At 68.6% G+C, this 55,164-nt stretch carries 56 protein-coding genes (2 of these 56 running past the window's edge); 20 read left to right on the top strand and 36 right to left on the bottom strand.

Annotated features, from left to right (window positions below; genetic code table 11):
* On the bottom strand, positions 1-140 hold the start of the coding sequence (locus HNP51_RS04070) for an S-type pyocin family protein (protein WP_184267324.1). 358 nt of this gene lie to the left of the window's left edge; 140 of the gene's 498 nt are visible here — the first part of the coding sequence; its start codon is at positions 138-140; its stop codon lies beyond the left edge, outside the window.
* A gap of 134 nt (positions 141-274) precedes the next feature.
* On the opposite strand from HNP51_RS04070, the gene coaBC reads away from it, so the two are divergent.
* Both coaBC and dut read left to right on the top strand, forming a co-directional pair.
* Positions 275-1,498, top strand: coding sequence for a bifunctional phosphopantothenoylcysteine decarboxylase/phosphopantothenate--cysteine ligase CoaBC (coaBC, locus tag HNP51_RS04065; protein WP_184267322.1), 1,224 nt, complete (start codon positions 275-277; stop codon positions 1,496-1,498).
* Positions 1,499-1,509: 11 nt separating this feature from the next.
* On the top strand, positions 1,510-1,959 hold the full coding sequence (gene dut / locus HNP51_RS04060; RefSeq protein ID WP_184267320.1) for a dUTP diphosphatase: 450 nt from the start codon (positions 1,510-1,512) through the stop codon (positions 1,957-1,959).
* A gap of 6 nt (positions 1,960-1,965) precedes the next feature.
* On the opposite strand, the gene HNP51_RS04055 is transcribed toward dut, so the two are convergent.
* From HNP51_RS04055 to dnaK, 4 genes are all read right to left on the bottom strand, one after another.
* The gene (locus HNP51_RS04055; protein WP_184267318.1) at positions 1,966-2,883 is read right to left on the bottom strand and encodes a DMT family transporter; all 918 of its coding nucleotides are present in this window, start codon (positions 2,881-2,883) and stop codon (positions 1,966-1,968) included.
* Positions 2,884-2,888: 5 nt separating this feature from the next.
* On the bottom strand, positions 2,889-3,638 hold the full coding sequence (gene dapB / locus HNP51_RS04050) for a 4-hydroxy-tetrahydrodipicolinate reductase (RefSeq protein ID WP_184267316.1): 750 nt from the start codon (positions 3,636-3,638) through the stop codon (positions 2,889-2,891).
* Positions 3,635-4,840, bottom strand: a complete 1,206-nt coding sequence (gene dnaJ / locus HNP51_RS04045) for a molecular chaperone DnaJ (RefSeq protein WP_184267314.1) — start codon at positions 4,838-4,840, stop codon at positions 3,635-3,637. The genes dapB and dnaJ overlap by 4 nt, the downstream gene beginning before the upstream one ends.
* 183 nt (positions 4,841-5,023) lie before the next feature.
* Positions 5,024-6,937 carry a molecular chaperone DnaK gene (gene dnaK, locus HNP51_RS04040; RefSeq protein ID WP_184267311.1) on the bottom strand — a complete coding sequence of 638 codons (1,914 nt, stop codon included), beginning with the start codon at positions 6,935-6,937 and terminating at the stop codon, positions 5,024-5,026.
* A 441-nt stretch (positions 6,938-7,378) separates the two neighbouring features.
* Here dnaK and HNP51_RS04035 point away from each other — a divergent pair, with 441 nt between their 5' ends.
* Complete coding sequence (locus HNP51_RS04035; protein WP_184267309.1) at positions 7,379-8,002, top strand: alpha-ketoglutarate-dependent dioxygenase AlkB; 624 nt, start codon at positions 7,379-7,381, stop codon at positions 8,000-8,002.
* Positions 8,003-8,076: 74 nt separating this feature from the next.
* Positions 8,077-8,979, top strand: a complete 903-nt coding sequence (locus HNP51_RS04030; protein WP_184267307.1) for a dienelactone hydrolase family protein — start codon at positions 8,077-8,079, stop codon at positions 8,977-8,979.
* Positions 8,980-9,197: 218 nt separating this feature from the next.
* On the opposite strand, the gene grpE is transcribed toward HNP51_RS04030, so the two are convergent.
* Both grpE and hrcA read right to left on the bottom strand, forming a co-directional pair.
* Positions 9,198-9,797, bottom strand: a complete 600-nt coding sequence (gene grpE / locus HNP51_RS04025; RefSeq protein WP_184267580.1) for a nucleotide exchange factor GrpE — start codon at positions 9,795-9,797, stop codon at positions 9,198-9,200.
* A gap of 41 nt (positions 9,798-9,838) precedes the next feature.
* Entirely contained in the window at positions 9,839-10,927 is a 1,089-nt protein-coding gene (gene hrcA, locus HNP51_RS04020; RefSeq protein WP_409360099.1) for a heat-inducible transcriptional repressor HrcA, read from the bottom strand.
* Positions 10,928-10,977: 50 nt separating this feature from the next.
* Here hrcA and rph point away from each other — a divergent pair, with 50 nt between their 5' ends.
* Both rph and HNP51_RS04010 read left to right on the top strand, forming a co-directional pair.
* Positions 10,978-11,694 carry a ribonuclease PH gene (rph, locus tag HNP51_RS04015; protein ID WP_184267305.1) on the top strand — a complete coding sequence of 239 codons (717 nt, stop codon included), beginning with the start codon at positions 10,978-10,980 and terminating at the stop codon, positions 11,692-11,694.
* 68 nt (positions 11,695-11,762) lie between these two features.
* On the top strand, positions 11,763-12,203 hold the full coding sequence (locus tag HNP51_RS04010; protein ID WP_184267303.1) for a hypothetical protein: 441 nt from the start codon (positions 11,763-11,765) through the stop codon (positions 12,201-12,203).
* Positions 12,204-12,436: 233 nt separating this feature from the next.
* Here HNP51_RS04010 and pnp read toward each other — a convergent pair whose 3' ends face one another.
* The 14 genes from pnp to htpX form a co-directional block, all read right to left on the bottom strand.
* Positions 12,437-14,671: a polyribonucleotide nucleotidyltransferase gene (gene pnp, locus HNP51_RS04005; RefSeq protein WP_184267301.1), complete on the bottom strand. Its 2,235-nt coding sequence runs from the start codon at positions 14,669-14,671 to the stop codon at positions 12,437-12,439.
* Between the two features lie 299 nt (positions 14,672-14,970).
* Positions 14,971-15,240, bottom strand: a complete 270-nt coding sequence (rpsO, locus tag HNP51_RS04000) for a 30S ribosomal protein S15 (RefSeq protein ID WP_184267298.1) — start codon at positions 15,238-15,240, stop codon at positions 14,971-14,973.
* A 47-nt stretch (positions 15,241-15,287) separates the two neighbouring features.
* Positions 15,288-16,220, bottom strand: coding sequence for a tRNA pseudouridine(55) synthase TruB (gene truB, locus HNP51_RS03995; protein ID WP_184267290.1), 933 nt, complete (start codon positions 16,218-16,220; stop codon positions 15,288-15,290).
* Positions 16,220-16,738: a 30S ribosome-binding factor RbfA gene (gene rbfA / locus HNP51_RS03990; protein WP_184267288.1), complete on the bottom strand. Its 519-nt coding sequence runs from the start codon at positions 16,736-16,738 to the stop codon at positions 16,220-16,222. The genes truB and rbfA overlap by 1 nt, the downstream gene beginning before the upstream one ends.
* 62 nt (positions 16,739-16,800) lie before the next feature.
* Positions 16,801-17,532 (bottom strand): DUF2459 domain-containing protein, encoded by a 732-nt coding sequence (locus HNP51_RS03985; protein WP_184267286.1) that lies wholly within the window; start codon positions 17,530-17,532, stop codon positions 16,801-16,803.
* Positions 17,533-17,543: 11 nt separating this feature from the next.
* Positions 17,544-18,068 carry a hypothetical protein gene (locus HNP51_RS03980; RefSeq protein WP_184267284.1) on the bottom strand — a complete coding sequence of 175 codons (525 nt, stop codon included), beginning with the start codon at positions 18,066-18,068 and terminating at the stop codon, positions 17,544-17,546.
* A gap of 150 nt (positions 18,069-18,218) precedes the next feature.
* Entirely contained in the window at positions 18,219-21,266 is a 3,048-nt protein-coding gene (gene infB, locus HNP51_RS03975) for a translation initiation factor IF-2 (protein ID WP_184267282.1), read from the bottom strand.
* A 79-nt stretch (positions 21,267-21,345) separates the two neighbouring features.
* Positions 21,346-22,050: an RNA-binding protein gene (locus HNP51_RS03970; protein WP_184267280.1), complete on the bottom strand. Its 705-nt coding sequence runs from the start codon at positions 22,048-22,050 to the stop codon at positions 21,346-21,348.
* Between the two features lie 18 nt (positions 22,051-22,068).
* Positions 22,069-23,805 (bottom strand): transcription termination factor NusA, encoded by a 1,737-nt coding sequence (nusA, locus tag HNP51_RS03965; RefSeq protein ID WP_184267278.1) that lies wholly within the window; start codon positions 23,803-23,805, stop codon positions 22,069-22,071.
* Complete coding sequence (gene rimP, locus HNP51_RS03960; RefSeq protein WP_184267276.1) at positions 23,805-24,407, bottom strand: ribosome maturation factor RimP; 603 nt, start codon at positions 24,405-24,407, stop codon at positions 23,805-23,807. The genes nusA and rimP overlap by 1 nt, the downstream gene beginning before the upstream one ends.
* A gap of 141 nt (positions 24,408-24,548) precedes the next feature.
* Positions 24,549-26,492 (bottom strand): methyl-accepting chemotaxis protein, encoded by a 1,944-nt coding sequence (locus HNP51_RS03955; protein ID WP_184267274.1) that lies wholly within the window; start codon positions 26,490-26,492, stop codon positions 24,549-24,551.
* A 324-nt stretch (positions 26,493-26,816) separates the two neighbouring features.
* Positions 26,817-27,320, bottom strand: a complete 504-nt coding sequence (locus HNP51_RS03950; RefSeq protein ID WP_184267272.1) for a DUF1993 family protein — start codon at positions 27,318-27,320, stop codon at positions 26,817-26,819.
* Between the two features lie 30 nt (positions 27,321-27,350).
* Complete coding sequence (trmB, locus tag HNP51_RS03945; protein ID WP_184267270.1) at positions 27,351-28,094, bottom strand: tRNA (guanosine(46)-N7)-methyltransferase TrmB; 744 nt, start codon at positions 28,092-28,094, stop codon at positions 27,351-27,353.
* Positions 28,095-28,147: 53 nt separating this feature from the next.
* Positions 28,148-29,110 carry a zinc metalloprotease HtpX gene (gene htpX, locus HNP51_RS03940; protein ID WP_184267268.1) on the bottom strand — a complete coding sequence of 321 codons (963 nt, stop codon included), beginning with the start codon at positions 29,108-29,110 and terminating at the stop codon, positions 28,148-28,150.
* A gap of 85 nt (positions 29,111-29,195) precedes the next feature.
* Here htpX and HNP51_RS18805 point away from each other — a divergent pair, with 85 nt between their 5' ends.
* Entirely contained in the window at positions 29,196-29,456 is a 261-nt protein-coding gene (locus tag HNP51_RS18805; protein ID WP_184267266.1) for a DUF1674 domain-containing protein, read from the top strand.
* A gap of 95 nt (positions 29,457-29,551) precedes the next feature.
* Entirely contained in the window at positions 29,552-30,328 is a 777-nt protein-coding gene (locus HNP51_RS03930; protein ID WP_184267264.1) for a hypothetical protein, read from the top strand.
* 66 nt (positions 30,329-30,394) lie between these two features.
* Here HNP51_RS03930 and pyrF read toward each other — a convergent pair whose 3' ends face one another.
* Entirely contained in the window at positions 30,395-31,129 is a 735-nt protein-coding gene (gene pyrF, locus HNP51_RS03925) for an orotidine-5'-phosphate decarboxylase (RefSeq protein ID WP_184267262.1), read from the bottom strand.
* Positions 31,130-31,227: 98 nt separating this feature from the next.
* On the opposite strand from pyrF, the gene HNP51_RS03920 reads away from it, so the two are divergent.
* On the top strand, positions 31,228-31,926 hold the full coding sequence (locus HNP51_RS03920; RefSeq protein WP_184267240.1) for a MarC family protein: 699 nt from the start codon (positions 31,228-31,230) through the stop codon (positions 31,924-31,926).
* A gap of 122 nt (positions 31,927-32,048) precedes the next feature.
* On the opposite strand, the gene HNP51_RS03915 is transcribed toward HNP51_RS03920, so the two are convergent.
* From HNP51_RS03915 to glpK, 4 genes are all read right to left on the bottom strand, one after another.
* A complete protein-coding gene (locus tag HNP51_RS03915; RefSeq protein WP_184267237.1) occupies positions 32,049-32,855 on the bottom strand; it encodes an SDR family oxidoreductase in 807 nt (268 codons plus the stop codon).
* Positions 32,856-32,865: 10 nt separating this feature from the next.
* Positions 32,866-33,339, bottom strand: a complete 474-nt coding sequence (locus HNP51_RS03910; RefSeq protein WP_114817212.1) for an Rrf2 family transcriptional regulator — start codon at positions 33,337-33,339, stop codon at positions 32,866-32,868.
* A gap of 92 nt (positions 33,340-33,431) precedes the next feature.
* The gene (locus tag HNP51_RS03905) at positions 33,432-34,505 is read right to left on the bottom strand and encodes a phosphotransferase family protein (RefSeq protein WP_184267235.1); all 1,074 of its coding nucleotides are present in this window, start codon (positions 34,503-34,505) and stop codon (positions 33,432-33,434) included.
* The gene (gene glpK / locus HNP51_RS03900; protein WP_184267233.1) at positions 34,502-35,998 is read right to left on the bottom strand and encodes a glycerol kinase GlpK; all 1,497 of its coding nucleotides are present in this window, start codon (positions 35,996-35,998) and stop codon (positions 34,502-34,504) included. The genes HNP51_RS03905 and glpK overlap by 4 nt, the downstream gene beginning before the upstream one ends.
* A 57-nt stretch (positions 35,999-36,055) precedes the next feature.
* Here glpK and HNP51_RS03895 point away from each other — a divergent pair, with 57 nt between their 5' ends.
* The 3 genes from HNP51_RS03895 (at position 36,056) to HNP51_RS03885 (ending at position 39,434) form a co-directional block, all read left to right on the top strand.
* Positions 36,056-37,030, top strand: coding sequence for a threonine/serine dehydratase (locus HNP51_RS03895; protein ID WP_184267231.1), 975 nt, complete (start codon positions 36,056-36,058; stop codon positions 37,028-37,030).
* Positions 37,031-37,201: 171 nt separating this feature from the next.
* Positions 37,202-37,669, top strand: coding sequence for a MaoC family dehydratase (locus tag HNP51_RS03890; protein WP_184267229.1), 468 nt, complete (start codon positions 37,202-37,204; stop codon positions 37,667-37,669).
* A gap of 91 nt (positions 37,670-37,760) precedes the next feature.
* Positions 37,761-39,434 carry an MHYT domain-containing protein gene (locus tag HNP51_RS03885; protein WP_184267227.1) on the top strand — a complete coding sequence of 558 codons (1,674 nt, stop codon included), beginning with the start codon at positions 37,761-37,763 and terminating at the stop codon, positions 39,432-39,434.
* Here the strand turns inward: HNP51_RS03885 and HNP51_RS03880 are convergent.
* Both HNP51_RS03880 and HNP51_RS03875 read right to left on the bottom strand, forming a co-directional pair.
* The gene (locus HNP51_RS03880; RefSeq protein ID WP_184267225.1) at positions 39,431-40,363 is read right to left on the bottom strand and encodes a Gfo/Idh/MocA family protein; all 933 of its coding nucleotides are present in this window, start codon (positions 40,361-40,363) and stop codon (positions 39,431-39,433) included. The two genes, HNP51_RS03885 and HNP51_RS03880, sit on opposite strands and share 4 nt — an antisense overlap.
* Before the next feature lie 5 nt (positions 40,364-40,368).
* The gene (locus HNP51_RS03875; protein ID WP_184267223.1) at positions 40,369-41,529 is read right to left on the bottom strand and encodes a DegT/DnrJ/EryC1/StrS aminotransferase family protein; all 1,161 of its coding nucleotides are present in this window, start codon (positions 41,527-41,529) and stop codon (positions 40,369-40,371) included.
* A 200-nt stretch (positions 41,530-41,729) separates the two neighbouring features.
* Here HNP51_RS03875 and HNP51_RS03870 point away from each other — a divergent pair, with 200 nt between their 5' ends.
* The 3 genes from HNP51_RS03870 to HNP51_RS03860 all read left to right on the top strand — a co-directional run bounded on the left by HNP51_RS03870 (position 41,730) and on the right by HNP51_RS03860 (position 44,294).
* Positions 41,730-42,836 carry an AGE family epimerase/isomerase gene (locus HNP51_RS03870; RefSeq protein ID WP_184267222.1) on the top strand — a complete coding sequence of 369 codons (1,107 nt, stop codon included), beginning with the start codon at positions 41,730-41,732 and terminating at the stop codon, positions 42,834-42,836.
* A gap of 8 nt (positions 42,837-42,844) precedes the next feature.
* A complete protein-coding gene (locus HNP51_RS03865; protein WP_184267220.1) occupies positions 42,845-43,351 on the top strand; it encodes an HAD-IIIA family hydrolase in 507 nt (168 codons plus the stop codon).
* 67 nt (positions 43,352-43,418) lie between these two features.
* The gene (locus HNP51_RS03860; RefSeq protein WP_184267218.1) at positions 43,419-44,294 is read left to right on the top strand and encodes an alpha/beta fold hydrolase; all 876 of its coding nucleotides are present in this window, start codon (positions 43,419-43,421) and stop codon (positions 44,292-44,294) included.
* Positions 44,295-44,445: 151 nt separating this feature from the next.
* Here the strand turns inward: HNP51_RS03860 and HNP51_RS03855 are convergent, their stop codons facing one another.
* Positions 44,446-44,670 (bottom strand): alkylphosphonate utilization protein, encoded by a 225-nt coding sequence (locus HNP51_RS03855; protein ID WP_184267215.1) that lies wholly within the window; start codon positions 44,668-44,670, stop codon positions 44,446-44,448.
* A gap of 103 nt (positions 44,671-44,773) precedes the next feature.
* The gene (locus HNP51_RS03850) at positions 44,774-46,819 is read right to left on the bottom strand and encodes an NAD(+) synthase (RefSeq protein WP_184267213.1); all 2,046 of its coding nucleotides are present in this window, start codon (positions 46,817-46,819) and stop codon (positions 44,774-44,776) included.
* 193 nt (positions 46,820-47,012) lie between these two features.
* Between HNP51_RS03850 and ftsY the strand changes: the two genes are divergently transcribed.
* The 3 genes from ftsY to HNP51_RS03835 all read left to right on the top strand — a co-directional run bounded on the left by ftsY (position 47,013) and on the right by HNP51_RS03835 (position 49,569).
* Positions 47,013-47,948: a signal recognition particle-docking protein FtsY gene (ftsY, locus tag HNP51_RS03845; protein WP_184267211.1), complete on the top strand. Its 936-nt coding sequence runs from the start codon at positions 47,013-47,015 to the stop codon at positions 47,946-47,948.
* Positions 47,949-47,953: 5 nt separating this feature from the next.
* Entirely contained in the window at positions 47,954-48,598 is a 645-nt protein-coding gene (locus HNP51_RS03840) for an inner membrane-spanning protein YciB (protein ID WP_184267209.1), read from the top strand.
* A gap of 323 nt (positions 48,599-48,921) precedes the next feature.
* Positions 48,922-49,569 carry a MarR family winged helix-turn-helix transcriptional regulator gene (locus tag HNP51_RS03835; protein WP_184267207.1) on the top strand — a complete coding sequence of 216 codons (648 nt, stop codon included), beginning with the start codon at positions 48,922-48,924 and terminating at the stop codon, positions 49,567-49,569.
* Here the strand turns inward: HNP51_RS03835 and HNP51_RS03830 are convergent.
* From HNP51_RS03830 to HNP51_RS03810, 5 genes are all read right to left on the bottom strand, one after another.
* On the bottom strand, positions 49,566-49,805 hold the full coding sequence (locus HNP51_RS03830; RefSeq protein WP_184267205.1) for a hypothetical protein: 240 nt from the start codon (positions 49,803-49,805) through the stop codon (positions 49,566-49,568). The genes HNP51_RS03835 and HNP51_RS03830 overlap by 4 nt on opposite strands.
* Positions 49,806-49,879: 74 nt before the next feature.
* Entirely contained in the window at positions 49,880-50,440 is a 561-nt protein-coding gene (locus tag HNP51_RS03825; protein WP_184267203.1) for a DsbE family thiol:disulfide interchange protein, read from the bottom strand.
* The gene (gene ccmD / locus HNP51_RS03820) at positions 50,437-50,589 is read right to left on the bottom strand and encodes a heme exporter protein CcmD (protein WP_184267201.1); all 153 of its coding nucleotides are present in this window, start codon (positions 50,587-50,589) and stop codon (positions 50,437-50,439) included. The genes HNP51_RS03825 and ccmD overlap by 4 nt, the downstream gene beginning before the upstream one ends.
* An 11-nt stretch (positions 50,590-50,600) precedes the next feature.
* Positions 50,601-51,320 (bottom strand): heme ABC transporter permease, encoded by a 720-nt coding sequence (locus tag HNP51_RS03815; protein ID WP_184267576.1) that lies wholly within the window; start codon positions 51,318-51,320, stop codon positions 50,601-50,603.
* Between the two features lie 69 nt (positions 51,321-51,389).
* Positions 51,390-52,415 carry an adenosine kinase gene (locus HNP51_RS03810; RefSeq protein ID WP_184267199.1) on the bottom strand — a complete coding sequence of 342 codons (1,026 nt, stop codon included), beginning with the start codon at positions 52,413-52,415 and terminating at the stop codon, positions 51,390-51,392.
* Positions 52,416-52,511: 96 nt separating this feature from the next.
* On the opposite strand from HNP51_RS03810, the gene HNP51_RS03805 reads away from it, so the two are divergent.
* A complete protein-coding gene (locus tag HNP51_RS03805) occupies positions 52,512-53,402 on the top strand; it encodes a RimK family alpha-L-glutamate ligase (RefSeq protein WP_184267197.1) in 891 nt (296 codons plus the stop codon).
* Positions 53,403-53,587: 185 nt separating this feature from the next.
* On the opposite strand, the gene nth is transcribed toward HNP51_RS03805, so the two are convergent.
* Complete coding sequence (gene nth, locus HNP51_RS03800) at positions 53,588-54,343, bottom strand: endonuclease III (protein WP_184267195.1); 756 nt, start codon at positions 54,341-54,343, stop codon at positions 53,588-53,590.
* 137 nt (positions 54,344-54,480) lie between these two features.
* On the opposite strand from nth, the gene HNP51_RS03795 reads away from it, so the two are divergent.
* A protein-coding gene (locus tag HNP51_RS03795) for an HlyD family secretion protein (RefSeq protein ID WP_184267193.1) crosses the window boundary here: on the top strand, positions 54,481-55,164 show its 5' portion. The gene runs 429 nt beyond the window's last position; the window shows 684 of its 1,113 coding nt (coding positions 1-684); its start codon is at positions 54,481-54,483; its stop codon lies beyond the right edge, outside the window.

Raw genomic sequence — 55,164 nt, 5'->3', positions numbered from 1 at the left:
TCGCTGTCGGGCGCCGCCGCCGAGATCAGGGCGACAGGCTCAGTCGTCGCCCGTTCGCGCGTCTCGACCGCCGAGCCGCCGCTGTCGCACGCCGCCAGAACCAGCGCCGTGAGCGCCGCCGTCGCCACATGAATCCGCATGGGTCGTCCCTCCCTGAAAAACCCGCCGAACGCAGGTATGCACAGAGCGAACGTTCGCGCAATGTTCCTACTGACAATTCTGTTTGAATAGAGGTTGTCTCGACGGCGTCATGCGGCCCCGCTAGAGATTCCCCATGACCGCATCCTCGCTATCGGGCCGCAAGGTCCTGCTGATCGTCGGCGGCGGCATCGCCGCCTACAAGGCGCTGGAGCTGACGCGCCTGCTGAAGAAGGCCGGAGCCGAGGTGATGAGCCTGTTGACCGCCGCCGGGGCCGAGTTCGTCACCCCCATGTCGCTGGCGGCCCTGACCGGCCATCCGGTGCGGCAGGCCCTGTTCATGCCGGAAGACGAGACGGCCATGGGTCATATCGAGCTGTCGCGCTGGGCCGACCTGGTGGTGGTGGCGCCGGCGACAGCCGGGCTGATCGCCAAGGCGGCCAACGGGATGGCCGACGACCTGGCTTCGACCACCCTGCTGGCCACCGACAAGAAGGTGCTGCTGGCCCCGGCGATGAACGTGCGCATGTGGCTGCACCCGGCGGTTCAGGCCAATGTCGAGCGGCTGAAGGGCTTTGACGGCTTCCACGGCGCAGCCGTCATCGGGCCGGACGAGGGCGAGATGGCCTGCGGCGAGTTCGGGCCGGGACGCATGGCCGAGCCCGCCGTCATCTTCAACGAGATCGCCCGCCTGCTGGCCGGGCCGGATGGCCGCCCCCTGACCGGCAGGACCGCCGTGGTCACCGCCGGGCCGACGTTCGAGCCCATCGACCCGGTGCGCGGCCTGACCAATCGCTCCAGCGGCAAGCAGGGCTATGCCGTCGCCGCCGCCCTGGCCGAACTGGGCGCCGAGGTGACCCTGATCTCCGGTCCGGTGGCGCTGGAGGCGCCGGTCGGCGTCACCCGTGTCTGGGTCGAGGCCGCGACCGAGATGAAGGCCGCCGTCGAAGCCGCGCTTCCAGCCGACATCGCCGTGATGAGCGCCGCCGTCGCCGACTGGCGCGTGGACGGCGTCGCCTCGGGCAAGATCAAGAAGAAGCCGGGCGGGCCGCCGTCCCTGGCCCTGATCGAGAACCCCGACATCCTGGCGGGCGTTTCCGCCCCCGGACCCAGGCGCCCGAAGCTGGTGGTCGGCTTCGCCGCCGAAACCAGCGACCTGGAGGCCAACGCCCGCGCCAAGCTGTCGCGAAAGGGCTGCGACTGGATCATCGGCAACGACGTGTCCGACGAGGTCTTCGGTTCCGACGGCAACGCCGTGACCCTGTTCACCCGTGACGGCGCCGAGCCCTGGCCGCGCCAGTCCAAGACCGATGTGGCGCGCAAGATCGCCCAGCGCATCGCCGATCATTTCAAGGCTTGAGAGACTTCTCCATGACCACCGTCCGCGTCGAACGCCTGCCCCACGCCGAGGGCCTGGCCCTGCCCGCCTATGAGACGACAGGATCGGCGGGCATGGACCTGCGCGCCGCCGTGGCCGAGTTCGAGCCGGTCGTGCTGCAACCGGGCGAGCGCAAGCTGATCCCGACCGGGCTGAAGATCGCGCTGGAGCCCGGCTATGAGGCCCAGGTGCGGCCCCGTTCGGGTCTGGCGCTGAAGCACGGCGTCACCTGCCTGAATTCGCCCGGCACCATCGACAGCGACTATCGCGGCGAGGTCGGGGTCATCCTGATCAACCACGGACAGATCCCCTTCGAGATCCGACGCGGCGAACGCATCGCCCAGCTTGTTATCGCTTCTTACGCCCAGGCCGTCATGGCCGGGGTCGAGGCTCTGGACGAGACCGCGCGCGGCGCCGGCGGCTTCGGCTCGACGGGGCGCTAAAGGCCGTCAGACCGAGGGCGACGGCGGCGTGATCTCACGCCGCAACACCCGCTCGCGCCAGGCGGTGTAGAGACCGCTGCCGGCGATCAGGGCGGCCCCGGCCAGGGTGGCCAGCGTCGGCGCATCGCTCAGCAGCAGCCAGCCGAGCACGACGGCGCCGACCATCTGCAGATAGTCCAGAGGGGCCAGGGCCGAGACCGGGGCGTGCTGCAGCGAGGTGGTCATCAGCAGTTGCGCCAGGCCGCCCGCCAGTCCGCCCGCGGCCAGAATGGCCAGCACCGCCCAGCTATGGCTGTGGCCGTCGATCAGGGTCAGGACCCCGCCGACCGTGGCGCAGGCGACGAAGAACCAGAAGACGATGGCGGTGGCCGATTCCGTCTTGCCCAACTGGCGCAGGGTGACGGTGACGGCGGCGGCGACGAAGGCCCCGCCCAGAGCGAACAGCAGGCCGGCCAGAGGCGGGGCGCCCGCCGCGCCGGGCCGCACCATGACCAGGACGCCGAGGAAGCCGAGGACCACCGCCGTCCAGCGATGACGCCCCACCTTCTCCTTCAGGAAGAGGATGGACAGCAGGGTGGCGAAGATGGGGGCGGTGAAGCCGATGGTGGTGGCGTCGGCCAGCGGCAGCAGCCTAAGCCCCTGGAAGATCAGCAGAATGCCCGTCACGCCCAGGGCGCAGCGCCAGACATGGACCATGGGTCGGCGGGTCGAGAGCGAGGCCAGCCCGCCCTTGGCGCTCAGCACCCACATCAGCACGACCGGCAGGCCGAAGATCGAGCGGTAGAAGACCATCTCGCCCGCCGAGACGGGCTCCAGCGTCGCCGCCCACTTCATCAGGGCGTACATCAGGGAGAAGCTGAGGGCCGACGCCGCCCGCAGCGCCATGCCGTAGCTGGTCCCCTGACGCGCGCCGTGCGGGATCATCCGGCTCAGGCCTGACGGAAGCCGAGCACGTCCTGCATGTCATAGAGGCCGGGGCGGCGGTTGCGCACCCAGGCGGCGGCGGCCACGGCGCCCTTGGCGAACAGGGAGCGGTCAATGGCCGAGTGCGACAGGGTCAGCAGTTCGTCTTCCGAACCGAACAGGACCGTGTGCTCGCCGATGACGCCGCCGGCGCGCAAGGAGGCGAAGCCGATCTTGCCCGGTTCGCGCGGACCGGTGATGCCGTCATAGGGGGCGGTCTTGAGGTCCTCCAGATCACGACCCCGTCCGTTGGCTGCGGCCTCGCCCAGCATCAGGGCAGTGCCCGAGGGGGCGTCCACCTTGCGCCGGTGATGGGTCTCCAGCACCTCGATGTCCCAGTCGCGACCGTCCAGACGCTGGGCCGCGTGCTCGACCAGACCGATCAGGATGTTGAGGCCCAGCGAAAAGTTGCCGCTGCGGACGATGGCGATCTTTTCCGCCGCCGCCTCGATCAGGGCGTCCTGTTCCGGCGACAGGCCGGTGGAGCCGATGACCAGGGCCGGACCGCCGCGCTCGGCGCAGGCGCGCGCCAGTTCGACCGAGGCCTCGGGCGTCGAGAAGTCGATGATGACGTCGCACAGCTTCAGGTCGGGCGTCTCGCCGCGATCAAACCGGACGGCGACCACCACGTCCTCACGGGCGTCCAGAACCTGCGAAACGGCGCGGCCCATGCGGCCCCGGGCGCCGGAGATGCCGGCGTGGAAGATGTCGCTCACGCGGTCTCTTTCGGATTGTCGGCGTCGCCGCCAAGAATATCGGCCCAGAACCGCTTGGCCTTACCCGCGAAACTGGAGTTGCGCGGATTCTGGCTCTCTCCGAACGAGGCTGCAAGCTCCTGCATCAGTTCCTTCTGACGCGGAGTAAGATCGGTCGGGGTCTCGACGAACAACTCGACCACCAAATCGCCGCGCTGGCGGCCGTTCAGGTGGGGCATGCCCTTGCCCTTGATGCGGATGGTCTTGCCGGTCTGGGCGCCGGCGGGCACCTCGACCGTGGCCTTGCACTTGCCGTCGCAGGCCTCGGACACCAGGCAGGGGGCGTCGACCACGCCGCCGAGCGCCGCCACCGTCATCGGCACCGGCACCGTGACCAGCAGGTCCAGGTTGTCGCGCTCGAACAGTTCATGGTCGTGCACCGACAGGAAGACATAGAGGTCGCCGCGCGGACCGCCGCGCTGGCCGGCCTCGCCCTCGCCCGACAGGCGGATGCGCGAGCCGTCGTCGACGCCGGCGGGGATCTTCAGGCTGAGCTGGCGGTTCTTGCGAACCTGGCCGTGACCGTGACAGGTCCCGCAGGGGTCAGCGATCATCTCGCCCGAGCCGCCGCAGCGGGGGCAGGTGCGCTCGACCTGGAAGAAGCCGTTGGCCTGGCGCACGCGCCCGGCGCCGCCGCAGCTGGAGCAGATGGTCGGCTTGGTCCCGGCCTTGGCGCCCGAACCGTCGCAGACCTCGCAGGTCATGGTGGTGGGCACCGCGATCTCGACCTCGGCGCCCTTGTAGGCCTGCTCCAGGGTGATCTCGAGGTCATAGCGCAGGTCCGAGCCGCGACGCGGTCCGCCCTGCTGCTGACGCCCGCCGCCCCGGCCGCCGAAGGCGTCCCCGAAGGCGTCGCCGAAGACCTGGGAGAAGATGTCGTTGATGTCGTGGAAACCCTGGCCGCCGCCGCGTCCGAACGGGTCGCCGCCGGCGCCGCCGTTCACGCCTGCATGACCGTAACGGTCATAGGCCGCGCGTTTCTGATCGTCCGACAACACCGTATAGGCCTCGGAGATTTCCTTGAACTGGGCGAGGGATTCCTCGGAGCCGCCGTTGCGGTCCGGGTGGTGAACCATGGCCAGCTTGCGATAGGCCGACTTCAGGCCGGCGGCGTCGATCGTGCGCTCGACCCCCAGGATTTCGTAATAGTCACGCTGCGCCATCAGGCGTTCGTCCTCTTACTTTTCTCGGTGTCCGCGGCCCTTCTTGAGCGAGGGCGGCGCGTCCACGAATGACCCAAAGACCATGTCTGCTGACATGGGCGCCCGGTCGAATGATGCAAGTTTTATGAAACGGCCCCGCCTGCCGTCGGGCAAGCGGGGCCGGTCGTCATAAGTCGCGTTTCGTTACGCGTTCTTCTTGTCGTCGTCTTCGTCCGAGACTTCCTCGAACTCGGCGTCGACCACGCCGTCGTCGGCGGGGGCTTCGGTCGGGGCGCCGTCTTCACCGGCGCCCTGCTGCGCGGCGTACATGGCCTCGCCCAGCTTCATCGCCGCCTGGGACAGGGCGTTGGTCTTCTCGCGGATGGCCTCGGGGTCCGAGCCTTCCTTGGCCGCCTTCAGGTCGTCCAGAGCCGACTGGATGGTCGCCTTGGTGGCGTCGTCGACCTTGTCGCCGTGCTCGGCCAGGGCCTTCTCGGTCGAGTGGATCAGGCTGTCGGCGCCGTTGGTCGCCTCGACCAGCTCCTTGCGGACCTTGTCGGCGGCGGCGTTGGCTTCGGCTTCCTTGACCATCTTCTCGATGTCGGCGTCCGACAGGCCGCCATTGGCCTGGATGCGGATCGACTGTTCCTTGTTGGTCGCCTTGTCCTTGGCGGTGACGTGGACGATGCCGTTGGCGTCGATGTCGAAGGCGACCTCGATCTGCGGCATGCCGCGCGGCGCCGGCGGAATGCCCATCAGGTCGAACTGACCCAGGACCTTGTTGTCGGCGGCCATCGGACGCTCGCCCTGGAAGACCCGGATCGTCACGGCCGACTGGTTGTCGTCGGCGGTCGAGAAGACCTGGCTCTTCTTGGTCGGGATGGTGGTGTTGCGCTCGATCAGCGGGGTGAAGACGCCGCCCAGGGTTTCGATGCCCAGGGTCAGCGGGGTCACGTCCAGCAGCAGCACGTCCTTGACGTCGCCTTGCAGAACGCCGGCCTGAACGGCGGCGCCCAGGGCCACGACTTCGTCAGGGTTCACGCCCTTGTGCGGCTCCTTGCCGAAGAAGGCCTTCACGGCTTCCACGACCTTGGGCATGCGGGTCATGCCGCCGACCAGGACGACTTCGTCGATGTCGCCGGCCTTCAGACCGGCGTCGGCCAGGGCCTTCTTGCAGGGCTCGATGGTGCGCTGGATCAGGTCGTCGACCAGGGCTTCCAGCTTGGCGCGCGACAGCTTGATGTTCAGGTGAAGCGGGCCCGAGGCGTTCATCGTGATGAACGGCAGGTTGACCTCGTACTGGGCCGTCGAGGACAGCTCCTTCTTGGCCTTCTCGGCTTCTTCCTTCAGACGCTGCAGGGCCAGCTTGTCGGTCCGCAGATCGACGCCCTGTTCCTTCTTGAACTCGTCGGCCAGGTAGTCGACCAGACGCAGGTCGAAGTCCTCGCCGCCCAGGAAGGTGTCGCCGTTGGTCGACTTCACCTCGAAGACGCCGTCGCCGATCTCGAGGATCGAGACGTCGAAGGTGCCGCCGCCCAGGTCATAGACAGCGATCTTCTGGCCTTCGTGCTTCTCAAGGCCATAGGCCAGAGCAGCGGCGGTCGGCTCGTTGATGATGCGCAGGACTTCCAGGCCGGCGATCTTGCCGGCGTCCTTCGTCGCCTGACGCTGGGCGTCGTTGAAGTAGGCCGGAACGGTGATCACGGCCTGGGTCACGGTCTCGCCGAGGTAGGCCTCAGCGGCCTCCTTCATCTTGCCGAGGGTGAAGGCCGAAATCTGTTGCGGCGAATAGTCCTTGCCGTGGGCGCGCACCCAGGCGTCGCCCGTCGGGCCCTTGACGATCTCATAGGGCACCATGGCCTTGTCCTTGGCCACCACCGGGTCATCGAAATTGCGGCCGATCAGGCGCTTGATGGCGAAGAAGGTGTTGGTCGGGTTGGTCACCGCCTGGCGACGCGCAGGCTGGCCGACGAGCACTTCGCCGCTGTCCTGGATCGCCACGACCGACGGGGTCGTGCGGTTGCCTTCGGCGTTTTCGATGACCTTGGGGTTCTTGCCGTCCATGACGGCCACGCACGAGTTGGTCGTGCCGAGGTCGATGCCGATGATCTTGGCCATGAGCTTGTCTTTTCACTCCTTGCGGCGGGCGATGCGGCGGCCTTCGAAAAGCGCCGCGCGTGACCGCCCCCAGTTGGGCTGAAAGCCGTTCCGGACATCCGGTCGGGCGGGTTGAATGGTTTCGGTCGAAAGCCCCAAGAATTTCGGGGTTTCTTCCGGACAGGCCCGGATATGGGAAAGACCGCAGGGGCTGCAAGGGTTTCGTGCGGTTCAGGACGGATTCGGCGCCGTTTCCCTATCCAACCCTCTCCGTTGGGAGAGGGCTTGAGCCTCGGAGAGCCGAAGGCGATCCGCAAGGCGAAAGGGTGAGGGGCTAAGATGTCAGTCGGCATCAGCCGTATTGACGGCTCTGCGACGGCTTGCGCCGACGGACGCCGACGCCCCTCATCCGACCCTTCGGGCCACCTTCTCCCATCGGGAGAAGGGTCCTAAATGGAGAGAATGACCGCCGACCGTCCCCGCGAAACCCCGACCGGCCTGCCCGGCTTTCGCCTGTGGCCCGGCGCGCTGGACGCAGAAGCCCAACAGGCCCTGCTGACCGAGGTGCTGGCGGCGGCGCAAACCGCCCCCTTTTATCGCCCCGTCACACCCGGCGGTCGGCCCTTTTCGGTCGAGATGACCGGGATGGGGCCGTTGGCCTGGGTCTCGGACCGGGCGGGCTATCGCTATCAGACGACCCATCCGGTCACCGACGCGCCCTGGCCGCCGATGCCGCAGAGCCTGCTGGACCTGTGGGACGTCCTGACCGGCTGGCCCGTTCCGCCTGACGCCTGTCTGGTCAACCTCTATCGCCATGAGGCGAAGATGGGCCTGCATCAGGACAAGGACGAGGCCGACCTGGGCGCCCCCGTCCTGTCGGTGTCGCTGGGCGATACTGCGGTGTTCCGCATTGGTCCCGCCGAGGGCGGCAGGACCCAGAGCCTGAAGCTGGCCTCCGGCGACGTCTGCGCCCTGACCGGGCCGGCAAGGCTGGCGCGGCACGGGATAGACCGCCTGCTGGCCGGCTCGTCGCAGTTGGTCCCCGGCGGCGGGCGGATCAACCTGACGCTGAGGCGGGCGCGCTGATCGGGACTCGACGGCGGCGTCAAAGCCGGGCCACAGTCGGCGCCTCACACTTGAAGCCGTACCGGAGACCCGCGATGACCCTGATCACCCGGCCCGAGGGCCTGAGCGCCGACCAGATCGCTCCCAGCCGCCGCAGCCTGGGCGTGGCGGCCCTCGGCGGCGTGGCCTTCGCCGCCTACGCTCCCGCCGCCCTCAGCCAAGCGGCCAGCCCGATCACCACCGACAGCGCTGGCCTGATCGCCCACACCGTCTCCTATCCTGCGCCCGACGGTTTCGAATTGCCCGCCTATGTGGCCCGGCCCGAGGGCGACGGCCCCTTCCCCGTCGTCATCGTCGTGTCCGAGATCTTCGGCGTGCACGAATACATCCGCGACATCTGCCGTCGTCTGGCCAAGGCCGGCTACGCCGCCGTCGCCCCCGCCTTCTTCGTGCGCAAGGCCGACCCCGCCCCGCTCAGCGACATGCAATCCATCATGACCATCGTGGCCGCCGCCGGATACGAACAGGTCATGGGCGACGTGGCCGCGACCCTGGACTGGATCGGCCTTCAATCCTGGGCCCGGTCAGACCGGGTCGGGATCACCGGCTTCTGCTGGGGCGGCAAGGTGGTGTGGCAGGCCTGCGCCCGCTTCCCGGCGCTGGACGCCGGCGTCGCCTGGTACGGTCGCCTGGCCCCGGCCGCCAACGCCACCGACGAACAGAAGACGGCCGGACGCCCCTGGCCGATCGATCTGGCGGGCGAGCTCAAGGCCCCGGTCCTGGGCCTCTATGGCGGCCAGGACGGCGGCATTCCCAATGACACGGTCAAGGCGATGAACGACGCCCTCGCCGCCGCCGGCAAGACCGACAGCCAGATCATCCTCTACGACGACGCCCCGCACGGCTTCCACGCCGACTATCGCGCCAGCTACCGCGAGGCGAACGCCAAGGACGGCTGGGCAAGGTTGCTGGCCTTGTTCGAGGCGCGGCTGAAATAGCTCCCTTCCCCCTCGAGGGGGGAAGGGTCGGGGATGGGGGTGGAGCCGCTGTGCGTAAAGGATAGGCGCAGGAGGCGTGGGCGGCGCCTCTAGAGCCCTCACTGGAACGGTCTGCTCGCACCCCCACCCAACCCTCCCCCCTCGAGGGGGAGGGCTCAGCATGAAAAAAGGCCCGGAGCGTCTGCTCCGGGCCTTTCCCGTTTTCAATCAGCCGAAACTCACGCCTTGGCGTCGAAATTCCCGCCGGTCGTGTTGGCTTCCGAATAGGCGCCGCCAGCCGCCGGGCCCGAGCCCTTGGCCGCGACCGCCACCATGGCCGCGCGCACGGTGCGGCCGAACAGGGCGTAGCCGGGTTGCAGGGTCTGGATCACCGTGCCGCCCGGCACGCTGTCCGAAGGCTGCTCCATCACGGCCTGATGCAGGTGGGGGTCGAAGGCCTCCCCCGGCTCGGGCGCGACGCGCGTCAGGCCGTTGGATTCAAAGGCCGACAGCAGGGACTTCTGCGTCAGCTCCAGACCCGTGACCATGGCGGCGACCGGGCTGTCGGCCTCGACGCCCTCCAGCACCTTGGGCGCCGACTGCAGACCGCGCTCCAGGGTGTCGGCCACGCTCAGCAGGTCCTTGGCGAAACGCTGGATGGCGTAGGCGCGGGCGTCGTTGGCCTGGGTCTCGGCGCGGCGCTTGGTGTTCTCGGTGTCGGCCACGGCGCGCAGGGCGCGGTCCTTCCATTGGTCGCGCTCGGCGATCAGGGCGTCGACCACGGCCATGTCGCCGTCGTCCGCGCCTTCGGCTGCGGCGTCGATGGCGGCCTCTCCCATGTCCTGTTCGAGTTGGTCGCGGGTCTCGTCGTTGATGTCGTTCACGTCTCTTGTCCGTCCAGAATCCGGCCCAGCACCCGGGCGGTATAGTCCACCAACGGTATGACACGGGCATAGTTCAGTCTTGCAGGGCCGATGACGCCGATGGCGCCCAGCATCCGCTGCCGACCCGTCATATAGGGCGCCGCGATCACGGCGGAACCCGAAAGCGAAAACAAGCGCGTTTCTGCGCCGATGAAGATGCGCACCCCCTGGGCTGCGCCGACGCCGTCCAGCAGGCCGATCAGCTGTTCCTTCTGCTCCAGATCGTCGAACAGAACGCGGACCCGCTCCAGATCCTCGACAGCCTGGGCGTCCTGCAACAGGTTGGCGCGGCCGCGCACGATCAGGGACCGATCACGCTCGCCCCCGCCCGACCAGGCGGCCAGACCGTCCTCGACCAGACGGGCGGCGGCCACGTTCAGCTCGCGTCGGGCGGCGTCCAGCTCGGCGCTCATCTCGGTGCGCGCCTCGGCCAGGGGGCGGCCCTTCAGCCGGGCGTTGAGGAAGTTGGAGGCCTCGGTCAGGGTCGAGGGCGTCACCCCCGCCGACAGGGGCATCAGCCGGTTTTCGATGGTGCCGTCGTCGCCGACCAGAACCGCCAGGGCCTGATCATGGCCCAGGGCCACGAACTCGACGTGCTTGACCCCCGCATCGCGCACTGGACTAGCGACGATGCCCGCCCCGCCGGCCAGACCGGACAGAAGATTGGTGGCGGCGTCCAGGGCCTCTTCGAAGTTGCGCCCCTTCCCCGCCAGACGCGCGTCGATCTCGCGTCGCTCCTCCTGGCCGATGTCGCCGACCTCCAGCAGGCCGTCGACGAACAGGCGCAGACCCGCATGGGTCGGCACCCGCCCCGACGAGGTGTGGGGCGAGGCCAAAAGGCCCGCCAGCGTCAAGTCCTGCATGGTGTTGCGGATCGACGCGGGCGACAGGGCCAGCCCCCCGCGCGAGATGGTGCGCGACCCGACCGGCTCGCCCGTCTCCAGATAGGTCTCGACGATGCGGCGGAAGATATCGCGCGCGCGGGCGTCCAGCGTCCCCAACCCGGCGGGGGCGCTTCCGAACGGCGACGGGTGGGGGGCATACAGGCTCACGCTTTCAGGATAAGCACGCGCCACTCAGGTTCCAAGGAAATCTCATGCGCCCGTCCGAACGCACCCCCGAACAACTCCGCACCGTCACGCTGGAAACCGGCGTCAACCGCTACGCCGAGGGCTCGTGCCTGGTGTCGTTCGGCCACACCAAGGTCCTGTGCACCGCCTCGATCGAGGAAAAGGTGCCGGGCTGGATGCGCAACACCGGCCAGGGCTGGGTCACCGCCGAATACGGCATGCTGCCCCGCGCCACCCACACGCGCGGTCGTCGTGAAGCCGCCGCCGGCAAGCAGTCGGGCCGCACCCAGGAAATCCAGCGCCTGATCGGCCGCTCCTTGCGCGCCGTGGTCGACCTGAAGGCGCTCGGCGAGCGTCAGGTCCTGATCGACTGCGACGTCATCCAGGCCGACGGCGGCACCCGCACCGCCTCGATCACCGGGGCCTGGGTGGCCATGGCCACGGCCCTGAACTACCTCAAGGACGAGGGCGTGCTGAAGGCCGACCCCATCATCGATCAGGTGGCGGCGGTGTCCTGCGGCATCTTCAACGACCTGCCGGTTCTGGACCTCGACTATGAGGAAGACTCCACCGCCGAGGCCGACAGCAACTTCGTCCTGACCGGCGCCGGCGGCATCGTCGAGATCCAGGCCACGGGCGAGAAGCGCGGCTTCAGCCGTCCCGAGTTCGACCGCCTGTTCCAACTGGCCGAGATCGGCTGCACCGACCTGTTCGCCCTGCAACGCGCGGCGTTGGGCCGCTAAACACAACAGGCTAGGCCGCGAGGGCCGATCAAGGCATGGTGCGGTCTTCTGCGAACGGAGACTGCCTCATGCGCCCCGCCCTCGCCGCCTCTCTTCTGGCCCTGACAGCCGCCCTGCTGGCCGGATGCGGCCAGCCGCAGCCCGCGCCCGCCGAGGCGCCGCCTGCGGGCGTCGACACGCCGCTGACGCAAGAACCGATCGACGCCGTGCCGCTCAAGGCCGCGCCGATCGCGCCGCCCAGACCCAAGACCGAAGCCAAGGCCGAGCCCAAGCCGGAAGCCGAGCCAGCGGCGCCCGCCGTCCCGCCCGTCGGCGAACCCGGCTCCTGCCTCTCCGAGATCGGCGAGGCCCGTTCCAAACGTCTGGTCGAGCGCTGCATCGCCGTCAGCCCCGCCACCCGTCCGCCTTGCAACAGCGCCAACCCCTGCGACCTGATCCAGGGCGAGATCGACCGTTCCTGCGCCATGTATGGGCCGGATGAGACGAAACCGAAGGAATGCGCCGCCTGATCCCAGACGCCGCCGCCCCCCTTCATGGGGAGGGTGGTCGCGTAGCGACCGGGTGGGGAGGGCCAGGCTGATTATCTGCGGCGCCTGACCTGCCGAAGCGCCCCCACCCGTCTGCCGCTTCGCGTCATCCACCCTCCCCATGAAGGGGAGGGAGAACCCCGCGCTCAAGCAGCCAGCCAAGAAAAAGCCCCGGCGGATTGCTCCGCCGGGGCTCTTCATTTCAACCGTTAGGCCTAGTCGCGACGGCGACGGCCGCGGTCGCCTCCGTTGCGGTCGCCTTCACGCTTGGGACGGCCGCCGGTGTCGTCCGACAGAGCCGGCTCACCGCGTTCAGCGCGCTCGGCGTTGATCTTGTCGGTGATGTCTTCGCCAGTTTCCTGATCGACGACCTTCATCGACAGCTTGGTCTTGCCGCGATCGTCGAAGCCCAGGAACTTGACCTTGACCTCCTGGCCTTCCGACAGGACGTCGGCCGGGTTGGCGACGCGTTCCAGAGCGATCTGGGACACGTGGACCAGGCCGTCCTTGGCGCCGAAGAAGTTCACGAAGGCGCCGAAGTCGACGACCTTCACGACCTTGCCGGAGTAGATCATGCCCAGCTCGGGTTCCGAGGCGATGGACTGGATCCAGGCCTTGGCGGCGTCGATCTTCTCCTGGTCGTTGGCGGCGACCTTGATGGTGCCGTCATCGCCGATGTCGATCTTGGCGCCGGTCTTCTCGACGATCTCGCGGATGACCTTGCCGCCCGAACCGATCACTTCACGGATCTTGTCGACCGGGATCTTGATGGTTTCGATCTTGGGAGCGTGCTCGCCCAGCTCGGCGCGCGGGGCGTCCATGGCCTTCGACATTTCGTCGAGGATGTGGAGGCGACCAGCCGAAGCCTGCGTCAGAGCCTGTTCCATGATCTCCTTGGTGATGCCGGCGACCTTGATGTCCATCTGAAGGCTGGTGATGCCTTCCGACGTGCCGGCGACCTTGAAGTCCATGTCGCCCAGGTGATCTTCGTCACCCAGGATGTCGGACAGGATGGCGAACTCGCCCGACGGCTCCAGGATCAGACCCATGGCGATGCCCGAGACCGGACGGATCAGCGGCACGCCGGCGTCCATCAGGGCCAGCGACGAACCGCAGACCGTGGCCATCGAGGACGAGCCGTTGGACTCGGTGATCTCCGACACCAGACGGATGGTGTAGGGGAAGTCTTCCTTGGTCGGCAGCATCGGACGGATCGCGCGCCAGGCCAGCTTGCCGTGACCGATTTCGCGACGGCCGGGCGAACCCATGCGGCCCGCTTCACCCACCGAATAGGGGGGGAAGTTGTAGTGCAGCAGGAAGGACTCTTTGTACGTGCCCGACAGGCTGTCGATGTACTGCTCGTCCTCGCCGGTGCCGAGCGTGGCGACGACCAGGGCCTGGGTTTCGCCGCGCGTGAACAGCGACGAACCGTGGGTGCGCGGCAGGACGCCGACTTCCGAGACGATGGCGCGGACCTTGTCGAGGGCGCGGCCGTCGACGCGGTGGGCGTTCTCGATGATGTCGCGACGCAGGACGTCGGCTTCGCATTCCTTGAAGGCGGCCGAGAACTTGGACGAGTCAACCCCCTCGGGGTTCTCGTCGGTCTTCACCAGGGCGGCGGCGGCGGTCTTCTTGGCCGCGTCGACGCCCGAACGGCGCTCATACTTGCCCGGATGGGCGTAGGCGGCCTTGATGTCTTCGCCGACCAGCTTCTTGATCGAGGCGACGACGTCGGAGTGGTCTTCGGCCTGGAAGTCGAAGGGCTCCTTGGCGGCGTGTTCGGCCAGTTCGATGATGGCGTCGATGACCGGCTGCATGCCCGCGTGCGCGAACATCAGGGCCTCGAGCATCTTCTCTTCCGACAGCTCCTTGGCTTCGGATTCGACCATCATCAGGGCGTCTTGCGTACCGGCGACGACCAGGTCCAGCGTCGAGTCAGCCAGGGTGTCGATGGCGGGGTTCAGCACCAGCTCGCCGTCGATCAGGCCGACGCGTGCGGCGCCGATCGGGCCCATGAAGGGCACGCCCGAGATGGTCAGGGCGGCCGAGGCGGCGACCATGCCGACGATGTCCGGGTCGTTCTCCATGTCGTGCTGCAGCACGGTGATGACGACCTGGGTCTCGTTCTTGAAGCCCTTGACGAACAGGGGGCGGATCGGACGGTCGATCAGGCGCGAGACCAGGGTCTCTTTTTCCGACGGACGGCCTTCACGCTTGAAGTAGCCGCCCGGAATCTTGCCGGCGGCGAACGTCTTCTCTTGGTAGTTGACGGTCAGGGGGAAGAAATCCAGGCCCGGCTTGGGCTGACGGCCATAGACGACGGTGGCCAGAACCACGGTCTCGCCGTAGGTCGCCAGCACGGCGCCGTCAGCCTGACGGGCGATGCGGCCGGTTTCCAGCGTCAGCGGGCGGCCGGCCCACTCGATCGTCTTGCGTTTGATGTCGAACATTTTTCTTCTTTCAGATCCCGGCGGGCGTATTCCCGGCGGGGGCGGAGCGGCAGGCGTTTTCGTCCCACGGTTCCCGATGAACCCGGCGGCGCTTCGCGGCCGGGCGGGTGGAGTGAGGACCGCCTTCATGGCCCTCGCGTCTGCGCCGATTTAGGACCTGCGGCGCGCAGGAAGCTCACTGTTTGGCATATCCGGAGGCGGACGACAGCCCGCTCCATCGGAAATGCTCTAGGTGCGGAACGAGGCGCGGACGTGTCCGCCCGCGCCTCGAAAATCGTTTCCGCTGCTGGTCGGCCGCCTTAGCGACGCAGGCCCAGCTTGGCGATCAGAGCGGTGTAACGCTCGCGATCGGTCTTGATCAGGTGGTCAAGAAGACGACGACGCTGCGAGACCATCTTCAGAAGGCCGCGACGCGAGTGGTTGTCTTTCTTGTGGCTCTTGAAGTGGTCGGTCAGGTTGGCGATGCGTTCCGAAAGGATCGCGACCTGGACTTCAGCCGAGCCGGTGTCGCCAGCCGAACGAGCGTTGTCGGCAATGACTTCGCTCTTGCGTTGAGCAGTGATCGACATCGTAGATCTCCATGTTGGAGCCCTGTCGCGTCGCTCAAAGGCGAGCGCTAGGGGAGATTGAAAACGCGGTCGGGTTCTAGCCGTCCGGCCCGCATCGTGCAGAGCGCGACCAAGGTTTCTCCCGCGAAGGCCGACACCGTGCGCGAGCCGGCGGACAGCTGGCTCTTCAAGGTTTCAACCTGACGGGGGAGCAGAACGATCGGCCGACCCTGCCTCAGCGAGAAGGCGTCCTGTTCCGTGACGGCCAGTTCCGGGATGTCGTCCAGAGCGGTCGAAACGGGCAGCAGGCCTTCCAAGGCGGCGCCCTTATGCGCCAGATCGGCGAGAAAATCCAGAGTGACGGCGTTCTCGGCGGTAAACGGCCCCACCCGTTCGCGCCGCAGAGCGGAAACATGCCCCTCGGCGCCCAGCATCACAGCCAGGTCGCGCGCCAGCGAACGCACATAGACGCCCTTGCCCGTGCGCATCGTGATTTCGACATGGTCGGCGTCCGGGGCGTCGGTCACCGCGGCCTCGTGGATCATGACCTTGCGGGCTTCCAGTTCAAACTCGGCGCCGTCTCGCGCCAGGTCATAGGCGCGCTCGCCGTTGACGCGGATGGCCGAGAACTGCGGCGGAACCTGATCGATCTCGCCGACGAAGGACGGCAGCGCCGCCTTCACCGCCTCGACCGAGGGCCGCACGTCGGAACGGGCGATGATCTCCCCCTCGCGGTCGATGCTGTCGGTGGAAATGCCCCAGTGGATGGTGAAGCGATAGACCTTCTCGGCGTCCATCATGAAGGGCACGGTCTTGGTCGCCTCGCCCAGGGCGATGGGCAGGACGCCCGAGGCCAGCGGGTCCAGCGTCCCGGCGTGGCCGGCCTTCTGGGCGTCGAACAGGCGACGCACCTTGGTCACCGCCTCGGTCGAACCCATCTCATAGGCCTTGTCGAGGCAGATCCAGCCGTTGACGATCTCGCCCTTCTTCCTGCGCGCCATTAGTCTTCTTTCGGGCCTATCGCGCCTTGCGCTACTTGAGGCCCGTCGTCCGGCTCGGCGGCTTCCGGCTCATCTTCCGCCTGCGTCGGGCGGGCCAGGTCGGCGCGGATGCGCGGGTCGTCCATCAGCCGGTCCATATAGCTGGCGGCCTCGAAGCTCTCGTCGTGGCGGAACTTCAGGTCCGGCGTGTACTTCATGTCGATGTTGCGGCCCAGCTGGCCGCGCAGGAATTTGGCGTGGGTGTTCAGCGCCTTGATGATCACCGGCTCCTGCCCCGCCGTCTCGGCGGTCTTGACCCCGGCGCCCAGGGGCTCGACGAAGCAGATGGCGTGGCGCAGGTCCGGCGACAGGCGCACCTCGGTCACGGTGATCGACACCCCGTCCAGGGCCTCGTCGTGGATGCCGTGTTCGCGCAGCACGTCGACCAGGGCGTGACGGATCAATTCGCCGGCGCGCAACTGGCGCTGCGACGGACCCTGAGGACCAGTGGCGTTACGGGTATGTTGTTTGCGGCTCATGGCGCGCCTCCCTTGTCGCTCGCCGGGGATCGGACGCCGGCTGAAAAAGCGAAGGGCGCGGTCTAGTCGCGGACGGGCTGCAAGTCCAGCTTGGCCGCTTCCGCCCTGCCCCCTTCCGCCTGGCCCCCTTCCGCCTGGCCCCGCGCCGCAGTCCGCATCACCTCGCCCGAGGTCAGGGTCCGCCACGGCCGGATCGGCAGGCCCGCCGCCGACAACAGCTCCGCCGTCCAGTGATTGCACAGGCGGCCGACCCAGAAGGTCTCGCGACTTTCAAAAAAGCGAGCGTCGTCGCCAGGTCGCGCCGTCGCCAGAATGGGCCGCCCCGCCGCATCGGTGGCCAGAGAAGCCTGCACTCGCGCCCTCAGCCCCCCCATGCCGGCTTGCGACAGGGTCAGGGCCTGACGATCCTCTGGCCGAAACCGCCGCGCCGGGTCCGTCGCCACCGGGTCCAGCATGACGACCGCAGCATTGCCCGGCTTGAACAAGGCGCGCGCCCCGTCGGCCAGCCGCCCCGAGACCGGGCTCTGATCCACATAGAATTTGGCGTCACCCCAACCCACCAGCACCCAGTCGCCCGGCGCCAGGCTCGCCGTCGCCTCGGCCAAGGCCCCTCCCCCGCCCATCAGCGCCGCGCGCGGCACGGCCAGATCCGTGTGGAAGCCGTTGTCGAGCAGATAGACGGTCACCCCGGCCTCCTGCGAGGCCGGAAAAAGCGCCGGGTCGCCGGGGCGGGTCAGGCTCCACAAGGCCGCGAGCGCACCGATCAAGGCTGCAAGCAGAAACCGGCCCGGCATCGCTCTGAGCCTCAGCCGGGCCCGTAGGCCACCGGCGCATCGCGCGCCGGGCTGGCGCCCTGCTGCGTGGCCCATTCGCCGCGATAGTCGTAGTTCAGCTCGACGCAGTGGCGGTACTGGCCGTCGCTCCAGCGCCCGACGGCCTGCATGGTCATGGGCCGCCCCGCCTTGACCCGGCCCACCACCACCCAGGTCTCGTCTGCGCCGGGGCACAGGGCGCGGGCCAAGCCGCGGCCGTCGCCTTCCTGCACGATGGAATAGACGCCGCTCTCGCTGGCGCCCGCCGGCAGCGCCCGGCGAACAGCATCGGGCCCGCCGGGCGTAAAGCGGGCCGAGCCGCGCGATGTGCTGGAAAACAGATTGCGCACCGCCACCGCGCCGAACAGGCCGCGCTCGACCTCCAAGGTCACGCCGCGTGTCAGAGCCTGGGTCGTGCGATCGCGGGCGTCAAAGGCCAGAAAGCGGGTGTCGGCAGAAGCCGAGCTCGCCATGGCGGAGGCGGCGACAAGAGCCGAGATCAGGATGTGGCGGCGCATGGCGACCTTTCGACGAACGCCCCCCGGCGCGGCCTCGACCCTAGAGCGACCGACAGCCAAGGTGAAGCCTCCATACAGTCGCGCCCGAAAGACAAAGGGCGCGGCCCCTTGCGAGACCGCGCCCTGAAGCCTTGAGCGAACTCAGACTTCCTAGTCGAGGGTGCGCTTGACCGATTCCACGGTGAAGCACTCGATGTAGTCGCCTTCCTTGATGTCCTGGAAGCCCTGGAACTGCATGCCGCACTCCTGGCCCGAGGGCACTTCGTTGACCTCGTCCTTGAAGCGCTTGAGCGTGTTGAGGACGCCCAGTTCCAGCACCACGACGTCGTCGCGGACGATACGGACGCGCGCGCCCTTGCGGACCACGCCTTCCGACACCCGGCAACCGGCGATCTTGCCGACCTTGGTGATGTCGAAGACCTGCAGCACCTTGGCGTTGCCGAGGAAGGTTTCGCGCTGCAGCGGCGCCAGCATGCCCGAGAGCACGCCCTTAATGTCGTCCAGCAGGTCGTAGATGATCGAGTAGTAGCGGATCTCGACGCCTTCACGCTCGGCCAGATCGCGCGCCTGCTTGGACGCACGAACGTTGAAGCCGAGGATCGGCGCGCCGGCCGACTTGGCCAGGTTGACGTCGCTCTCGGTGATGCCGCCGGCGCCCGAATAGACGGTGCGGGCGCGGACCTCGTCGTTGCCCATCTTGTCCAGCGAGCCGACGATGGCTTCGGCCGAACCCTGCACGTCCGCCTTGATGACGACCGGCAGTTCCGAGACCTTCTTGGACTGCAGCTTCTGCATCATGTCGACCAGCGAGGCCGAGCCGCCCGAGACCTGGGTCTTTTCGCGGCGCGAACGTTCGCGGTACTCGGTCAGTTCACGCGCACGCGCTTCGCTTTCGACCACGGCCAGGACGTCGCCCGGCGAGGGGGCTTCGGACAGGCCGAGGATCTCGACCGGCACCGACGGACCGGCTTCGGTCAGTTGAGCATTGCGTTCGTCCAGCAGGGCGCGCGCCTTGCCCCAGGCGGAGCCGGCCACGACGATGTCGCCGCGCTTCAGCGTGCCGCGCTTGACCAGGACGGTGGCGACCGGGCCGCGGCCCTTGTCCAGCTTGGCCTCGATGACCACGCCTTCGGCCGAACGGTCCGGGTTGGCCCGCAGGTCCATGACCTCGGCCTGCAGCAGAATGGCGTTGATCAGGCCGTCGAGGTTGGTGCGGTTCTTGGCCGACACCTCGATGATCTGGGTGTCGCCGCCCAGGCTTTCCGAAATGACTTCGTACTGCAGCAGCTCGTTGACGATCTTCTGCGAGTTGGCGTCCGGCTTATCCATCTTGTTGACCGCGACGATCAGGGGCGCGTTGGCGGCCTTGGCGTGACGGATGGCTTCGATGGTCTGCGGCATGACGCCGTCGTCTGCGGCCACAACCAGCACCACGATGTCGGTGACGTTGGCGCCGCGCGCCCGCATCGCCGAGAAGGCGGCGTGGCCCGGGGTGTCGAGGAAGGTGACCCGCTGGCCATTTTCCAGACGCACCTGATAGGCGCCGATGTGCTGGGTGATGCCGCCGGCTTCGCCGCCGGCGACGTCCGTGGTGCGCAGGGCGTCGAGCAGCGAGGTCTTGCCGTGGTCGACGTGGCCCATGATGGCCACGACCGGCGGACGCGGCGTGGTGGCGTCCTCGTCGTCGGCCTCGGCGATGAAGCCGGTTTCGACGTCGGATTCCGACACGCGCTTGACCGTCATGCCGAACTCTTCGGCCACCAGTTCGGCGGTGTCGGAGTCGATCACGTCGTTGATCTTCATCATCATGCCCTGACGCATCAGGAATTTGATGATGTCGACGCCGCGAACGGCCATCCGGTTGGACAGCTCCTGCACGGTGATGACGTCAGGGATGACCACTTCACGGGCCGTACGCGGCTCGTCGGTGGAACCGCCCTTGCGTTTTTCCTTCTCGCGTTCACGCGCCCGGCGGACCGAGGCAAGCGAGCGCATGCGCTCGGCGGTGTCGCCGTCGCCGGCCACTGACTGGATGGTCAGTCGGCCTTCACGACGCTTGGGTTCGCCACGCGTACGGCTGACGGCCTTGCCGGCGTCCGAGAAGCGCTTGTCGCGATCATCCTCGGGACGGATCGGACGGCCGAAGCCGATCGTCGGCGCACGGCTGGGACGCGCCACGTCCGGCGTGGCCGGCGGAGCGTTCGGGGTCGGACGACCGCCGGGGCCGGTGCGAGCGGCGCCCGGACGCGCGGCGCCCGGCGCCGGTTTCGGGTTCAGAGCCGAATAGCGAACGGTCTGGCTGGCGGCCGGACGAGCGCCCTGCGGACGATCTCCCTGGGGGCGGCCGCCTTGCGGACGGTCCGAGGCCTGGGGCCGGTCGGAAGCGGGGCGTTCGCCCTCGCCCAGAGCCTGTTCGCGGGCCGAACGGCCGCCGAAGGCGGGACGCTCGATCGGCGCGCGGCCGGTCGGAATCTTGGGAGCACGCTGACCGAAGTTGACCACGGGACGCGTGACGGGCGCCGGACGCGGCGCAGCCGGAGCTGCGGGCGCAGGCGTGGGTGCAGCAGCGACCGGAGCCGGCGCCGCGACGAGCGGCTTGGGCAGCTCGACCTTGGGCAGGGCCACCTTGGGCGCGGCGGGCTTGGCCGGGGCGGCCGGCGGCGCAGCGGCCGTCAGCTTGGCGGCTTCGGCGCGCGCGGCGTCAGCAGCGGCCTGAGCGGCGGACGCTTCAGCGCGAGCGGCTTCGGCGGCCTTGTCGGCGGCGGCGGCCTGATCGCGTTGAGCGGCTTCGCGGGCGGCCTGCTCAGCGACAGCCGCGCGTGCGCGTTCAGCCTGAGCCTGCGTGGCCAGGGCGATGGCGCGACGACGAGCTTCCTGCTCCTCGACCGACAGAGCGCCGCCGGCGGGACCGCCGCGGGGTGCGTTGGAACGGGGTGCGTTGGAGCCGCCCTGATCAGAGCGCGGACGCGAAACGTCGAAGCCCTGAGGACGCTGATGTCCTGGGACCGCGCCGGGACGGCGCTTCGTCTCGACGACCACGGTCTTGGAACGTCCGTGGCTGAAGCTCTGCTTCACGGTGCCGGTCGAGACCGAACCGGCCACGCGCGGCTTCAGGCTCAGCGGAGCGCGCGGCCCCGTTTGAGAAGGCGCGTTGGCAGGGGTCTTACCGTCTTCGGTCTTGTCGTTTTCGTCGCTCATCCGGTCGCTTTACTCGGGGCGGAGAATTCCGCCATCGTCTCGTCAAACACCCATAGCCGGGCGTGGTCCCGCTTCCTGGTCAGGAAACAGGGCCTCGTCCGCCAAAAGCCTCGGGCTCTTGTTCCAGGGTCTCGCCCCGGTCGTCCTCAGCGCCGTCGCCGGGACCAACCCGGCGCCAGCTCTCTGGACGCAGAGGCCGAAATCCCGCCAGTCGCTCGACCTCTATGGTCCAACGATCGGCTCGCCCGCCTTTCAGCAGGACGGCGTGTATCGCATTTTCCAGCCCAAGGGCCAAACTCAAATCGTCCGCAGTGAAAGCGCCGCAGATTTTGGGCGCCGGGGACGGGTGTTTCGCCAGCGCCAAAAGCTTGCCTCGACCGTCGGCGGCGCCGTCGGCGGCCTCGACGACCCAAGCCGCCCGTCCGCCGCGGATGGCGGCGGCGCTCTTTTCAAAGCCAGAGATAAGCACGCCTTCGCGCCGGGCAAGGCCCAACTGATCCAGACAGCGCCGAACCAGCAGCTTTTCGACCATGTCGGCCAAGTCTGCGGCGGGTTTCAGCGGCGCCTTGGCCGACCGCGCGAACAGGTTTTTCTTCACCGCCGTCTCGATCGAGGCGCGGTCGGCGGCGACCCAGAGGCCGCGGCCGGGCAGTTTGCGCCCCAGATCAGGAGCAACCGAGCCGTCCGGCGCCGGCACGAAGCGGATCAGGCGAGATTCATCAAGGACCTGGCGGGTCACCAGGTCTTGACGGTCTCTATCGATCAGCGCCTCGGTCGAAGTCATGGACAGCTGCGGCTCCCATCACGCGTCTTGGGTCGGCTCGAGGTCTTCGTCGAAGACCTCCGCATCGACATCAACGCCTTCGACCGGCTCTTCGGCGCCGTCTTCGCCGGCTTCGGCAAAGATTTCTTCCTCGAACTCGGGTTCCGGCTCAAGCTCGGCCTGCGGCAGTTCCGAAGCGTCGATCCAGCCCGCGGCGACGCGAGCGTGCAGGATCAGCAGTTCAGCGTCCTGCTGCGACAGGTTGAAGCTCTCCAGAACGCCCGGGACCTTCGTCCGCTCGCCGTTCTTCACTTCATAGCCGCCGCGGATTTCGTCGGTCGCCAGATCGGCCAGGTCTTCAAGCGTCTTCACGCCGCCTTCGCCCAGGGCGACGGCGATGGCGCCAGTCACGCCCGGAACGTTCAGGACGTCGTCCTCGACGCCCAGAGCGACGCGCTTGGCGTCGAGTTCGGCGGCCTTGCGGTCCAGGAATTCACGGGCGCGGGCCTGCAGTTCTTCGGCGGTGTCCTCGTCGAAGCCTTCGATCTCGGCGACTTCATAGGATTCCACGAAGGCCAGATCCTCGACCGTGGCGAAGCCTTCGGTGACCAGCAGCTGGGCGATGGTCTCGTCGACGTCCAGGGCTTCCTGGAACAGGGTCGTCCGCTCGGCGAACTCCTTCTGGCGACGCTCCGAGTCCTGCGACTCGGTGATGATGTCGATCTGCCAGCCGGTCAGCTGCGAGGCCAGGCGGACGTTCTGGCCGCGACGGCCGATGGCCAGCGACAGTTGCTCGTCCGGCACCACGACTTCGACGCGGTCGGCGTCTTCGTCCATCACCACCTTGGCGACTTCAGCCGGAGCCAGGGCGTTGACGATGAAGGTGGGCTCGTCGTCGTTCCACTGGATGATGTCGATCTTCTCGCCCTGCAGTTCGGCGACGACCGCCTGAACGCGCGAGCCGCGCATGCCGACGCAGGCGCCGACGGGGTCGATCGAGCTGTCGTTCGACAGGACGGCCATCTTGGCGCGCGAACCGGCGTCGCGGGCCGCGGCGCGGATCTCGATCACGCCGTCATAGACTTCCGGCACTTCCTGCGCGAACAGCTTGGCCATGAAGCCCGGGTGGGCGCGGCTCAGCATGACCTGCGGGCCCTTGGCTTCGGGACGGACGTCGTAGATGTAGGTGCGAACGCGGTCGCCGACGTTGAACACTTCGCGCGGGATCGACTGGTCGCGGCGCATGATGCCTTCGCCGCGGCCCAGGTCGACGATGGTGTTGCCGTATTCGACGCGCTTGACCGTGCCGTTGACGATCTCGCCGACGCGATCCTTGAACTCTTCGTACTGGTTGGCGCGCTCGGCTTCGCGGACCTTGCCGGTCACGACCTGGCGGGCCATCTGGGTCTGGACGCGGCCGAACTCGAACGGCGGCAGAACCTCGACGTATTCCTTGCCGACCGCGGCTTCCGGGTCGCGCTTGGAGGCGTCGGTCAGGCGCACCATGGCGCTGTCGTTGAACTCTTCCAGCTCGTCTTCCGGCTGCCAGTCATCTTCGACGATGGTGACGTGACGGGTCAGCGACAGCTCGCCGGTCTTGTGATCGATCTTGGCGCGAATGTCGTGATGAGCGCCGTAGCGCGACTTGGCGCCCTTCTGGATCGCCTCCTCGATCGCCTCGATGACGACTTCCTTGTCGATGTTCTTCTCACGCGCGACAGCGTCGGCGATCGAGAGCAGTTCAAGACGGTTGGCGGAAATACCGGTGACGGCCATCAGGCTTTGTCCTTGGTCGAGGTCGTGATGTTGGTCGTGTCTTCAGTTTCGGCTTCGCCTTCCGGCAGGCCGTCGTCTTCGGGTTCGCCGCGCGCCGCGCGCAGGGCCGCGCCCCGCTTCAGCAACTCGTCGGTCAGCACCAGCTTGGCGTCCGAAACCCATTCAAACGGGATCAGGGCGGTGTCGTCCTCGCCGTCCAGATCGATGGCGACATTGTCGCCCTCGACGCCGGCCAGGATGCCCTTGAAGCGCTTGCGGCCCTCGACCATCCGGTCGGTTTCCAGGCGCGCCTCAAAGCCTTCAAACAGCTGGAAGTCCAGCAGACGGGTCAGCGGCCGGTCAATGCCGGGCGACGACACTTCCAGCAGGTACTCGCCCGAGATCGGGTCGGCGGCGTCGAACACTTCCGACACGGCGCGCGACAGGCGGGCGCATTCCTCGACCGAGATGTCGTTGTCGACCACGCGCTCGGCCATGATCTGAAGGCGACGACGCAGGGTCCCGCCCATCAGGCGCACGCGCACGACGGCCAGCCCCAGGCTTTCGGCCACGGGGTCGATCATCTCCAGCAAGGCGCGGTCTTCAGCAGTCTTGGCGCGCAAAGGATCAATCCAGAAAACAAAAGCGGCGGTCCGTCCGGGCCGCCGCTTGAAACGACGCCGTTGGACGCCGGTCTAACGATGTGAGCGGTCATATAGGCGAAAGCGGGGGCCGTGTCAGCCCCCGCCGTCGTCATGTCCGATTCAGAACTCCTCCCAGCCGTCCGTGACCACGGCCAGGGCCGGCTTGCGGGCGGCGCCGCCCTGGCTGCGGATGGCGGCGACCGTCTGGGCCACCGGCTGCGGGGTGCGCGCCGGAGCCGGGACCGGGGCGGCCTTGCGCGCGGCGATCGGGGCCGCGGCATGGCCCGTGCGGAAACGGGCGACCGAAGAGGCCAGGGTGTCGGCCTCCTGCGACAGCGAGTGGCTGGCGGCGGTCGACTGCTCGACCATCGCCGCGTTCTGCTGCGTCACCTGATCCATCTGGTTCACGGCGGTGTTGACCTGTTGCAGGCCGGTGGCCTGCTCCTGGGCCGAGGCCGAGATTTCCGAGACCAGGCCGTCGATTTCGGCCACGCGGCTGACGATGCGTTGCAGGGCCTCGCCGGTCTGACCGACCAGGGCCACGCCCTGCCCGACCTGCTGACCCGAGGCGGAGATCAGGGTCTTGATCTCTTTCGCCGCTTCGGCCGAACGCTGGGCCAGGGCCCGGACTTCGGAGGCGACCACGGCGAAACCGCGACCCGCATCCCCCGCACGCGCGGCCTCGACGCCGGCGTTCAGGGCCAGGAGGTTGGTCTGGAAGGCGATCTCGTCGATGACGCCGATGATGTTGCCGATCTCGGTCGAGGAGCGTTCGATGGCGGTCATGGCCTGGACTGCGTCGTGCACGACCTTGCCGCTGGTCTCGGCGTCGCCGCGCGCTTGCTGCACCACGCTGGAGGCCTGACGGGCGCCGTCGGCGGTCTTGTTCACCGTGGCGGTGATCTGGTCCAAAGCCGCAGCGGTTTCTTCCAGCGAAGCCGCCTGCTGCTCGGTGCGGCGCGACAGGTCGTCGGAGGCCTGCGAAATCTCGCCGGCGCCCGAGCGGATGGCGGCGACATTGTCGACCACCACGGCCACGGCCTGTTCCAGCTGGGCGATGGCGGTGTTGAAGTCGGTCTTCAACTGTTCCGAACGGGCCGCGACCTGGGCGGTCATGCGGTGCGTCAGGTCGCCGCTGGCCATGGCCTGCAGACCCTGGCCCAGGGCGGTGACGGCGACGTGGTCTTCCTCGGCGATGCGGGCCTTTTCGGCCTCAGCGCGAGCGCGCTCTTCCTCGGCCTCGCGACGGGCGACGGCGGCTTCGACTTCCAGACGCTCATTGGCGATAGCCGCGTCCTTGAAAGCCAGCAGGGCGTCGGCCATCTCGCCGACCTCGTCCTTGCGACCCACGGCGGGGACGACGATGGTCTTGTCGCCGCCGGCCAGGCGACGCATGGCCGCCGTCATGGCCGCGATCGGCGCAGCGATCATCTTGGCCAGCCCCAGACCGAACAGGATCGACAGAACCATGGCCACGGCGACGCCGACGCCGAGGGCGATCTTGGTGGTGGCGAAGGCGGCGCTTTGATCTTCGACGGCGGCCGCCTTGCGGTTGGCCTGGGCCTGGACGATCGCATCGAAGGCGGCGTCGACGGGCTCCATGAACTGGTCGGGGATCGCGCTTTCCGTCAGCGCCATGGCTTCCGCCCGCGTTTCCGGACGGCTGGCGAGGCGCACCTCGGGATCAATGACCGCGGCCTGATAGGCGGTGACCGCCTTGGTCAGGGCCTCCACGCGCTCACCGGCGCCGGGAATATGGGCCGTCACTGCGGTCATTTCCTCGATGCCCGTGCGGAAGCCTGCCTTGTGCCGCTCGATCCGCTCCAGGTGATCCGGTTTTCCGGTCAGGATATAGGCCAGAACGGCGCTCTCCTGCTGGTCCACCGCCCGCTTCAGATGGCTGGTCTTGGCCGTGACCGTCTCGGCCAGGGCCACCGTTTCCTTGGCCGCCTCCAGTTCGCGAACCTGCATGAAGACCACCACGCCCAGCGCGACGATCACCGCCACGATCAGGGCGAAGGCCCCCGCCAGCTTGCGGGAAATTCTAACGTTGTCCAAGTTCACCGGGGGAGGTCCTGTTTACTGCAATGCGACGCACGCCGACGAACGACGCGAAATCAGGTTTTCAGAGACTGAAAGGGATCAGTGGGCGCCGATGGCAGGCATGAGCCGCTCAGCAGCCCCACAGGGGCTCAGCGGTGCGCGATCAAAGGCGTAAGACGCCATCGTCGGCGTCGGCCGCCGGTCTGAACCGCCGCCGATCATCATCATCCGCATTCTGCCCGCCCCTCGAGAAAGTCGAAGGGAAAATCCTTGATACGGGTAAACGTCAGGCGAAGTGAAACCTGCGGGGTATCCCTCAGCGTAATTACACGTAACGACGGGACGTCAGGCCAGGGCGAGCTGGCCCATGTAGTCGCGCTTGCCCAGCGCCACCCCGGCGTGGCGCAGCAGGGCGTAGACCGTCGTCACGTGGAAATAGAAGTTCGGCAGGGCGAAGCTGGTCAGATAGCCCGCGCCTTCGAAATTCAGCTCCATGCCTGGGAATTTCAGCTGCACCGCACGGGTCTCGGCGCCCGCGAACTGGGCCGGCCCCACGCTCTCGACATAGGCGATCGTCCGCACGATCCGCGCCCTCAGCTGGGCTAGGGTCGTTTCATCGTCGGCCAGGACCATGGGCTCCACGTCAGCCAGCCGGGCCACGGCGCCCTTGGCCAGGTCGGTGGCGATCCGCACCTGCGACACGAAGGGCAGCATGTCGGGCGCCAGACGCCCCTGCATCAGACTCTCTTCGTCCAGTCCCGAGGCGGCGGCCTTGTCGATCAGCCCGGCCAGGACGTTCAGGCCGCGCACGATCATGGGGACGGACGCGTCATAGAGACTGAAGGTCATGGTCGGCTCCAAGATCAGAGAGCCATAAGGCTAGGCTTCGCGTTCGAACTCAAGGAAGATCGGCGCGGTGTCGCCCAGCTTCTTTTCCTCATAGCGGGTGACGACGTGATCAGCAGGGACGGCGAACCAGTCTTCACCTTCGGTCTCGATCCGCGTCAGACCCGGCGTGCGCGCCAGCCGTTCCAGCGCCCATTCGGCATAGTCCAGCCAGTCGGTGACGAAGCGGACCCGACCGCCGGCCTTGAGCAGGCGGGCGATCTCGACCGCCGTCTCGTCCTGGAGGAAGCGACGCTTGTTGTGGCGCACCTTGTGCCAGGGATCGGGGAACAGGATCATGACGCGGTCCAGCGAGGCGTCCGGCAGGGCCGTCATCACCGCCCGCGCGTCGTCGGCGTGCAGGCGGACGTTCTTCAGACCGCCCTCCTCCACATGGCGCAGGGCTGAAGCCACGCCGTTCAGAAAAGGCTCGCACCCGATCATCAGGGCCTCGGGACAGCGCGTCGCCTGCGCCGCCAGATGCTCACCGCCGCCGAAGCCGATTTCCAACCAGGCTTCCTTGGCGCCCGGCATCAGAGCGGCGGGATCGATCGGCCCCTTGGTCGGGTCCGGCACGGCGATCTGCGGCATCAGGGTGTCGAACAGGGCCGCCTGGCGCGCCTTGATCGGCCGCGACTTGATCCGCCCGAACGAGCGCAGCGGGCCGTGGGCCTGGGCCCACTCGGGGCGGTCCTGGTCAAAGACGGGCAGATCGGCGGGGTCGGACTTGTCGGTCATGGCGCGCGCTCTAACCCCTTAAGGCCGCGCACGCAAAGGCGATCAGCCCGATCTTAACCCCAGGGGCCGCGCGACGTCGCCCGCCCGGACGGGGTTGTGGGCACGCTGGTCGAGGGCCGCGCCGCAGCGACACGCGCCGAGACCGGACGTCGGCTCATGCCCATCTTCGTCCCCAGATCCATCAGGGCGCGCACACGATTGCCAGTGGCCGGGTGGGTCGAGAACAGGCTGTCGGCGCCCTTGCCGTTCAGCGGATTGATGATGAACATATGGGCCGTAGCCGGATTGCGCTCGGCCGGGACGTTCACGGCCCCGCGGGCATAGGCCTCGATCTTCTGCAGGGCCGAGGCCAGGGCGTGGGGATCATTGGCGATCTCGGCCCCGACGCGGTCAGCCTCGTATTCGCGCGAGCGGCTGATGGCCATCTGCACCAGCCCCGCGGCCATGGGCGCCAGCAGCATCAGGGCGATGGTCCCGATCATGCCGCCGGGCCGCTCGCGGTCGTCGCCGCCGCCGAAGAACATGGCGAAGTTGGCCAGCATGGCGATGGCGCCCGCCACGGTGGCCGTGACGGTCATGGTCAGGGTGTCGCGGTTCTTCACATGGGCCAGCTCGTGCGCCATCACCCCACGCACCTCCTGGCGCGTCAGCATGTCCAGCAGGCCGCTGGTGGCGGCCACGGCGGCGTTCTGCGGATTGCGTCCGGTGGCGAAGGCGTTGGGCTGGTCGTTGGGGATGATGGTGATGGTCGGCAAGGGCAGACCCGCATCGCTCGCCATCTGCTTCACGTCGGCGACATAGGCCCGGACCACGGCGTTGGGATGGGTCTCGTCCACCACCTGGGCCTTGTACATCTTCAGCACGATCTTGTCGGCGTTCCAGTAGCTGAACAGGTTCATCCCCGCCGCCACGAGCAAGGCGATCATCATGCCGGTCGCGCCGCCGATCAGATAGCCGATCCCCATGAACAGGGCGGTCATCACGGCCAGCAGGGCGAAAGTCTTGAGGTGGTTCATCGGGTCCGGGCGTCGTCAGGGGTGGCGAAGAAGTCCTGAACGTCTATGTGAGGCCCCGTATCCTCGCCCTCAAGGCAGACCCCCTGTGACCGAACAGCCCACCCCGCCCGCCGATGAAGCCGCCGAACAGGCCCCCGCCTTCAACGCCGACGTGCCCCACGCGACGCCGGAGCGACCCTTGAGCGAGGTCGCGCGCCGCGCCCTGCTGGAAGCGGCCGAACGTCGCAAGGCGAGCGAAGAGGTGGTTCTGGCGCCGGTCCTGGAAACTGAACATGGCGGTCCGCGCGGTCCCGAACCCACCCGCTACGGCGACTGGGAGAAGAAGGGTCTGGCCGTCGACTTCTGAGCCGACCCCGACCCCGCCGTTCGCGTGACGGGTGAATATTGAACGCTTCGGCCGAAACCGCATTAACCTTTGCGGCTGAAACAAGGAGCGTGGCCATGAAGGCTGTTGTGTACATCGCTATGGGCGCGACCCTGCTCGTCGCCGGAACCGCCGAGGCGCAACAGCGCATCGTGCGCCACAACGCCGCCTCCGGCTACGCCCAGCAGGCCTACGCCGATCACGGGAGCCAACGCGGCCCCATGGTCGAGAGCCGGGTCCAGACCTATTACAGCGACACCGGCTGGCAGGGCGGCTACGGCCCGGTCGAGGCCTATGGCTATGGTTACGGCTATGGCGGCGCCGGTCAGCGCCCGCCCGTCGTGGTCGTCGCGCCGCAACAGCCGATCCAGCACGGCGGCTACAGCTACGGCGTCACCCGCTCCATGCCCTTCGGCTACGTCGTCGACGGCTATGGCCGCTATCCCTGGGCCCGCGGCTACGGATACGGCCAGGGCCAGTACCAACAGGGCCCCTACCAGCAGGGCTATTATCAGGGCAGCTACGCTCCCGCGCCCCAGCCGGCCTATTACCAGCCCGCCCCCGTCTATGTGAACCAGCCCCCCGTCTATGTCTCGCAGCCGCCCATCTACGTGGCCTCCCCGCCGGTCTATGTGCAGCCCGCCCAGGTCCGCGTCGCGCCGCCGCAGGTGAACGTGGCCCCGCCTCAGGTCTATGTCGACCCCCCGCGCGTCGAGACGGCCCCGCCCCAGGTCAACTTCGAGCGCGGCTACTACGCCATGCCCGACACGCCGCCGCCCCCGCCTGCCCCGCACCGTTCCCCGACCGAGCGGCCCTACGCCCCCTACGCCCAGGAACAGGGCGAGCGGGGGTAAAGAAAAGGCGGCCTCTTCGCAGAAGCCGCCCTTTTTGTTTCACGTGGATCAACGGGTTGCGCCCGCTCAGATCAGGGCGATCTCCGCCGAAACCGCTTGCGCCGCCGCGCGCGGATCGGCCCCCGCGGTGATGGGGCGACCGATGACCAGATGGGTCGCGCCCGACTGCAAGGCGCTGGCCGGGGTCGCCGCCCGCGCCTGATCGTCCAGAGCGGCGCCGGTCGGCCGCACGCCCGGCGTCACGATCAGGAAGTCGTCGCGGCCCGCCGCCAGGGCGATCTCGCGCACCCGCGCCGCCTCGTGCGGGCTGGAGACGACGCCGTGGATGCCGGCGTCCAACGCCTGACGCACCCGCAGCTCGACCAGATCCGCCGCCGACAGGCTGTGATCGTCCGCCTGCAGATCCTCCTCGGTCAGGCTGGTCAGGACGGTGACGCCCAGGATCTTCAGGTCCGACCCCGCCGCCCCGCGCGCCGCCGCCGCCATCACCTGGGGCCGGGCGTGGACGGTCAGCAGGTCGCAACCCGCATGGGCCAGCACCGCCGTCGCCTTCTCCACCGTCGCGCCGATGTCGTGCAGCTTCCAGTCCAGGAACACCTGATGGCCCGACGCCTTCAGTTCGCGCGCCAGACCCATGCCGTCCGAGGCGAACAGTTGCAGCCCCACCTTGTAGAAGCCGACCGCGTCGCCGATCCGCTCGACCAGGGCCCGCGCCTCGTCGGTCGTCGGCACGTCCAGGGCGCAGATGACCCGGGGGTCAAACGGGCGATTGGGGTGGCCAATTGGTTGGTCTGGCGACATTTCCGGCTCTCGGCGGGTTGCAGGCGCGCGCGGATGCCCCGATAGGTGAGACCAAGGGTCGCGGGGTCGCGCGGCGGGTTTAAGGGCGGGGCGAAGCAATGAACGCGGTCGATCTGGGGGTCAACCTGTTCGTGGCGCTGTTCGCGCTGCTGGACCCCATCGGCAATGTGCCGATCTTCGCCGCGGCCACGGCCGGGGCCTCGCTGCGTCAGCGCATCACCGTCTCGGCCATGATCTGCGGTTTCGCCGCCGTCTTCCTGGGCTTCTTCTTCTTCACCGGCCTGGGCCTGCTGCAGTTCTTCGGCATCTCCCTGGCCGCCTTCCGCATCGCCGGCGGCATCCTGCTGCTGCTGCTCGGCCTCGACATGGCGCGCGAGGACTTCCTCAAGATCTTCGCCGACGCCGACGCCGTGACCGACGCCAAGGACGTGCGCGGCTACGCCAAGCGCCGCTTCAAACGCCTGATCGTGCCCTTCGCCATCCCGCTGATGATCGGCCCGGGCGCCATCTCGGCCATCATCATCAACGCCGGCGAGGCCCAGAAGCTGGGCGCGGCGGGCACCGCCTCGTCGCTGGTGGCCATGGTCGCCGCCTGCGTGGTCACCTTCGTCTGCTTCGCCTGCACCGGCCCGATCAGCCGCATCCTCGGCGACGTCGGCATGGCCATCGTGGTTCGCGTCCTGGGCCTGATCCTGTGCGCCCTGGCCATCCAGTTCATCATCGCCGGTCTGGGCGAGGCCATCCCCGGCATGTTCAGCATCGGGGTGACCGCGCCCTACCCCGCCGGAAGCCACTGAACTCAATCGTCATCCCGGAAAGCGCGGAGCGCTTATCCGGGACCGCCACACACACTGGCCGCTGAGCCTTGAGCGGTCCCGGATAGCGGCTTCGCCGCTTCCGGGATGACGGCGCGTCTTTGCTAGAGGCGGTCCAGCCGCTTGGCGTGGCCGCCGACCATCCTTAGCGCCAGGGCGTCGGGCAGCATCCCGCCCAGGGCCGCCAGCACATTGTTGGCGACGCCCGGCGTGACGCGCGGGCGATTGGCCTCGACCGCGTCCCAGCCGATGCGCGCCACGCGGTCGGCCTCCATCCACATCCACTTGGGATAGGCGCTCGACACCTGCTCGCGCGAGCCGTTGACGTCGTGGAACTCGGTATAGGTGTAGCCTGGGCACAGGGCGGTGACATGAACCCCCGTCCCTTGCGTCTCCAGCCACAGGCCCTGCGAGGCCTTGATCAGGAAGCTCTTGATCGGCCCGTACAGGGTGTCGCCGCCGGTCGCGGGCATCTGACCCGCCAGCGAGGCCACGTTCAGCACCCTGCCCCAGCCGCGCGCCGTCATGCCGGGCAGCAGCAGACGCGACAGCTCGACCGGCGCGGTCAGCATGACCCGGATCATGGCGGCATGGTCGGCGGGGTCGGTGGACAGAAAGCCCGTGGTGCGGCTGAACCCGGCGTTGTTGATCAGGCCGTCCACGCTCAGGCCGCGCGACGTGATCTCCTCGACCAGAGCGGCGGGCGCGCCCGGCTCGGCCAGATCGGCGGTGATCACGCTGGCGACAACGCCATGATGGGCAATCAGTTCATCGGCCAAGGCCAGCAATGGCGCTTCACGGCGGGCCGTCAGGATCAGGTCATACCCCCGCCCAGCGCACTCGCGCGCCAAGGCCGCGCCGATGCCGGCGGAGGCCCCCGTGATCAGGATGGTGCGGCGCGGCTCCCCCAAGCGAGGCGCGTCAGGCGGCGGCGACGGGGCAGGCCGAATGCGGCGCGAATTCGCGCAGCGATTCCGGGTCCGCTTCGAGCAGGTCGGCGATGGTGATCTTGGACAGGGCGGCGCCTGCGGCCTGATCCGCGGCGGTCAGGGCCTTGGCCACCTGACGCGGGATGTGCTCCCCCACCGGACAGCCCTTGGCCCCGGCCGGCGGCGAGCCCAGGTGGGCGCAGCCGTTCACGGCCTTCAGCACCTCGGCCATGCAGATGTCTTCCGGGCGGCGCAGCAGCCAGGAGCCGCCCGAGGCGCCGGGACGCGTGGCGATCAGCCCCGCCTTGGCCAGCAGGGCCGTCACCCGACGGATGACCACCGGATTGGTCGGCACCGAAGCCGCCAGCACGGCGCTGGGCGCGGCGTCCGCAGCCGAATAGGCGCCCTTGTGGGCCAGATAGGCCAAGGCGTGGGCGGCGACGGGGAATCTTTGGCTGTCAGACATCTCGGTTTCGTACTCCAGACCGGAAGGTAGGGCTTCCGGCGCCGTTTTCCAAATCCATCCGCAACAAAAACTGTTCTAATTATCGCAAAGCTTCACGCCCCGGCCTTCCGGGCGAAGCTCCAGGCCGCGTCCGACAGGGGGCCGACCTGGGCCGCCATGGTCTTGGCGTGGGCGCTGGCGGCGGTGCCGTCGCGCACCCGCCCGGCGATTCCCTGACAGATGGCCGCCAGCCGGAACAGGTTGTAGGCGAACAGCCAGTCCAGATTCTGCGGCGGCGCCGTGCCGGTCTTTTCGGCGTAACGTTCGACCGTCTCCTCGACCGAGGGAATGCCCAGGGCCTTCAGGTCCGCCCCCGCCAGACCGTTCCTCAAGCTGGCCGGAATGACCCAGGCGATCAGCAGATAGGAGAAGTCGGCCATGGGATCGCCGAGCGTCGACAACTCCCAGTCCAGCACCGCCCGCACCCGCGCCTCGACCGGATCAAGGATCATATTATCGAGGCGGAAGTCGCCGTGGACGATCCGCGTCGGCCCCTCCGGCGGCAGGCTGTCGGGCAGGAAGGCGATCAGCCGGTCCATGGCCGGGATGGGCGCGATCTCCGAAGCCCGATACTGCTTGGTCCACCGCCCGACCTGGCGGGCGAAATAGTTGCCCGGCCTGCCGTAGTCCGACAGGCCGATGGCGGCAGGATCAAAAGCGTGCAGCGCCGCCAGCGTATCCGTCTGCGCCTCATAGATGGCGCGGCGCTCGGCGGGAGCCAGACCCGGCAGCTTCAGGTCCCAGAAGACCCGGCCCTCGACCTTGTCCATGACATAGAAGATCGAGCCGATGACGCCTTCGTCCGTACACAGAGCATAGGGTCGCGCGACCGGAAACCCTTGGGCATGCAGGGCCGAGATGACGGTGAACTCGCGGTCCACGGCGTGGGCGCTGGCCAGCAGGGTCCCCGGCGGCTTGCGGCGCAGCACATAGGTCCGCTCCGGCGTGGTCAGCTCATAGGTGGGGTTGGACTGACCGCCCTTGAACTGGCGGATGGTCAGCGGTCCGGCGTAGCCCTCGACATGGGCCGACAGCCAGGCGTCCAGCGCCCCCTCGTCCAGACGATAGCGCTCGTCCACCTCGCGCGTGCCGGAAAAGGCGGACTGGACGTCCATTTGATCGGTCATGGTTCGTCTCCCCCTGCGGCGATGATGGCGGCCTTCACCGCCCCGCGCCAGCCCTTCAGCAGCCGCGCCCGCTCGGCCTCGCCCATGCGCGGACGCCAGACGGCGGGGGCCTCAAGCGGCGCAGTCCACAGCTCGCCCGTCAGGCCGACGCCGAAGGCCGCCAGCCGCGCCGCCCCCATGGCCGTCATCTCCTGGAAGGCGGGGCGTTCGACCTCGACCTCGCAGATGTCGGCGATGAACTGCATGGCGAAGGCGTTGGCCGTGACGCCGCCGTCGACCTTGAGCCGCGTCAGCGGCGGCGCCCCGTCCGTCTTCAGGGCGTCGAGCAGGTCGCGGGTCTGATAGGCCAGGCTCTCCAGCGCCGCGCGGACGAAGTGGGCCGGGCCGCTGTCGCGGGTCAGGCCGATGACCGTGCCCCGCGCCTCCGGCTGCCACCAGGGCGCGCCCAGACCAGTGAAGCCGGGCACCAGATAGACCCCGCCGTTGTCCTTCAAAGTCTGAGCCATGGCCTCGGACTGGCGCGAATCCGAGATCACCTTCAGTCCGTCGCGCAGCCACTGGATCGCCGATCCGGCCGAGAAGATCGACCCCTCCAGAGCATAGGCGACCTGACCATCAGCGGCGTAGCCCAGGGTCCGCAGCAGTCGCGAGGTCGAGGCCACCGGCTGATGCCCGACGTTGGCGACCAGAAAGGCCCCGGTGCCGTAGGTGATCTTGGCGTCCCCTGCCCGCAGCGCCCCGTGGCCGACCAGGGCCGCCTGCTGATCCCCCGCCGCGCCATGGATCGGCAGGGCCCGCCCGAACAGGCTGGCGTCGCAGTCGCCCAGATGATCGGCGCAGCCCCGGATCTCGGGCAGAGCCTTCATGGGCACATTGAACAGGTCGCAAAGCTCCTCGCGCCATTGCAGCGTCGCCAGGTCCATCAGGCTGGTGCGGCTGGCGTTGGTGGCGTCGGTGACGTGGCTCTGCCCGCCCGTCAGCTTCCAGATCAGCCAGGCGTCGATGGTGCCCAGCTTGACCTCGCCCTTCGCCGCCCGTTCGCGCGCCCCCGGCACGGCGTCCAGCAGCCAGGCGTATTTCGAGGCCGAGAAATAGGGGTCGAGGATCAGGCCGGTCGCCGCCTGGACCCTGGCCTCATGCCCCTCGGCCGCCAGCCGCGTGGTCACGTCCGACGTGCGCCGGTCCTGCCAGACGATGGCCCGGTGCAGCGGCTCGCCGGTCGCGGCGTCCCAGATGACCGAGGTCTCGCGTTGGTTGGTGATGCCCACGGCGGCGAAGCGGTCCACGCCGCCCGCCTTGCGCACCACCTCGCGACAGGTCTGCAAGGTGGCGCGCCAGATCTCGGCCGCGTCATGCTCGACCCAGCCCGAGCGCGGGAAGTGCTGCGCCAACTCAATTTGGCTGACGGCGACGGCGCTGAATGAACCGGACGGCGACACCTCGAAGGCGATGGCCCGCGTCGAGGTGGTGCCCTGGTCGATGGCGAGGATCATGTTCGCTTGCATGAGGAGAGTTATGCAGAGCCTGCGCCTGCACGTAAGAGTAAACTCATGCACACGCCCTCCTTCTCCGGCGTCCTCGACGCCGCCCGCCAGATCGCCCCCGCCGCCGTGCGCACGCCGCTGATCGAGCATCCGGCCCTGAACGAAGCCATCGGCGGCCGGGTGCTGATGAAGGCCGAGACGCTGCAGGTGGCGGGGGCCTTCAAGTTTCGCGGGGCCTATAACCGCATCAGCCGGCTGACGACTGAGGAAAAGACGCGCGGCGTCGTGGCCTACTCCTCAGGCAACCACGCCCAGGGCGTCGCGGCGGCGGCGCAGGCCATCGGGACCCGCGCCCTGATCGTCATGCCGTCGGACAGCCCCACGGTGAAGGTCGAGGGCGTGCGCGCCTTCGGCGGCGAGGTGCGCTTCTACGACCGCTGGAGCGAGAGCCGCGAGGCCATCGGCGCCGAGATCGCGGCCGAGCGCGGCTCCGTCCTGGTCCCGCCCTTCGACGACCCCTTCATCATCGAGGGCCAGGGCACGGTCGGGCTGGAGATGCTGGAGCAGACGGACGCCCCCATGGACCAGCTGCTGTGCGGCGCCTCGGGCGGCGGCCTGATCGCCGGGCTCAACCTGGTCATGGCCGAGCAGAGCCCCGAGACCCGCGTCATCGTCGTCGAACCCGAAGCCTTTGACGACACCCGCCGCTCGCTGGAGGCGGGCGAACGGACCGCGCATCCGCCAGGCGCCCCGTCGATCTGCGACGCCCTGATGGCGCCCCTGCCGGGCGAACTGACCTGGCCGATCAACCGGCGTCTGGCGGGCGCCGCGACCGTCACCGACGCCGAGGTGGCCGAGGCCATGCGCTTCGCCTTCCGCTGGCTCAAGCTGGTGATCGAGCCGGGCGGCGCCGTGTCTCTGGCGGCCCTGCTGTCCGGCAAGGTCGCGGCGAAAGCCCTGACCACCGGGATCGTCCTGTCGGGCGGCAACGTCGATCCGGGCCTGTTCAGCGCCATCATCGAAGGCCGCTTCCCCGCATAGCGGCCGTCATCCCGGACGCCCGCAGGGCGATCCGGGACCGCCCATGACGCCGCCGTCCGCGCGTACGGCGGTCCCGGCTCAGCCTTTCAGGCTGTCCGGGATGACGGCGAGGGAGGGCCCCCTTGCGTCCGCCCGCGACGCAGTCAAGGTTGCGTCTAACGGAGGGGTCCGATGACGAAACCGAACGATCTGCCATCCCTGATCGGCCAGGAGGTCGGCGTCAGCCGCTGGATCACCGTCGATCAGGCCCGCATCGACGCCTTCGCCCGCATCACCGAGGACGAACAGTTCATCCACGTCGATCCCGAGGCGGCCAAACACACCCCCTTCGGCGGGACCATCGCCCATGGCTTCCTGACCCTCAGCCTGGCCTCGGCCATGAGCTATGACGCCGTCGCCCCGCTGGACGGCGTAATCATGGGGGTCAACTACGGCTTCGACAAACTGCGCTTCCTCGCGCCTGTCCCGGCCGGGTCAAGGATCCGGGGCCGCTTCAGATTGCTGTCCGCCGAGGACAAGGGCGCCCAGGACGGCGTGACCCGCTGGCTGCTCAAGCATGAACTCACCGTCGAGATCGAAGGCGCCGACAAGCCCGCCCTGATCGCCGAATGGCTGGGCATGCAGATGGTGAAGGCCTGAACCTCACCCGTTTCCGGTGCTGGACAAGAACAGGATAACGGCGCTCCAGTAACCCTACTCCGCGCACGGTCAGATCGAGGGAGGCTGGACAGTGCATCTACACGTCGTTTCCATCTTCGACGGCCTGTCCTTCCTGGTGGCCGTCTTCGCGGCCTGGACGGCGCTGGACCTGTTCCAGCAGGTGCGGTCCCATCAGGGCGGCGCGCGTCTGGCCTGGCTGGCCACGGCGGCGACGGCCATGGGCGGCGGCATATGGTCGATGCATTTCATCGCCATGCTGGGGTTCGACCCGGGCGCGCCGGTTCACTATGACCTGATCCTGACCCTCGTCTCCTTCCTGCTCGCGGCGGCCGGATCCAGCCTCGCCTTCCTGATAGCCGCCGGACGGACAAGCCGCCGTCGCCTGATCCTGGCCGGCCTGGTCATGGGCCTGGGGATCTGCGCCATGCACTATGTTGGCATGGCCGCGCTGAAGACCTCGTCAAGCCTGACCTATGCCCCCGGGCTGGTGCTCGCGTCGGCGGCGGTCGCCCTGTTCGCCTCGATCGCCGCCCTGTTCGCGGTCAATCAGGACCGCTCGCCCTCGTGGCGTCTGACGGCGGCCCTGGTCCTGGGACTGGCCGTGGTCGGCATGCATCACGTGGCCATGGCGGCGTTGACCGTCACGCCGATCCAGACCGCCGGCACGCTGGATCCGACCGGGGCCCCGCCGCTGATGCTGGCCGTCGCCGTCGCCGGGGTGACCGTCCTGATCCTGTTTCTGGCCCTGGCGGTCGCCATGGTGGACCAGCGCGACAAGCTGATCTCGATCATCGACGCGGGCGGGGTCGGCTACTGGGAGCTGGCCTTGCCGGGGCAAAACCTGTGGCTGTCCGGCCGCGCGCGCAAATATCTCGGCCTGGCCCGCGGCGAGCCCTTCGACGCCCGAGACCTGGCCCGCAAGCTGAAGCCCGAGGACATGGTCCGGCGCACCCAGACCCTGGAGCGCGCCCTGAAGGGCGACGGCGATTACGCCGCCGAATATCAGATCCGCGACAGCGGCCGCTGGCTGCAGGTGCGCGGGCGGCTGATCCGCTCGCGGTCGGGCAAGCCGATCAAGCTGGCCGGGGTCATCATCGACGTCACCGACCGGCATCAGGCCTTCGCCGCCCTGGCCGCCAGCGAGCACCGCCAGCGCCTGCTGATCAACGAGCTGAACCACCGGGTGAAGAACACCCTGGCCACCATCCAGTCGATCGCCGCCCTGACGGCGCGGCGCTCGTCCAGCGTCGCGGACTTCATGCGTCTGTTCGAGGCGCGGCTGATCGCCCTGTCCGACACCCACAACCTGCTGACCGCCAACGGCTGGGAGCGCGCCCGCCTGCGCGATCTGGTGCTGCAGGAGTTCCGTCCCTACGCCGAGGATCAGTTGCGGATGCAGGGGCCCGAGGTGACTCTGGAGGCCGAACAGGCCCTGTCCATGGGCCTGATCCTGCACGAACTGGTCACCAACGCCGCCAAGTACGGCGCGCTCAGCAATCCGGACGGCGCCGGCGGCCAGGTGGACGTAACCTGGAGCGGCGTCAGCGACGACGGCCTGGTCGTGCTCGACTGGATCGAACACGGCGGCCCCACGGTCTCCGCCCCGACCCAGTCCGGCTTCGGCTCACGCCTGATCGACACCAGCGTGCGCGGCACCCTGAGAGGAAAGGCGAGCATGGACTACGCCCAGGGCCGTCTGCATTGCCGCCTGGAATTCAGGCCCGGCGGCGCGCCGACCGCCTAGGACTCGCCCAGGCAGCGCAGGGCGACTTCCAGATTGCGCAGACCGTCCTCGCCCGAGACCGCCGCCGTCTCGCCGGTGCGGATGGCGTGGACGAAGGCCTCGTGTTCCTTCTTCAGCGGTTCGGCGGGCCAGGAGTTGAGCATCCGCGTCGAATAGGAGCCGTCCGGCTGCTGGCCGAAATACTCGGTCACCTGGCGGGTGATCAGGTCGGCGACGATGAAGCGGTTCTTGGTGGCGACCTGCAGCGTGCGGGTCTTGTAGGGCGTGACCCAGTTGGTGGTGATGTGGGCGATCACGTCACTGGCCATGCGGAACTGCAGCAGGGCCGAGTCTTCGCGGGATGCATGGGCGTGACCCAGCAGTGACTGGACCTCCACCACTTCCGACCCCGTCAGGTGGCGGATGATGTCGATGTCGTGCACCGCCAGGTCGATGACCACCCCGACCTCGCCCATGCGCGGCGGGAAGGGGCCGACGCGGGTGATCTGGATAGAGATGATCTCATCGCCGTCGATGGCGCGCTTGACCGTGTCCACCGCCGGATTGAAGCGCTCGACATGGCCGACCATCAGGACGCGGTTGTTGGCCTTGGCCGCGTCGATCATGGCTTGGGCGTCGGCGGTCGTGGCGGCGATGGGCTTCTCGACCAGGACATGGACGCCCGCCTTCAGCAGGGCCACGCCCAGCTCGGCGTGGAAGCGGTTCGGGGTGGCGATGACCGCGGCGTCCAGACCGGCGGCGACAAAGGCCTGCGCCGTGGTCACGGCGGTCGCGCCATAGGCGGCGGCCACGCCCTCGGCCGTCACGGCGTCGGGATCGAAGATGGTCGTCAACTCGACGTCGCGCAGTTCGGACAGGACGCGGGCGTGGTTGCGGCCCATGACGCCGGCGCCGGCGACGCCGATCTTGAGGGGGGTCTGCTGGGTCATGCGGATCAGGCCTTGAAGCTGGCGACGGCGGCGATGATGCGGGCTTGCGTCGCCTCATCCAGGTCCGAGTGCATCGGCAGGCTGATGACGCGCTCCATCAGGCGCTCGGTCACCGGCAGGCCCTGCGGGCCGCGCGGATAGTGGGCGTAGGCGGGCTGCAGGTGCAGCGGGATCGGGTAATAGACCGCCGTGGGGATGCCTTCGGCCTTGAGGTGCGCGGCCAGACCGTCGCGGTCCTCGTGCTCGATGGTGTACTGCGCCCAGTTCGAGATGTTGCCCGCCGGCACGTCCGGCACGGCGGCGACGTGGGGGCGCAGACCCTCGTTGTAGCGGGCGGCGGCGGCGTTGCGCCACTCGATCTCCTGTCCGAAGACCTTCAGCTTCTCGATCAGGACAGCGGCCTGGATGGTGTCCAGACGGCTGTTCAGGCCGATGCGCATGTTCAGGTATTTGGGGTCGTGGTCGAAGGTCTTGTCCTTCAGGTCGATCGCCACCGCCTTGCCGTGCACGCGGATGGAATCGATCAGCTGGGCCAGGTCGTCGTCATTGGTCAGCACCGCCCCGCCGTCGCCGTAGCAGCCCAGCGGCTTGGCCGGGAAGAAGCTGGTGGTGGTGATGTCGGCCCACTTCAGCGGGTGCTCGCCGTCGATGGTGCAGCCGAAGCCCTGCGCCGAATCCGAGATCAGCTTCAGGCCATATTTGTCGCAGATGGCCTTGATGGCCGGATAGTCGGCGGGCTGGCCGAACAGGTCGACGGCGATGACCACGCGCGGCTTCAGACGGCCTTCCTTCAGCGTCGCCTCGATGGCCGCCTCCAGATGGGCCGGGTCGATGTTGTAGGTCGTAGCATCGACATCGATGAAGACCGGCTCGGCGTCGAACCACGGCACCACCTCGGCGGTGGCGGCGAAGGTGAAGCTGGGCACGAAGACGGCGTCGCCGCGCCCCACGCCCCAGGCCATCAGCGGCAGGGCCAGGGCGTCGGTGCCGTTGGCGCAGCCCAGGGCGTGCTTGGCCTGACCAAAGGCGGCCAGGTCGGCCTCGAACTGACGCACCTGCGGGCCCATGACCCAGGCGCCGCCGACGACGGCTTCCTGAACGGCGGCCTCGATCTTGCCGCCGAGGCGAAGGCGCTGGGCCTGAAGGTCGATGAAGGGAATGGTCATGAAGGGTCGCTCTCTCGGTGGGGGCCGCGCAGGCGGAACTCGGGTTCGGCGCGCGGGCGCGAAGGCGGATCAACTATCTTGAGCGCCTCCTACCAAAGCCCGGGGCCTCTCCACAAACCCGCGAGAGTCACTTCGCGTTGCCGGTTGCAACGAAGGCCAGACTTGGCAAAGCGGGCGACCCTGCCTAAGCCCGAGGGATCATGACGCTCTCGTCCGCACAGAACCGGGTCCGCGACTGGCTGTTCCGCCAGGCCCTGCCGCTGTGGGCGCGGGCCGGGATCGACGCCGAGGGACGCTTCTTCGAGGCGCTGGACTTCGACGGCCGCCCCCTCACGAACGTCCCCCGGCGCACGCGGGTCCAGGCGCGTCAGGTCTATGTCTTCGCCGAAGCCGCAGCGCTCGGCTGGACCGAAGGCGAAGCGATCGCCCGCCTCGGGCTGGACGCCCTGATCCGCGACAACCATCGTCCCGACGCCCTGTGGGTGCGCGCGACGGACAACGCGGGCGCTGTCATCGACGCCACGCCCGACCTCTACGACCTGGCCTTCGTCCTGTTCGCCCTGGCCGCCGCCCATCGCGTGCTGAAGGACGAGCGCGCCCTGCCCCTGGCCCTGTCGACGCTCGCCGCCGTCGAGGGCCGAATGGCCGACCCGGTCCACGGCGGCTGGCAGGAAGCCCTCCCCCCCGTCCTGCCCCGCCGCCAGAACCCGCACATGCACATGCTGGAGGCCCTGCTGGCCTGGCAGGCGATCGCCCCCGACCCCGCCTTCGAGGCGGCGGCGCGGCGCATGCTGGACCTGTTCGCCACCCGCTTCTTCGACCGCGAACACCTTATGCTGGGCGAGTTCTTCACCGCCGACTGGGCGATAGCCCCCGGCGGCGCGGGACAGGTCATCGAGCCCGGTCATCACATGGAATGGATCTGGCTGCTGGATCAGGCCCGCCGCCTCGGCCTCGACGGCCATGAGCGACCGGCCCAGGCCCTGTTCGCCTCGGCCCTGACCAACGGCTTCGACGCCCAGGGCATGATGGTCCGCGAGGTCGACCGCATCGGCGTGGTCCGCGACGGGGGCCGCCGTCTGTGGGCTCAGACCGAAGCCCTGCGCACCCTGGCCCTGCGCGGCGACACGGCCCGCGCTCTGGGTCTGCTCGACGGCGTCTTCGCCACCCATCTGGCGACCGCAACGCCCGGTCTGTGGATCGACAGCTACGACGCCGAGGCCCGCGCACTGGACACGTCCGTCCCCGCCTCGACCCTCTACCACCTGATGACCGCCTTCTCGGCCCTGCTGACGGAGCCCGCGTGAGCCGACCCATGAAGCGTCCCGCCGCCTTCCTCGACCGCGACGGCGTCCTGATCGTCGACAGCGGCTATCCGCATCGCCCCGATCAGCTGGTCCTGATCCCCGGCGCCGCCGAGGCGGTGAAGCGGCTGAACGACGCGGGCTTCGTCACGGTCATCGTCACCAACCAGTCGGGCGTGGCGCGCGGCCTGTTCAGCGAAGACACCATGCACGGCTTCAACGCCCTGCTGGTCCAGCGACTGGCCGAGGACGGCGCCCGCATCGACGCCGTCTACGCCTGCCCCTTCCACGCCGAGGCCGTGGACGCCCGCTATCGCCACCCCGACCACCCGGACCGCAAGCCCAATCCGGGCATGCTGCTGAAGGCCGTCGCCGAGCACGATCTCGACCCAGCCCGCTCGCTGATGATCGGCGACCAGGCCTCGGACATGGAGGCGGCGCGGCGCGCGGGCGTCGCCGGCTATCGCTTCGAGGGCGGAAATCTGGACCACCTGGTCGCCGCCGCACTGTCATCCTGATCGCAATTCTGCATCCGGTGAATTAGGCTGCTGGCGACGCTGGACGCGCAAGCAAGAGAAACGCCTGATGACCGCCGCCTACGCCGACCGCCGCTGGACCTCGCCCGATGGCCTGAGCCTCTACGCCCGCGACTACGCCCCCGCCGACGGTCCGGCGCGCCTGCCGGTCATCGCCATCCACGGCCTGACCCGCAACAGCGCCGACTTCGAGGTCATCGCCGCCCTGATCGCCGCAAGCGGTCGCCGCGTCCTGGCCGTGGACGTGCGCGGACGCGGCCAGTCCGACCGCGCGCCCGACCCCATGACCTATACGCCCGACATCTATGCGCGCGACGTGGTCGCCCTGATGGAACAGCTAGGGATCGAGAAGGCCGTCTTCCTCGGCACCTCCATGGGCGGGCTGATCACCATGGCCCTGACCGCGCTCAAGCCCAAGGCCATCGCCGCCGCCATCATCAATGACGTGGGGCCGGAACTGGCGCCAGAGGGCCTCGCCCGCATCGCCGCCTACGCCGGCCAGCCGCTCGTGATCGAGACCTGGGACGACGCCGCCGCCTACGCCAAACGCATCAACGAAACCGCCCTGCCCCACTACACCGACGCCGACTGGGCTGCCTTCGCCCGCCGCACCTTCCGCGAGGGCACCGAGGGCGCGCCGGTGCTGGACTATGACCCCGACATCTCGGCCCCGATCAGGGCGGCGGGCGCCAAGGCCCTGATCCCCAACCTCTGGCCCTATTTCCGCGCCCTGGCCCGCAAGAAGCCGACCCTGCTGCTGCGCGGCGCGACCTCAGACCTGCTCAGCCCCGCCATCGTCGCCAAGATGCGAAAAGCCGCCCCGTCCATGGCCTACGCCGAGGTCCCAGCCGTCGGCCACGCCCCCATGCTGGATGAGGCGGAAGCGCGCGCGGCGATCTTCGAGTTTCTGGCGGGGGTGAGCTAACCCGTCATCCCGGCCGCAGCGCAGCGGAGAGCCGGGACCGCCAAAGTCGCCGCCGGCTGAAGGTCGCGCCTATCGCGGCCCCGGATAGCCCTGCGGGCTTCCGGGGTGACGGCGCGGGCCTCAAGTAGCGCGAAGCGCGATAGGCCCAAAATCAAGCCTTCTTCACAAACTCGACCCGCAGCACCAGGCCGCGCACCTTGTCGACATTGGCCTCGATCTCGTCGGGATCGCCGGTCAAGCGGATGTTCTTGACCATGGTGCCGCGCTTCAGCGTCACCCCGCCCGAGCCCTTGACCTTCAGGTCCTTGATCAGGGTCACGCTGTCGCCGTCGGCCAGGATGTTGCCGTTGGAGTCCTTGGTCACGTCGTCGGTCATGGTCGTCTCACAGACAGTGGGCGCGCGACAGCGAACCCGTAGAATTGAAAGCGGCCTCAAGTAGCGCGAAGCGCGGTAGGCCTCTAACTAAAAACCGGCGCCGTCAGGCGTCCGGAACATTGTTGTCGAGTTCATCGAGCCAGACGCGCGCGCTGCTGTCCGACGGAGCCCGCCAGTCGCCGCGCGGCGACAGCGACCCGCCGGTCACCACCTTCGGGCCATTCGGCACGGCCGAGCGCTTGAATTGGCTGGTCTGGAAGAAGCGGATCAGGAACTTGCGCAACCAGGCCTTGATGGTCGCCAGGTCATAGGCGACCCGCTCCGCTTCCGGCAGGCCGGCCGGCCAGTTGCCCTTCGTCGCGTCGCCCCAGGCCTGGTGCGCCAGATAGGCGACCTTGGACGGCTTCAGGCCGAACCGGCTGATGTAGAACAGGAAGAAGTCGTTCAGCGCATAGGGACCGACGATGCTCTGCGTCGACTGGATCGCCCCGTCGGCGCCCGCCGGCACCAGTTCGGGCGAGATCTCGGTGGCGAGAATGGCGTGAAGCGTGGGCGTCGCCGCCTCGCCCACCAGCCCACGCTCGGCCACCCAGCGGATCAGGTGTTGGATCAGGGTCTTCGCCACCCCGCCGTTGACGTTGTAGTGGCTCATGTGGTCGCCGACGCCATAGGTGCACCAGCCGAGCGCCAGTTCCGACAGGTCGCCGGTGCCCAGGACGAAGCCGTGGTTCTGATTGGCCAGCCGAAACAGATAGTCGGTCCGCAGCCCCGCCTGAACATTCTCGAAGGTGATGTCGTGGACCGGCTGACCGTCGGCGAAGGCGTGGCCGATGTCGCGCAGCATCTGTTCGGCGGCGGGCCGGATGTCGATCTCGGCCCCCGTGACGCCCAGCGCCTGCATCAAGGCCCAGGCGTTGGACTTGGTCCCCTCCGACGTGGCGAAGCCCGGCATCGTAAAGGCCAGAATCCCCGTGCGCGGCAACTTCAGCCGATCAAAAGCGCGACAGGCCACCAACAGGGCCTGGGTTGAATCCAGCCCGCCCGAGACGCCGATCGCCAGGGTCCTGGACCCCGTCGCCGTCATCCGCCGCATCAGGCCCTGGACCTGGATGTTGAAGGCCTCGAAGCAGTCCTGATCCAGACGCGCGGCGTCGTCCGGCACGAAGGGGAAGCGGTCCAGCGGACGGATCAGGGCGTCGCCCGGCCCCTCCCCCGCCTCGAACGGAACCACGGTCGCGGCCTCGCCCTCCAGACGGGCGCAGTCGGCGAAGGTGCCGTTGCGCAGACGGTCCAGACCGATGCGGTCCACGTCCACGTCGGCGATGGTCAGATGGCTTTCCAGCGCGAACCGCTCGCCCTCGGCCAGCCCCGCGCCCAGCTCATGGATGGTCGCCTGACCGTCCCAGGCCAGATCCGTCGTCGACTCGCCCCAGCCCGAGGCGGCGAAGACATAGGCCGACAGGGTGCGGCTGGACTGACTGGCGCACAGCAGGGCCCGCTCATCCGCCTTGCCGATGACGATGTTGGAGGCCGACAGGTTGCACAGGATGCGCGCCCCCGCGAGCGCCGCCCGCGTCGACGGCGGCTGCGGCGCCCAGAAGTCCTCGCAGATCTCGACGGCGAAAACGAAGCCCGGCCGGTTGGTCGCCTCGAAGATCAGACCCGGCGCGAAATCGACGCTCGTACCGTTCAGGACGAGGCTGTCCTCGGACCGGCTGGCGGCGGGCGCGAACCAGCGCTTCTCATAGTATTCGCGGTAGTTGGGCAGGTAGGTCTTGGGCACCACGCCCAGCACCTCGCCGCCGCCCAGCACCACGGCGCAGTTGAACAGGGCGTCGCCGTTGCGAACCGGCGCGCCGATGACGGCGATCACGCCCGCCTCGTCCGCCACCTCGGCCAGTTCAGCGATGCGGCGCTCGACCTCTTCCAGCAGGGCCGCCTGCATCAGCAGGTCGTCGATGGCGTAGGCGCTCAGCGACAGTTCGGGAAAGACCAGCAGGTCCACGCCCGCCTCGCCCGCCTGACGGATCAGTCGTGCGTGCTCCTCGGCGTTGGCGGCCGGATCAGCGACATGGACCACCGGGGTCGCCGCGGCCACGCGCACGAAGCCGTGGGCGCGCGGGGCGTGGAAGGAACTGTTCGAGGCCATCAATCCATCCGCTCATCCCGGCGGACGCCGGGATCCAATGAGAGCCGCGAGGCGCGGCGCCCGATCTCTAAGACCGTTCGATCAATATAGGGTTGCGCCGCGAACCCAAAGGACAGGATCCCGGCGTCCGCGGGGATGAGCGGGCAGCGGGAAGTTCGTGACCTGCGAACCGGCGTCGGCTAAGGCTCGACCCATGAGCGATACGCCCAAAAAAGGCTGGTTCCAGCGACTGAGCGCGGGTCTGTCCCGCTCCTCCAAACAGATGACCGAACAGGTCGTCTCGACCTTCGTGAAGGAGCCTCTGTCAGAAGAGGCGCTGGAGCGGCTGGAAGAGCACCTGATCGAGAGCGATCTGGGCCCCGCCGCCTCGGCCCGCATCGTCGAGCGCTTCCGCGAGCTGCGCTTCGGCAAGACGTCGGACGAGCGCGAGATCAAGGAGGCCCTGGCCGAGGCCGTGGCCGCCGAGTTGCTGCCGCGTCAGGCCAGCTTTGATCCCCTCAACGGACCCAAGCCCTATGTCGTCCTGTTCGTCGGGGTGAACGGCTCGGGCAAGACCACGACGCTCGGCAAGATCGCCTCGGACCTGACGGCCAAGGGCGCCAAGGTGATGATCGTCGCCGGCGACACCTTCCGCGCCGCCGCCCGTGAACAGCTGAAAGTCTGGGCCGAACGCGCCGGGGCTGATTTCGAGAGCCGCCGCGACGGCGCCGACGCCGCCGGCCTGGCCTTCGACGCCTATACGAAGGCCAAGGCCGAGGGCTATGACGTGGTCCTGATCGACACCGCCGGGCGCCTGCAGAACAAGTCCGCCCTGATGGACGAACTGCTGAAGATCGTCCGCGTCCTGAAAAAGGTCGATGCGGACGCGCCGCACGAGACCCTGCTGGTGCTGGACGCCACCGTGGGCCGCAACGCCCTGGAACAGGAAAAGGTCTTCGGCCGCACGGCCTATGTCTCCGGCGTGGTCATGACCAAGCTGGACGGCACGGCGCGCGGCGGCGTCCTGGTCCCCGTGGCCCAGGCCTCGGACGCCCCGATCAAGCTGATCGGCGTCGGCGAAGGCGTCGACGATCTGCAACCCTTCGACGCGCGCGCGTTTTCCCGATCACTGGTCGGGCTTGAGGACTGAAGCGTATGAGTGAAGCCGTCGAAACCAAACGTCCGCAGTGGATTCGTCAGGCCGTCGATTTCGGCGCCCTGATCGCCTTCATGGCCGCCTATTTCATCACCCGCGACATGATCAAGGCCACCTGGGTCCTGGTCATCGCCTCGGCCATCGCCCTGGCCGTCGGCTTCGTTCTGGAGCGCCGCCTGGCCCCCATGCCCCTGATCACCGGCGGCTTCGCCCTGGTCTTCGGCGCCCTGACCATCCTGACCGACGACGACCTGTTCGTGAAGCTGAAGCTGACGGTGCAGAACGGCCTGCTGGCCGCCGTCCTGCTGGGCTCCATCCCGCTGAAGAAGTCGCCGTTCAAGGCCCTGCTCGGCTCCGCCATCCAGGTCACGGACGCCGCCTGGCAAAAGCTGACCTTCCGCTACGGGATCTATTTCCTCTGCGTCGCCATCGCCAACGAGGTGTTTCGCAGCCCGACCGCCGTCACCGCCATCTGGTCGGCGCTGAACCTGGGCGTGCCCGACCCCAACGGCGTCTGGACCGGCTTCCGCGGCGTCCTGTGGATCGCCGCCTCCATCTTCGGTTTGTGCCAGGTGCCGCTGATCATGAAGAACATGATCAAGAACGAAGAGCCCGGCCCCATCTCCCCCGACACGGGGCTGTAGCGCCCCTCCCCATCGTCCCGGCCAAGCCCGCAAGGGCGCCGAGCCGGGACCGCCGGAAGCGCAACCTTGGCCTGAGCGCGGCGTTCCTCTGCGGTCCCGGATAGCGGCTCTGCCGCTTCCGGGATGACGACGCCCTCGCGGCCTCAAGTAGCGCAAAGCGCGGTAGGCCCCAGAACAATGCCCTCAAGTAGCCCGCAAGGGCGGTAGGCCAACATAAATGTCTTCAAAACGTCAGGGTTTTCGTCGTCAAAGCGTAAAGCGCGGCTGTTAGCTGTCGCGCCATGTCCGGCCGCTCCACGCGGTCGGAACGGGGAACCAAGACGATGGTCAAGTCAGGCAAGCAGGCGAAGATCAAGGGCGGGCTGGCGGACTCGCCTAGCCACCTGATGCACCGGGTGTTGCAGCTGTCGCTCGACATCTACGCCGAGGAAGCCGGCCCCGACGGCTTGACCCAGCGCCAGTTCGCCGTGCTGGAAGCGGTCTCGGCGCGCTCGGGTCTGACCCAGACCGATCTGGTCAAGGCCACCGGCATCGACCGCTCGACCCTGGCCGATCTGGTCGCCCGCATGACCGCCAAGGGCCTGCTGGAGCGCGAACGCTCAGCGCTGGACGCCCGCGCCAAGGCGGTGCGCCTCTCTGAGACCGGTCAGGCCGCGCTGGAGGCCGCCCGCCCCCGCGTCGCCGCCGCCGACAAACGCATCCTGGCCCTGCTGCCCAAGGCCCGGCGCGAGGGTTTCCTCGACCTGCTGACCAGCCTGACCGACGCCGCCGACGCCGCCCCCGAACAGGCCCGGGCCGAAGCCAAGATCGCCAAGAAGGCGGCTAAGGACGCCCGCAAGGCCGAAAAGGCCGCCAAGAAGGCGCTGGACGGCGCCAAGCCGAAAAAGAAGAAGAAGACCGTCGAACCCAAGGCTGACGTGGTTCAGACCGACGCCGTCGTCATCCCGCTCAAGGATATGGCGAAGGCCTAGACCCGGATATCCAGCAGCGAGCCCGGCCGCTGATAGCGCGCAGTCGAGGGCGCTTCCTGCATCTGAACCGAACGAACCGGGGTGTCGGCGCGGGTCTCGACCGGGGCCGCAGCGGGCGCCGGCGCGCTCATACCCATGGCCGCGCGGAAAAAGGCGGACTGGGAAGTTCTCAGGGCATGGGCCGGACCGCCTATGGGAGGCGGAAAGGCCGGACGGTCTGAAGGAATCGCGGACATGGGCCGACGATCCGCGCAAACGGTCTAGATATGGTTAATGCGCGATTCACCGTGTTTGGCGGCGACGCAGCCTTTTAGCGGGCCGGCGTCTTCAGGGCATCGACCAGCTTCTGCAGGTCAGCGTCGGTCAGCACCGGCCCCGAGGACTTGGCGACGATGGTCCCATAGGCGTCGACGGCAAAGCTCTCCGGCACGCCTGAGACGCCCAGGTCCAGCCCCGCCCGACCCTCGCGGTCCACCAGCACCAGGGCATAGGGGTCGCCCAGTTCGTCGAGGAAGGCGCGGGTGGCGATGGGATCGTCCTTGTAGGCCACGCCGACGACATTGATCCCTTGCGCCTTCAGCTTCAGCAGCTGCGGATGCTCCAGCCGGCACGGGGCGCACCAGCTGGCGAACAGGTTGACGATCATCGGCTTGCCGACCCCCGCCGTCTTCAGGTCCAGACGCTGATCCGTCTCGACGTCGCCTTGCAGGATGGGCAGGACCGTCAGGGGGATCGGTTGCCCCACCAGGGCGTCGGGCTTGTAGGACCGCCCCTGACCCGGCGCGCCGGACAGGGTATTCAGCTGAACCATCAGGAAGACGCCCACGGCCAGCAGGGCGACGATGGGGATCAGGGCGAACCAGCGGTTCATTTGCGTGCCTCTTCCAGCCGGGTCAGCTCGCGCTTCCAGCGCCGGGCGGCGACCAGGGCGCGGATCGAGATGGCGGCAAGCGCCACGGCGCTGATGCCCCAGGACGACCAGACGAAGACGCCGTAGGGGCTCATGTCGAGATCCAGCATCGGCGGCTCCTCTAGGCTTCTTGCGCCGCGCGAGCGCGCAGGGTCAGGACGCGGCGGCGGCGCACCTCGGTGCGGATCGACGTCAGCCAGATGGCGCCGAACAGCATCCCGTAAGCCGCCATCATGGTCAGCAGGGGCGTAAGGTAAGCCGGGTCCAGACTGGTCCCGCCCGCGCGCAGCAGCGAGGCCGGCTGATGCAAGGTGTTCCACCAGTCGACCGAGAACTTGACGATGGGCAGGTTGATCAAGCCGACCAGGCCCAGCACCGCAGCGGCGCGCCCGGCCTTGGCCTCGTCATCGATCGAGGCGCGCAGGGCCATGTAGCCGAGGTAGAAGAGGAAGAGCACCAGCACCGAAGTCAGGCGCGCGTCCCACACCCACCAGGTCCCCCACATCGGCTGGCCCCACAGCGAGCCCGTCACCAAGGCCAGACCCGTCAGCACCGCCCCCGGCAGGGCGGCGGCGCGCGCGGCGGCGTCGGCCAGCGGATGACGGAACACCAGGGCGAAGAAGCTGGAAACGCCCAGCGCCGCATAGGCGCCCAGCCCGAGCGTCGCGGCCGGCACATGGGTGAACATGATCCGCACCGTGTCGCCCTGCTGATAATCAGCGGGCGCGGTAAAGCTGAGCCAGGTCCCCACGGCCAGCAAGACGACCGCCAGCCCCCACAGCACCGGGGTGAGCGGGCGGGTGAAGCGCATGAAGCGGTCAGGATTGGCGAGGCCGAACATGGTCCGCCGATTACGCGGCGCGACGGGGAACGGCAAGCGCTCCCCGCGCGTGGCCCTTGGTCGCGATGATCAGAGCTTGAGCCCGTGCTCGGCGGCCAGGGCCTCCAGCTTGACCATCGGACGAGGGCCCCAGTGGGCGATGACTTCCGAGGCGGCCAGCGAACCCAGAGCCCCGGCCTCGGCCAGCGACAGGCCGCGCGCCAGACCGAGCAGGACGCCGGCGGCGTACTGGTCGCCCGCCCCCGTGGTGTCGACCACCTTGTCGACCGGGACGGCGGCGATCTCGACCCGCTCCTCGCCCCGGAACAGCACCGAACCGGCGGCGCCGCGCGTCACGGCGGCGACCTCGACGATGCGACCCAGGTGGGCGGCGGCGTGATCGAAGTCTTCGGTCTCGAACAGGGCGTGCAGTTCGGCCTCATTAGCCAGGACGATGTCGGCCGAGGCCTCGATGAAGGCCAGCAGCTCGGCGCGCCAGCGGTGGACGACGAAGCTGTCCGACAGGGTGATGGCGACCTTGCGGCCCGCCGCATGGGCGGCGGCGGCGGCGGCCTCGAAGGCGGCGCGGGCCGGGGCCGGGTCGAACAGATAGCCTTCCAGATAGACGATCTCGCTGGCGCCGATCAGGTCGGCGTCGATGTCGGCCGTGGTCAGCTGGTTGGCGGCGCCGAGGAAGGTGCACATGGTGCGCTGGGCGTCGGGCGTGACGTTGATCAGGCAGCGGCCGGTGCCGAAGCCAGAGCCCGCGCCGCCTTCCAGCACCGGCGTGTCAAAGTGGACGCCGGCGGCGCGAATGTCGTGGCTGAAGACCTCGCCCAGGGTATCTCGGGCCACCTTGCCGATATAGGCCGCGCGGCCGCCGAACGAACCGACGCCGGCCACGGTGTTGCCAGCCGAACCGCCCGAGGCCTCGACCCCCGCCGCCATGGCGTCATAAAGCATGGCGCTCTGATCCTCGTCGACCAGCTGCATCGAGCCGGGAACCAGCTTGTGCGCGTCGAGGAAGGCGGGCTCGCACGGGCTCAGCACGTCGACGATGGCGTTGCCGACGGCGCAGACGTCGAAGCGGGCGGTGGAGATGGCGTTCTGGGTCATGATCGCCCCATAGCGGGACAAGCGTCGCGACGCCAGCGCCGGGCTTTTCGCCCCCGTTGAAAACAGCCTATGCAGGTCACCTTGAGGAGTAGTCGCATGACCGAAGTCGCCGTCCTGACCCCCGATCCCGCCGACCCCTCCTACGCCGGGCAATGGCCGGGCGTGCTGGACCGCCTGTCGGCGGCCCTGGCCACGGCGGGGATCAAGGCCCGGCCGACGCCGTGGACCGATCATGTCGAGAGCGCCCACGGCCTGATGGAGTTTCCCCTGGTCCTGCCGCTGATCGTCTGGGGCTACCACCGCGACCATGACCGCTGGATCGAGGCCTGCGCGACCTGGGCCGAGGCGGGCGCAGCGCTCGCCAATCCGGCCGAGGTGCTGCGTTGGAACTCCGACAAGCGCTACCTGGCCAAGCTGGCCGAAAAGGGCGTGGCCATCCCCCCGACCATCTGGACCGACCACGCCAGCCCCGCCGTGGTCGAGGCCGCCTTCGCCGCCACCGGTGCCGAGCAGCTGATCGTCAAACCGACCGTGTCCGGCGGCGCCTGGCGCACCCTCAAGGTCGCGGCCGGCGACCTGCTGGAACAGGTGTTGGCCGAGGCGCCGGAAGGCGGCGCCATGATCCAGCCCTTCCTGCCGACCATCGGCACTGAGGGCGAAACCTCGCTCCTGTTCTTCGGCGGCGAACTGAGCCACGTGGTCAACAAGCGCCCGGCCCACGCCGACGAGTTCCGCATCCAGGTCCAGTACGGCGGCCAGTACCGGCGCCTGGATCAGGCCCCCGAGGGCGCGCTGAACTTGGCCGAACGCACCCTGGCCGCCATCGACGAGCCCCTGCTCTACGCCCGCATCGACATGGTCCCCGACGCCGACGGCCAGTGGCTGCTGATGGAGGCCGAACTGATCGAGCCCGACTTCTACCTCGGCGCCGCCCCTGAGGCCGGCGCCCGCTTCGGCCGCGCCGTGGCGGAGCGGTTGGGGGTGTAGGGCCTCAGCCTATCACTAGCCCTCCCGCTCGAGGGGGGAGGGTTGGGTGGGGGTGGAGGCAGGCCCTGTCCGCCGGAGCGCTGGAGACCGGGACATCGCCTCATGCGCCCTATCGGCCATGTCGTGTTCCACACTCCCATCCCCGGCCCTTCCCCCCTCGAGGGGGAAGGGAGAGAACAAGACGCTCAAACCCCCACGAAACTCGCCCGCGACGGGCACAGGTCCGCAATCACGCAGGCCGCGCACTTGGGCCGCTGCGCCAGGCAGGTGTAGCGCCCATGCAGGATCAGCCAGTGGTGCGCCTTGGGCAGCCAGGCCTCGGGCACGACCTTGTGCAGCTGCGCCTCCACCTTGTCCGGGGTCGCGGCGTTGGCCAGCCCCAGGCGGTGCGAGACGCGAAAGACGTGGGTGTCCACCGCAATCGCGGGCTCGATGCCCAGTTCGTTCAGCACCACGCTGGCGGTCTTGCGCCCGACGCCCGGCAGGGCCTGCAGGTCCGCGCGGTTCAGCGGGACTTCTCCCCCATGCTTCTCGACCAGCATCCGCGCCGCGGCGATGACGTTCCTCGCCTTGGTGCGATAGAGGCCGATCGAGGCGATCAGCGGGATCAGCCCCTCCTCGCCCAGGGCCAGCATCTTCTGCGGCGTGTCGGCCACGGCGAACAGGGCCTTGGTCGCCTTGTTGACCCCCACATCGGTCGCCTGGGCCGACAGGGCGACGGCCACCACCAGGGTGTAGGGATTGACGAAGTCTAGCTCGGTCTTGGGGTCCGGCATGATCCCCGACAGGCGCACGAAGATTTCCTCGACCCGATCCTCGTCCGGCGGCCAGCCGATCACGGCCCCGACCGGCGCCTTTTTCGGCGCGCGCGACCGCTTGCCCGGCGGCGGGCTGAGGGCGGCGCGGACGGCCTTGGAAGGGGGACGCTGGCGAACGGTCATGCCCTCGCTTCGCCTTCCCCGCGCGCGGCGTCAACCGGACGAAATCGACACGGTGCGACGAAATCGCGCAGGCGCCTCTTGATTTCTGGACGCTCCTGTCCATTTTACGCGCCGAAATCTAAGCGAGCTGTCTCCCCATGGCCCTCCCCGCCTCCCTGAAGAAACGCCTGCCCCTGATCGTCGGCGGGGTCGTCGTCATCGGCCTCATCGTCGGGGGCGTCATCTGGTGGCAGGGCAAGCAGCGCTGGGAGGCGACCGACAACGCCTTCGTCCAGGCCGACACGGTTCTGGTCAGCCCGCGCATCAGCGGCTCGGTGATCGAGGTCCTGGTCAAGGACAACCAGCGCGTCGAGGCCGGGCAAATCCTGGCCCGTCTGGACGACGCCGACGCCCGGGCCGCCTTGGCCCAGGCCCAGGCCAATCTGGCCGCCCTGACCGCCGCCGTGGCCAATGTCGACGCCCGCGCCGAGCAGGAACAGGCCAATATCGCCGCCCGCGCCGCCGCCGTGACCCAGGCCCAGGCCCAGGCCGGCCTGGCCCGCGCCGAGGTTGATCGCTACGGCAAGCTGGCCGCCGAGGGCTGGGTGTCGCAACAACGCATCGAGACCCAGCGCGCCACCGCCGAGACCGCCCGCGCCTCGGTCGCCCAGGCCCAGGCCGCCCTGACCGCCGAACAGCGCACCGCCGCCGTGCTCGGCTCGACCCGCAGCCAGAGCGTCGCCGCCGTCGAACAGGCTAGAGCCCTGGTCGAACAGGCTCAACTGACCCTCGACCGCACCGTCATCCGCGCCCCCGTCGCCGGGGTCGTCGGCGCCCGCGGC

The sequence above is a fragment of the Brevundimonas bullata genome (assembly GCF_014207965.1).
Classification (GTDB): domain Bacteria; phylum Pseudomonadota; class Alphaproteobacteria; order Caulobacterales; family Caulobacteraceae; genus Brevundimonas; species Brevundimonas bullata_A.
Note: the sequence above shows the minus strand (reverse complement) of the source record. Positions and strands in the feature narration are given on the sequence as shown.

Coding starts and splice junctions, on each gene's coding strand:
- glpK (WP_184267233.1), bottom strand. CDS start 35,998: ATGATCCTCGCCATCGACCAGGGCACCACCTCGACGCGGGCCATCGCC.
- HNP51_RS04035 (WP_184267309.1), top strand. CDS start 7,379: ATGACCGCCGACCGTCCCCGCGAAACCCCGACCGGCCTGCCCGGCTTT.
- HNP51_RS03910 (WP_114817212.1), bottom strand. CDS start 33,339: ATGTCTGACAGCCAAAGATTCCCCGTCGCCGCCCACGCCTTGGCCTAT.
- HNP51_RS03805 (WP_184267197.1), top strand. CDS start 52,512: ATGACCGAAGTCGCCGTCCTGACCCCCGATCCCGCCGACCCCTCCTAC.
- HNP51_RS03850 (WP_184267213.1), bottom strand. CDS start 46,819: ATGGCCTCGAACAGTTCCTTCCACGCCCCGCGCGCCCACGGCTTCGTG.
- trmB (WP_184267270.1), bottom strand. CDS start 28,094: ATGACCGACAAGTCCGACCCCGCCGATCTGCCCGTCTTTGACCAGGAC.
- HNP51_RS03930 (WP_184267264.1), top strand. CDS start 29,552: ATGAAGGCTGTTGTGTACATCGCTATGGGCGCGACCCTGCTCGTCGCC.
- HNP51_RS03880 (WP_184267225.1), bottom strand. CDS start 40,363: ATGACCCAGCAGACCCCCCTCAAGATCGGCGTCGCCGGCGCCGGCGTC.
- HNP51_RS03865 (WP_184267220.1), top strand. CDS start 42,845: ATGAAGCGTCCCGCCGCCTTCCTCGACCGCGACGGCGTCCTGATCGTC.
- ccmD (WP_184267201.1), bottom strand. CDS start 50,589: ATGCTGGATCTCGACATGAGCCCCTACGGCGTCTTCGTCTGGTCGTCC.
- pnp (WP_184267301.1), bottom strand. CDS start 14,671: ATGTTCGACATCAAACGCAAGACGATCGAGTGGGCCGGCCGCCCGCTG.
- HNP51_RS04055 (WP_184267318.1), bottom strand. CDS start 2,883: ATGATCCCGCACGGCGCGCGTCAGGGGACCAGCTACGGCATGGCGCTG.
- dut (WP_184267320.1), top strand. CDS start 1,510: ATGACCACCGTCCGCGTCGAACGCCTGCCCCACGCCGAGGGCCTGGCC.
- nusA (WP_184267278.1), bottom strand. CDS start 23,805: ATGGCCGTCACCGGTATTTCCGCCAACCGTCTTGAACTGCTCTCGATC.
- HNP51_RS03875 (WP_184267223.1), bottom strand. CDS start 41,529: ATGACCATTCCCTTCATCGACCTTCAGGCCCAGCGCCTTCGCCTCGGC.
- rph (WP_184267305.1), top strand. CDS start 10,978: ATGCGCCCGTCCGAACGCACCCCCGAACAACTCCGCACCGTCACGCTG.
- dnaK (WP_184267311.1), bottom strand. CDS start 6,937: ATGGCCAAGATCATCGGCATCGACCTCGGCACGACCAACTCGTGCGTG.
- HNP51_RS03920 (WP_184267240.1), top strand. CDS start 31,228: ATGAACGCGGTCGATCTGGGGGTCAACCTGTTCGTGGCGCTGTTCGCG.
- HNP51_RS03840 (WP_184267209.1), top strand. CDS start 47,954: ATGAGTGAAGCCGTCGAAACCAAACGTCCGCAGTGGATTCGTCAGGCC.
- HNP51_RS03905 (WP_184267235.1), bottom strand. CDS start 34,505: ATGACCGATCAAATGGACGTCCAGTCCGCCTTTTCCGGCACGCGCGAG.
- HNP51_RS04010 (WP_184267303.1), top strand. CDS start 11,763: ATGCGCCCCGCCCTCGCCGCCTCTCTTCTGGCCCTGACAGCCGCCCTG.
- HNP51_RS03830 (WP_184267205.1), bottom strand. CDS start 49,805: ATGTCCGCGATTCCTTCAGACCGTCCGGCCTTTCCGCCTCCCATAGGC.
- HNP51_RS03810 (WP_184267199.1), bottom strand. CDS start 52,415: ATGACCCAGAACGCCATCTCCACCGCCCGCTTCGACGTCTGCGCCGTC.
- coaBC (WP_184267322.1), top strand. CDS start 275: ATGACCGCATCCTCGCTATCGGGCCGCAAGGTCCTGCTGATCGTCGGC.
- HNP51_RS03815 (WP_184267576.1), bottom strand. CDS start 51,320: ATGTTCGGCCTCGCCAATCCTGACCGCTTCATGCGCTTCACCCGCCCG.
- HNP51_RS03890 (WP_184267229.1), top strand. CDS start 37,202: ATGACGAAACCGAACGATCTGCCATCCCTGATCGGCCAGGAGGTCGGC.
- rpsO (WP_184267298.1), bottom strand. CDS start 15,240: ATGTCGATCACTGCTCAACGCAAGAGCGAAGTCATTGCCGACAACGCT.
- HNP51_RS03835 (WP_184267207.1), top strand. CDS start 48,922: ATGGTCAAGTCAGGCAAGCAGGCGAAGATCAAGGGCGGGCTGGCGGAC.
- rbfA (WP_184267288.1), bottom strand. CDS start 16,738: ATGAGCCGCAAACAACATACCCGTAACGCCACTGGTCCTCAGGGTCCG.
- HNP51_RS03950 (WP_184267272.1), bottom strand. CDS start 27,320: ATGACCTTCAGTCTCTATGACGCGTCCGTCCCCATGATCGTGCGCGGC.
- nth (WP_184267195.1), bottom strand. CDS start 54,343: ATGACCGTTCGCCAGCGTCCCCCTTCCAAGGCCGTCCGCGCCGCCCTC.
- HNP51_RS04030 (WP_184267307.1), top strand. CDS start 8,077: ATGACCCTGATCACCCGGCCCGAGGGCCTGAGCGCCGACCAGATCGCT.
- htpX (WP_184267268.1), bottom strand. CDS start 29,110: ATGAACCACCTCAAGACTTTCGCCCTGCTGGCCGTGATGACCGCCCTG.
- HNP51_RS03855 (WP_184267215.1), bottom strand. CDS start 44,670: ATGACCGACGACGTGACCAAGGACTCCAACGGCAACATCCTGGCCGAC.
- infB (WP_184267282.1), bottom strand. CDS start 21,266: ATGAGCGACGAAAACGACAAGACCGAAGACGGTAAGACCCCTGCCAAC.
- grpE (WP_184267580.1), bottom strand. CDS start 9,797: ATGGGAGAGGCCGCCATCGACGCCGCAGCCGAAGGCGCGGACGACGGC.
- ftsY (WP_184267211.1), top strand. CDS start 47,013: ATGAGCGATACGCCCAAAAAAGGCTGGTTCCAGCGACTGAGCGCGGGT.
- dnaJ (WP_184267314.1), bottom strand. CDS start 4,840: ATGGCGCAGCGTGACTATTACGAAATCCTGGGGGTCGAGCGCACGATC.
- HNP51_RS03985 (WP_184267286.1), bottom strand. CDS start 17,532: ATGCCGGGCCGGTTTCTGCTTGCAGCCTTGATCGGTGCGCTCGCGGCC.
- HNP51_RS03895 (WP_184267231.1), top strand. CDS start 36,056: ATGCACACGCCCTCCTTCTCCGGCGTCCTCGACGCCGCCCGCCAGATC.
- HNP51_RS03970 (WP_184267280.1), bottom strand. CDS start 22,050: ATGACTTCGACCGAGGCGCTGATCGATAGAGACCGTCAAGACCTGGTG.
- HNP51_RS03870 (WP_184267222.1), top strand. CDS start 41,730: ATGACGCTCTCGTCCGCACAGAACCGGGTCCGCGACTGGCTGTTCCGC.
- pyrF (WP_184267262.1), bottom strand. CDS start 31,129: ATGTCGCCAGACCAACCAATTGGCCACCCCAATCGCCCGTTTGACCCC.
- truB (WP_184267290.1), bottom strand. CDS start 16,220: ATGGCGCGCAGGAAGAAGGGCGAGATCGTCAACGGCTGGATCTGCCTC.
- HNP51_RS03825 (WP_184267203.1), bottom strand. CDS start 50,440: ATGAACCGCTGGTTCGCCCTGATCCCCATCGTCGCCCTGCTGGCCGTG.
- HNP51_RS03860 (WP_184267218.1), top strand. CDS start 43,419: ATGACCGCCGCCTACGCCGACCGCCGCTGGACCTCGCCCGATGGCCTG.
- HNP51_RS03980 (WP_184267284.1), bottom strand. CDS start 18,068: ATGCGCCGCCACATCCTGATCTCGGCTCTTGTCGCCGCCTCCGCCATG.